General features: G+C 59.8%; 52 protein-coding genes and 1 riboswitch (1 of these 53 only partly in view). Of the genes, 21 read left to right on the top strand and 31 right to left on the bottom strand.

The genetic code is table 11. The features are described 5' to 3' along the window. The 3 genes from HB633_RS03740 to HB633_RS03745 form a co-directional block, all read right to left on the bottom strand. On the bottom strand, positions 1-136 hold the 5' portion of the coding sequence (locus HB633_RS03740) for a TRAP transporter substrate-binding protein (protein WP_213776731.1). Its footprint begins 884 nt before the window's first position; 136 of the gene's 1,020 nt are visible here — the first part of the coding sequence; it begins with the start codon at positions 134-136; its stop codon lies beyond the left edge, outside the window. A 154-nt stretch (positions 137-290) separates the two neighbouring features. Continuing rightward, positions 291-425, bottom strand: a complete 135-nt coding sequence (locus tag HB633_RS30760; protein WP_255580732.1) for a hypothetical protein — start codon at positions 423-425, stop codon at positions 291-293. After that, positions 426-1,316: an NAD(P)H-binding protein gene (locus HB633_RS03745; protein WP_213776732.1), complete on the bottom strand. Its 891-nt coding sequence runs from the start codon at positions 1,314-1,316 to the stop codon at positions 426-428. It abuts the gene before it with no gap. Between the two features lie 185 nt (positions 1,317-1,501). On the opposite strand from HB633_RS03745, the gene HB633_RS03750 reads away from it, so the two are divergent. Both HB633_RS03750 and HB633_RS03755 read left to right on the top strand, forming a co-directional pair. Further along, positions 1,502-2,374 carry an AraC family transcriptional regulator gene (locus HB633_RS03750; protein ID WP_213776733.1) on the top strand — a complete coding sequence of 291 codons (873 nt, stop codon included), beginning with the start codon at positions 1,502-1,504 and terminating at the stop codon, positions 2,372-2,374. A 10-nt stretch (positions 2,375-2,384) separates the two neighbouring features. Beyond that, positions 2,385-3,629, top strand: coding sequence for an MFS transporter (locus HB633_RS03755; RefSeq protein ID WP_213776734.1), 1,245 nt, complete (start codon positions 2,385-2,387; stop codon positions 3,627-3,629). On the opposite strand, the gene HB633_RS03760 is transcribed toward HB633_RS03755, so the two are convergent. Continuing rightward, complete coding sequence (locus HB633_RS03760) at positions 3,626-4,837, bottom strand: MFS transporter (protein ID WP_213776735.1); 1,212 nt, start codon at positions 4,835-4,837, stop codon at positions 3,626-3,628. The genes HB633_RS03755 and HB633_RS03760 overlap by 4 nt on opposite strands. A 112-nt stretch (positions 4,838-4,949) precedes the next feature. Here HB633_RS03760 and HB633_RS03765 point away from each other — a divergent pair, with 112 nt between their 5' ends. Further along, positions 4,950-5,525 (top strand): TetR/AcrR family transcriptional regulator, encoded by a 576-nt coding sequence (locus HB633_RS03765; RefSeq protein WP_213776736.1) that lies wholly within the window; start codon positions 4,950-4,952, stop codon positions 5,523-5,525. Positions 5,526-5,540: 15 nt separating this feature from the next. On the opposite strand, the gene HB633_RS03770 is transcribed toward HB633_RS03765, so the two are convergent. Next, entirely contained in the window at positions 5,541-5,978 is a 438-nt protein-coding gene (locus HB633_RS03770; RefSeq protein ID WP_213776737.1) for a carboxymuconolactone decarboxylase family protein, read from the bottom strand. A 115-nt stretch (positions 5,979-6,093) separates the two neighbouring features. On the opposite strand from HB633_RS03770, the gene HB633_RS03775 reads away from it, so the two are divergent. Then, positions 6,094-7,527 (top strand): PLP-dependent aminotransferase family protein, encoded by a 1,434-nt coding sequence (locus HB633_RS03775; RefSeq protein WP_213776738.1) that lies wholly within the window; start codon positions 6,094-6,096, stop codon positions 7,525-7,527. Positions 7,528-7,529: 2 nt separating this feature from the next. Here HB633_RS03775 and HB633_RS03780 read toward each other — a convergent pair whose 3' ends face one another. The 3 genes from HB633_RS03780 to HB633_RS03790 form a co-directional block, all read right to left on the bottom strand. Beyond that, positions 7,530-8,135 carry an NAD(P)H-dependent oxidoreductase gene (locus tag HB633_RS03780; RefSeq protein WP_213776739.1) on the bottom strand — a complete coding sequence of 202 codons (606 nt, stop codon included), beginning with the start codon at positions 8,133-8,135 and terminating at the stop codon, positions 7,530-7,532. Beyond that, complete coding sequence (locus HB633_RS03785; RefSeq protein WP_213776740.1) at positions 8,135-8,605, bottom strand: GNAT family N-acetyltransferase; 471 nt, start codon at positions 8,603-8,605, stop codon at positions 8,135-8,137. Before HB633_RS03785 ends, HB633_RS03780 begins: the two co-directional genes overlap by 1 nt. Positions 8,606-8,705: 100 nt before the next feature. Continuing rightward, positions 8,706-10,043, bottom strand: coding sequence for a TAXI family TRAP transporter solute-binding subunit (locus HB633_RS03790; protein WP_213776741.1), 1,338 nt, complete (start codon positions 10,041-10,043; stop codon positions 8,706-8,708). 327 nt (positions 10,044-10,370) lie between these two features. Between HB633_RS03790 and HB633_RS03795 the strand changes: the two genes are divergently transcribed. Beyond that, positions 10,371-10,829: a GNAT family N-acetyltransferase gene (locus tag HB633_RS03795; protein ID WP_255580733.1), complete on the top strand. Its 459-nt coding sequence runs from the start codon at positions 10,371-10,373 to the stop codon at positions 10,827-10,829. A 4-nt stretch (positions 10,830-10,833) separates the two neighbouring features. Here the strand turns inward: HB633_RS03795 and HB633_RS03800 are convergent, their stop codons facing one another. The 3 genes from HB633_RS03800 to HB633_RS03810 are packed head-to-tail and all read right to left on the bottom strand — an operon-like array spanning position 10,834 to position 13,869. Beyond that, complete coding sequence (locus tag HB633_RS03800; protein WP_213776742.1) at positions 10,834-11,889, bottom strand: ABC transporter substrate-binding protein; 1,056 nt, start codon at positions 11,887-11,889, stop codon at positions 10,834-10,836. Between the two features lie 49 nt (positions 11,890-11,938). Continuing rightward, entirely contained in the window at positions 11,939-12,787 is an 849-nt protein-coding gene (locus HB633_RS03805; protein WP_213776743.1) for an ABC transporter ATP-binding protein, read from the bottom strand. Further along, a complete protein-coding gene (locus HB633_RS03810; protein WP_213776744.1) occupies positions 12,781-13,869 on the bottom strand; it encodes an ABC transporter permease subunit in 1,089 nt (362 codons plus the stop codon). Before HB633_RS03810 ends, HB633_RS03805 begins: the two co-directional genes overlap by 7 nt. Before the next feature lie 291 nt (positions 13,870-14,160). On the opposite strand from HB633_RS03810, the gene HB633_RS03815 reads away from it, so the two are divergent. Further along, positions 14,161-15,351, top strand: coding sequence for a porin (locus tag HB633_RS03815; RefSeq protein WP_213776745.1), 1,191 nt, complete (start codon positions 14,161-14,163; stop codon positions 15,349-15,351). A 52-nt stretch (positions 15,352-15,403) separates the two neighbouring features. Here HB633_RS03815 and HB633_RS03820 read toward each other — a convergent pair whose 3' ends face one another. From HB633_RS03820 to HB633_RS03840, 5 genes are read right to left on the bottom strand one after another with little or no spacing between them, the layout of a single operon-like run. Further along, positions 15,404-16,225 carry a transporter substrate-binding domain-containing protein gene (locus HB633_RS03820; protein WP_255580734.1) on the bottom strand — a complete coding sequence of 274 codons (822 nt, stop codon included), beginning with the start codon at positions 16,223-16,225 and terminating at the stop codon, positions 15,404-15,406. Next, on the bottom strand, positions 16,222-17,835 hold the full coding sequence (locus HB633_RS03825) for a rhodanese-like domain-containing protein (RefSeq protein WP_213776747.1): 1,614 nt from the start codon (positions 17,833-17,835) through the stop codon (positions 16,222-16,224). Before HB633_RS03825 ends, HB633_RS03820 begins: the two co-directional genes overlap by 4 nt. A 27-nt stretch (positions 17,836-17,862) precedes the next feature. Further along, on the bottom strand, positions 17,863-19,050 hold the full coding sequence (gene metC, locus HB633_RS03830) for a cystathionine beta-lyase (protein WP_213776748.1): 1,188 nt from the start codon (positions 19,048-19,050) through the stop codon (positions 17,863-17,865). Beyond that, on the bottom strand, positions 19,050-19,676 hold the full coding sequence (locus tag HB633_RS03835) for a cysteine dioxygenase family protein (protein WP_213776749.1): 627 nt from the start codon (positions 19,674-19,676) through the stop codon (positions 19,050-19,052). The genes metC and HB633_RS03835 overlap by 1 nt, the downstream gene beginning before the upstream one ends. Positions 19,677-19,689: 13 nt before the next feature. Next, a complete protein-coding gene (locus tag HB633_RS03840; protein ID WP_213776750.1) occupies positions 19,690-20,571 on the bottom strand; it encodes an amino acid ABC transporter ATP-binding protein in 882 nt (293 codons plus the stop codon). A 262-nt stretch (positions 20,572-20,833) separates the two neighbouring features. Here HB633_RS03840 and HB633_RS03845 point away from each other — a divergent pair, with 262 nt between their 5' ends. From HB633_RS03845 to HB633_RS03865, 5 genes are all read left to right on the top strand, one after another. Continuing rightward, positions 20,834-21,670 (top strand): transporter substrate-binding domain-containing protein, encoded by an 837-nt coding sequence (locus tag HB633_RS03845; protein WP_213776751.1) that lies wholly within the window; start codon positions 20,834-20,836, stop codon positions 21,668-21,670. A gap of 1 nt (position 21,671) precedes the next feature. Further along, entirely contained in the window at positions 21,672-22,415 is a 744-nt protein-coding gene (locus tag HB633_RS03850; RefSeq protein ID WP_213776752.1) for an ABC transporter permease subunit, read from the top strand. After that, a complete protein-coding gene (locus HB633_RS03855; RefSeq protein ID WP_213776753.1) occupies positions 22,405-23,214 on the top strand; it encodes an ABC transporter permease subunit in 810 nt (269 codons plus the stop codon). The genes HB633_RS03850 and HB633_RS03855 overlap by 11 nt, the downstream gene beginning before the upstream one ends. A 73-nt stretch (positions 23,215-23,287) precedes the next feature. Beyond that, positions 23,288-23,464, top strand: a riboswitch (FMN riboswitch). A 90-nt stretch (positions 23,465-23,554) separates the two neighbouring features. Then, complete coding sequence (locus HB633_RS03860) at positions 23,555-24,070, top strand: 6,7-dimethyl-8-ribityllumazine synthase (protein ID WP_213776754.1); 516 nt, start codon at positions 23,555-23,557, stop codon at positions 24,068-24,070. A gap of 93 nt (positions 24,071-24,163) precedes the next feature. Then, a complete protein-coding gene (locus tag HB633_RS03865) occupies positions 24,164-24,394 on the top strand; it encodes a YlcI/YnfO family protein (protein ID WP_255580735.1) in 231 nt (76 codons plus the stop codon). Positions 24,395-24,439: 45 nt separating this feature from the next. Here HB633_RS03865 and HB633_RS03870 read toward each other — a convergent pair whose 3' ends face one another. Further along, positions 24,440-25,687 carry a DUF1479 domain-containing protein gene (locus HB633_RS03870; RefSeq protein WP_213776755.1) on the bottom strand — a complete coding sequence of 416 codons (1,248 nt, stop codon included), beginning with the start codon at positions 25,685-25,687 and terminating at the stop codon, positions 24,440-24,442. A gap of 105 nt (positions 25,688-25,792) precedes the next feature. Here HB633_RS03870 and HB633_RS03875 point away from each other — a divergent pair, with 105 nt between their 5' ends. Together HB633_RS03875 and HB633_RS03880 are read left to right on the top strand one after the other, a co-directional pair. Further along, a complete protein-coding gene (locus HB633_RS03875) occupies positions 25,793-26,725 on the top strand; it encodes an AraC family transcriptional regulator (RefSeq protein WP_213776756.1) in 933 nt (310 codons plus the stop codon). A gap of 81 nt (positions 26,726-26,806) precedes the next feature. Then, positions 26,807-27,289 (top strand): low affinity iron permease family protein, encoded by a 483-nt coding sequence (locus HB633_RS03880; protein WP_213776757.1) that lies wholly within the window; start codon positions 26,807-26,809, stop codon positions 27,287-27,289. Between the two features lie 4 nt (positions 27,290-27,293). On the opposite strand, the gene HB633_RS03885 is transcribed toward HB633_RS03880, so the two are convergent. Together HB633_RS03885 and HB633_RS03890 are read right to left on the bottom strand one after the other, a co-directional pair. Beyond that, positions 27,294-28,208, bottom strand: a complete 915-nt coding sequence (locus HB633_RS03885; protein WP_213776758.1) for a zinc ribbon domain-containing protein — start codon at positions 28,206-28,208, stop codon at positions 27,294-27,296. Positions 28,209-28,421: 213 nt separating this feature from the next. Next, complete coding sequence (locus tag HB633_RS03890) at positions 28,422-31,685, bottom strand: PAS domain S-box protein (RefSeq protein WP_213776759.1); 3,264 nt, start codon at positions 31,683-31,685, stop codon at positions 28,422-28,424. A gap of 514 nt (positions 31,686-32,199) precedes the next feature. On the opposite strand from HB633_RS03890, the gene HB633_RS03895 reads away from it, so the two are divergent. Next, the gene (locus tag HB633_RS03895; RefSeq protein WP_346730272.1) at positions 32,200-32,424 is read left to right on the top strand and encodes a DUF6723 family protein; all 225 of its coding nucleotides are present in this window, start codon (positions 32,200-32,202) and stop codon (positions 32,422-32,424) included. A 51-nt stretch (positions 32,425-32,475) separates the two neighbouring features. Here HB633_RS03895 and HB633_RS03900 read toward each other — a convergent pair whose 3' ends face one another. The 7 genes from HB633_RS03900 to HB633_RS03930 form a co-directional block, all read right to left on the bottom strand. Next, positions 32,476-33,861, bottom strand: a complete 1,386-nt coding sequence (locus tag HB633_RS03900) for an aspartate aminotransferase family protein (protein ID WP_213776761.1) — start codon at positions 33,859-33,861, stop codon at positions 32,476-32,478. A gap of 67 nt (positions 33,862-33,928) precedes the next feature. Beyond that, entirely contained in the window at positions 33,929-35,407 is a 1,479-nt protein-coding gene (locus HB633_RS03905) for an NAD-dependent succinate-semialdehyde dehydrogenase (RefSeq protein ID WP_213777175.1), read from the bottom strand. 140 nt (positions 35,408-35,547) lie between these two features. Continuing rightward, complete coding sequence (gene doeB / locus HB633_RS03910; RefSeq protein ID WP_213776762.1) at positions 35,548-36,570, bottom strand: N(2)-acetyl-L-2,4-diaminobutanoate deacetylase DoeB; 1,023 nt, start codon at positions 36,568-36,570, stop codon at positions 35,548-35,550. Positions 36,571-36,572: 2 nt separating this feature from the next. Next, positions 36,573-37,793 carry an ectoine hydrolase DoeA gene (gene doeA / locus HB633_RS03915; RefSeq protein WP_213776763.1) on the bottom strand — a complete coding sequence of 407 codons (1,221 nt, stop codon included), beginning with the start codon at positions 37,791-37,793 and terminating at the stop codon, positions 36,573-36,575. A gap of 14 nt (positions 37,794-37,807) precedes the next feature. Beyond that, positions 37,808-38,800, bottom strand: a complete 993-nt coding sequence (locus HB633_RS03920) for a cyclodeaminase (protein WP_213776764.1) — start codon at positions 38,798-38,800, stop codon at positions 37,808-37,810. 1 nt (position 38,801) lies between these two features. Beyond that, positions 38,802-39,767 carry a hydroxyectoine utilization dehydratase EutB gene (eutB, locus tag HB633_RS03925; protein ID WP_213776765.1) on the bottom strand — a complete coding sequence of 322 codons (966 nt, stop codon included), beginning with the start codon at positions 39,765-39,767 and terminating at the stop codon, positions 38,802-38,804. 96 nt (positions 39,768-39,863) lie between these two features. After that, the gene (locus HB633_RS03930) at positions 39,864-41,261 is read right to left on the bottom strand and encodes an aminotransferase class I/II-fold pyridoxal phosphate-dependent enzyme (RefSeq protein WP_213776766.1); all 1,398 of its coding nucleotides are present in this window, start codon (positions 41,259-41,261) and stop codon (positions 39,864-39,866) included. 193 nt (positions 41,262-41,454) lie between these two features. Between HB633_RS03930 and ehuB the strand changes: the two genes are divergently transcribed. The 5 genes from ehuB (at position 41,455) to HB633_RS03955 (ending at position 46,231) form a co-directional block, all read left to right on the top strand. After that, positions 41,455-42,312 (top strand): ectoine/hydroxyectoine ABC transporter substrate-binding protein EhuB, encoded by an 858-nt coding sequence (ehuB, locus tag HB633_RS03935; protein WP_213776767.1) that lies wholly within the window; start codon positions 41,455-41,457, stop codon positions 42,310-42,312. A gap of 90 nt (positions 42,313-42,402) precedes the next feature. Next, positions 42,403-43,062 (top strand): ectoine/hydroxyectoine ABC transporter permease subunit EhuC, encoded by a 660-nt coding sequence (ehuC, locus tag HB633_RS03940; RefSeq protein WP_213777176.1) that lies wholly within the window; start codon positions 42,403-42,405, stop codon positions 43,060-43,062. After that, complete coding sequence (gene ehuD / locus HB633_RS03945; protein WP_213776768.1) at positions 43,059-43,718, top strand: ectoine/hydroxyectoine ABC transporter permease subunit EhuD; 660 nt, start codon at positions 43,059-43,061, stop codon at positions 43,716-43,718. The genes ehuC and ehuD overlap by 4 nt, the downstream gene beginning before the upstream one ends. A gap of 58 nt (positions 43,719-43,776) precedes the next feature. After that, positions 43,777-44,601 carry an ectoine/hydroxyectoine ABC transporter ATP-binding protein EhuA gene (ehuA, locus tag HB633_RS03950; protein ID WP_255580763.1) on the top strand — a complete coding sequence of 275 codons (825 nt, stop codon included), beginning with the start codon at positions 43,777-43,779 and terminating at the stop codon, positions 44,599-44,601. A 100-nt stretch (positions 44,602-44,701) separates the two neighbouring features. After that, a complete protein-coding gene (locus HB633_RS03955; protein WP_255580736.1) occupies positions 44,702-46,231 on the top strand; it encodes an MFS transporter in 1,530 nt (509 codons plus the stop codon). Positions 46,232-46,245: 14 nt separating this feature from the next. Here the strand turns inward: HB633_RS03955 and HB633_RS03960 are convergent, their stop codons facing one another. Next, positions 46,246-47,019: a YkgJ family cysteine cluster protein gene (locus HB633_RS03960; protein ID WP_213776769.1), complete on the bottom strand. Its 774-nt coding sequence runs from the start codon at positions 47,017-47,019 to the stop codon at positions 46,246-46,248. Between the two features lie 325 nt (positions 47,020-47,344). Here HB633_RS03960 and HB633_RS03965 point away from each other — a divergent pair, with 325 nt between their 5' ends. After that, positions 47,345-48,520 (top strand): beta-propeller fold lactonase family protein, encoded by a 1,176-nt coding sequence (locus HB633_RS03965; protein ID WP_346730257.1) that lies wholly within the window; start codon positions 47,345-47,347, stop codon positions 48,518-48,520. 52 nt (positions 48,521-48,572) lie between these two features. On the opposite strand, the gene HB633_RS03970 is transcribed toward HB633_RS03965, so the two are convergent. From HB633_RS03970 to HB633_RS03985, 4 genes are read right to left on the bottom strand one after another with little or no spacing between them, the layout of a single operon-like run. Then, complete coding sequence (locus HB633_RS03970; RefSeq protein WP_213776770.1) at positions 48,573-50,054, bottom strand: efflux transporter outer membrane subunit; 1,482 nt, start codon at positions 50,052-50,054, stop codon at positions 48,573-48,575. A 5-nt stretch (positions 50,055-50,059) separates the two neighbouring features. Continuing rightward, positions 50,060-53,254, bottom strand: coding sequence for a multidrug efflux RND transporter permease subunit (locus tag HB633_RS03975; protein ID WP_213776771.1), 3,195 nt, complete (start codon positions 53,252-53,254; stop codon positions 50,060-50,062). A 32-nt stretch (positions 53,255-53,286) separates the two neighbouring features. Next, on the bottom strand, positions 53,287-54,471 hold the full coding sequence (locus tag HB633_RS03980) for an efflux RND transporter periplasmic adaptor subunit (RefSeq protein WP_213777180.1): 1,185 nt from the start codon (positions 54,469-54,471) through the stop codon (positions 53,287-53,289). Positions 54,472-54,514: 43 nt separating this feature from the next. Further along, on the bottom strand, positions 54,515-55,330 hold the full coding sequence (locus tag HB633_RS03985) for an alpha/beta hydrolase (protein ID WP_213776772.1): 816 nt from the start codon (positions 55,328-55,330) through the stop codon (positions 54,515-54,517). A gap of 182 nt (positions 55,331-55,512) precedes the next feature. On the opposite strand from HB633_RS03985, the gene HB633_RS03990 reads away from it, so the two are divergent. Continuing rightward, positions 55,513-56,526, top strand: coding sequence for a LysR family transcriptional regulator (locus tag HB633_RS03990; protein WP_213776773.1), 1,014 nt, complete (start codon positions 55,513-55,515; stop codon positions 56,524-56,526). The last annotated feature ends 324 nt before the right edge of the window (positions 56,527-56,850 follow it).

Consider the following 56,850-nt stretch of genomic DNA (forward strand, 5'->3'; position numbering starts at 1 on the left):
CGGAGTTTTCGTCGGCGGTCATCGTCGATGAAAAGCGCAACTGAACGGGCGCCGCAGCGCGGCCGATTTGTGGCACCGCAAACGTGGCCGCAGCCGCGCCGGCCGCCTGCAAGAAGTGACGACGTGAAGCCTGCATGTCTTTGTCTCCGTCTGATTTTGTAGTTTGGTAGAACGTTTTACTAAATCGTTGCACCGATCATAGGGACATTTTTTTAAGGCTTCAATATCCGAGGGTTAACACGGTTGATAGGGGAATACCCCGGACCGGCCGGGGAGCGCGGAGCCGCGCGTCAGAAGAAGATGAAGTCGTCGTTGCTATCGGGAATGGCGTCGATCAAGCGTTGCAGTGAATGCCCGCCGATCCATCCCGCAAGCATGATCACAACGGTAACGCACATGCGTGCCAGCATGGATCGCGGGCGCATTCAACGCGCCGCCGTTGCGTTCGTTGGCAATACGGAAGCCAGTACCTCGAATAACTCCGTCTTGCCGAAGCGGCGTTCGCTGAGCGCCTGAACATCGATGCCGCCTGCATTGTGCGTGTCGTAAAGATCCGTGATGAGCTTTGCGTGTTCAGCGCTCAGGCCGGCACGCTGCAGCGTGGGAGTCCATTGATCGCGTGACAGTTCATGCGCGGTGATCTCGCGGCTGCTGACTTCACTCAGCGTGCGGGCGACATCGAGCGCGCTGACGCGGCGCGGACCTTCCACGCTGACGGTGCGCAGCGAGTCGGCGTATCCACGATCGAGCAGCAGTTCGGCCGCAAGCCGTCCCACATCTTGCGCGGCAACCGTCGGAAAGCGTTTGCTCAGCGGATGATGCAAAGACGGCAGAATCCCGGTCGATAAAGCCATCGGCAGCACGCGCGCCCAATTCTGCATATGCTCTGCGGCGCGCAACAACGTCAGGTTTTTCACCACCGGCTTCAACTGCTTTTCCAGTGCGTGAAATAGCATGGTAATGCCCGTACCGCGTTCCACCTCCGCGCCATAGTCGGACAACGCAAGGACCCGTGACGGTGGATGGGCGCGTAACGCCTCGACGATTACATCGATCATGCGACGCATCGTATTGGCCGGATGAGCGTCGCCGACGGGCACGGGGCAGAGGATCTGCACGGCGTCCGCGCCGCGAATGGCGTTCGCCACGGACGCTGTATCGAGTAAATCAGCGAATGCGATTTCGCATCCAAAATGCGCCAGGTCCGAGCCTTGTTGCTTGCTCCTGACCACCGCACGGACCGCCTGTCCGCTACTGCGCAAAGCGGCCACCGTTGCCCTTCCCACTTTTCCTGAAGCACCGAATGTCACGATCATGTGCTGCTCCTTTGCTTGTCTGGATGCTGCATCGTAGGAAAAAACGCCATTCGCGGCGCGCACGCGTAGATAACAATGCGCAGATCCGGATGATTGTTTTGTGCCTTGCATCATGGCTTCATCTGCCAAGCAAAACGGCGAAAAACCCCGCACAATGCACGGTGCTTCCCGCCCAAGGAGTCGTCATGAACACAGCCACGCCCCTATCCTCCGGTTCACGCGTCAATCTGCGCTCGAGCAAGGACCGCGGGTGGAACGGCTTCGGCGCGGCGCTGCTGGGAATATCGGCGGGCGTGCACCGGATTCCCGCCATGCCGCATCACGTGGTCGGCGTGCACGTCGGTCCACCGGTCGTGGCGCGCTGTGTCACGAGCGAGTATCGGCTCTCGCGCGTGCAAGCGCATGGCGATGCCGACGTAATTCCGGCAGGACTCGAAGGCCAATGGACCGATGAATCCGACTGCACGATCCTGAGCATCTGGATAAGCGAGCCGTTCGCAACCAGGACGCTGGAACAACTGGATGTGCGGCCAAGCCGTGCGCGGATTCGTCCGCAACTTCAGATGCGCGACCCTCGTTTCCAGCATCTTGCCTGGGCCTTGCGCGCTGAGCTCGAGGCCGACGATACCTCGGACCCGTTGTACGCTGAAAGCCTTTGCACCGCGATGATCGTGCGTCTGGTCGATGGCGGCGTAACCAGCGCCGCGCTCGAAAGCCGCCGTCGCACGCTGGCGCCGCGAACGACGGCAAGGATCGTCGAATTCATTGAAGACAATTTGGATCAGCGTCTGACGCTCGATGAACTCGCCGCGCTTGCCCGACTCAGCGTGCCGCATTTTAAGGTGTTGTTTCGCGAAACGCTCGGTTTGCCGGTGCATCGGTATGTGATCCAGCGGCGCGTGGAACGTGCAAAGGTGCTGCTGTTGCAAGGCAAGCTCAGCACGAGCCAGATTGCACTCGATACGGGCTTCGCGCATCAGAGCCACATGGCGCACTGGATGAACCGGCTGCTCGGACTCACACCGCGCGAGATCGCGAAGGCGCGCGCGGATGCATAAAATTCATTGAATGACCGATATTCAGAACACATCCCAAGCATCAGCTTCCGCACAAAACGCCGACCTCGGCTTGTGGGCGCTCACCTTCAGTTATGTGCTCAGCCAGTTCTTTCGCAGCTATGTGGCGGTGATATCGACACAGCTCATCGGCGATTTCCATTTCACGCCGCGAATGTTCGGCTGGTTTTCCGGCGCGTTCTTTCTCATCTTTGCGATCGCGCAAATCCCGGTCGGCATGCTGTTCGATCGCTTCGGCGTGCGTTATCCGACGGCCGTGCTGATGGCCATCGGTACGGTGAGCGTGGCGCTTTTATCGATGACGACGGACCCTGCCATGGCGATCATCGCGCAGGCCGGAATCGGCTTGGGATGCGCGCCGGTCTTCATGGGCTTGCTGAACCATGTGCTACGCGGCATTCAGGGCGGCAGTGCGCGCAGCGTTCGCGCGATCACCACCGCGAGCGCGATCGGCATGATTGGAGGATTGATCGCGGCGTTCCCGCTGAGCCGCGCGACATCGGTTTATGGATGGCGGCCGGCGATGGGACTATCGGCGGCATTCATGCTGATCGCGACGCTCGGCGTTGCATTTTTCGTGCAGCGTCGCGACGATATCCCTTCGCACAACGCACATCCGGCCGCACGGGAAACATCGCGCGGCAAGAGCGGCATGTGGACCCTGATGCCCGTGTGTCTCGCCATGTCGGTGGGCGCGACGTTTCGCACGTCGTGGGGCGGGCCGTATCTCGCCGACGTATTCGGCTTCGATGTCATCGCCCGGGGCAACGCCATGACCATCACGAGCATCGCGGGAATTGCGGCGTCGTTCTGCATTCCGGTACTCGTGCGACGCATGGCGCCCAAAGCGCTGACGCTCGGATGGCTCGCAGCGGGAATTTTCGCCGCGCTCGTGCTTGCATCGACGCCTGCGCGAAGCCCGGCCGTCAGCGTCGCCGCGATCTGCCTGCTGCTGTCCGTGGGCGCCATTCATCCGCTCGTGATGTCGCAGGCGCGCGGCATCATCGCACCCGCGAAGCTCGGGCTTGGCCTTGGGTTGCTTAACAGCCTCGTGTTTCTGGGCGTGGCGCTGGCAAGCAGCATCTTCGGCCTGATCGCGGGGCATGCGCTGCATGCGGGGGTATCGAATGCTGACCTGTATTCGCGCTTGTTTCTGGTGACGGCCGTGCCGCTCGTGATCGGCGCGATTGCCTACTGGTTCAGTCCCGCCGGCCCCGCTGCACGCAAAAAAACCTAGTTCACCTCGCGTGCCATCCGCGCGCTTTTACCCAGACCGCTCGCGACCACCGTCATTGCAGCCAGCACGATAAGCGCAATGCCGTACACATCAGTCGTCAGCCGCAGGCCGACCACGTGCGCCATCGTTCCCGCGAGGATCGCCGGCACGCTGAACGCCAGATAGCTCAGTACATACAACGCCGCCATCAGCCCCGCCCGTTCATGCGCCTCTGCGAGCGGCAGGACCGAGCGCAGCGCGCCTTGAAAAGCCGAGCCAAAACCCATCCCTGCGATGATCGTACCGGCAAAAAATATCCCTGCGTTGCCCGCGTGCACGCCGGTGAGCGTGATCAGCAAACCGGCCGCAAGCACGATTGCGCCGGTCAGCAACAAGCGCAAGGTGCTCATCGAACGCAAAAGCAGTACGGCAACGAGGCCGCCCGTGGTCAGCGCAAACACGACCCAGCCGCCGGTGGTGGCATCGTTGGTTCCGGTGACAGCGCGCGCAAGCGATGGCCCCAGCGATAAATAGAAACCGCCCAGCGCCCACACCGCGACGTTGACCGGCGCGATGCGCAGCAACGCCCCACGCGCCACCGATGGAACCCGCACGCGTGGCACCAGCGAAGCCAGCGTGCCCGGAAGCCGGCTCACGGTTTCGGGCAACACCAAAACCCAAACCGCCTGCAATACAAACAACGCGATCAACACGATATAAACCAGCCGCATGGGCGCCGGCGCATGTTCCACCAGCATGCTCGATCCAAGCGCGCCCACGCCCATGCCCAACAACGGCGACAGCGTATTGACCAGGGAACCGCGTGTACGACTCGCATCGAGTATCGCCGCGCCCAGCGCGCTCGTCGCCGCGCCGGTCGCGAAGCCCTGCAGCACGCGCGCCAGGATCAGGATGCCGACGCTGCGGGCATCGGCGAAAACCAGCATGGCGACGACCTCCAGCACGATCCCGCCCACAATAACCGGACGCCGGCCGATGTGATCGGAAAGCGAGCCGGTTGTGAGCAACGCCGCGAGCAAACTGAACGCGTAACTGGCGAACACCAGCGTGACCATCGCCGACGAAAAGCCCCAAGCCTCCTGATACACACGATAAAGCGGCGTAGGCGCGCTGGATGCCGCGAAAAACGTCGATGAAGCGAGTGCATACAGCCAGAGCGCTTGTGACGAAGGCGGGCGGGACGACTTCAGGGTGGTATCGATAGCCATTGCACTCTCCGGCGAATAAACGCAAAATAATTGCTTTAGCGGATTGTGCGCGTTATTAATCGTTAACGCAACTTTTTAGCTTTAACGATTTATCGCGGCAGGAGTAAAGCACATGGCAGCACGAGAAGGTTTGCGGCCCGGCGGCAGAAGCGCGCGGGTGCAGGAGTCGGTCCATCAGGCGGTCAACGGCTTGCTCGCGGAAATGCCGCGCAACGAGATCACCGTGCCACAGGTCGCGGCGCGGGCGGGCGTGACGCCATCGACTATTTACCGGCGCTGGGGCGACTTGCAAACACTGCTCGCCGATGTCGCTGTGCAGCGCTTCTACCCTGATACCGGCCCCGCCGATACCGGTTCGCTGCAAAGCGACCTCGCAACGTGGGCGCAGGGATATCAGGACGAGATGTCATCGGCACCGGGCCGCGCGATGACCCGCGACGTGCTCGCAGGCATGAACGCCGACGGCAGCGGCCCCGCCTGCCAGTGCGCGGCGATCACGCGCTCGCAGGTCCGCATGATCCTCGACCGGGCGGTCGAACGCGGTGAATCGCCGCCGGAACTGCAGGACATCATGGACAGCGTGGTCGCGCCGATCATGTACCGGCTGCTTTTCGACGATGAACCCATCGACCCCGCGTTCGCCCGCACGCGCGTCGCCATGCTGCTGGAAGCGCGCGCCGAGGCTTGAAACGCTGGCAAGCGTTTATTCAGGCATCTTGCGAAACGCGATCGCGAAGCGATTCCAGCTGTTGATCGACGTGATCAGCAACGTCAGGTCGGTCAATTCCTTGTCGTCGAAATGCGGGCGGACCGCTTCCCAGACCGAGTCCGGCACATGGTTCTGCGAAACCAGTGTCAGCGCTTCGGTCCATTCCAGCGCGGCGCGTTCGCGCTCGGTGAAAAACGGCGTTTCGCGCCATGCGGAAACCGTCGCCAGGCGGCGTTCCGTCTCGCCTGCCTTGCGTGCATCGGTGACATGCATGTCGAGGCAAAACGCGCAGCCATTGATCTGCGATGCGCGCAAGCGTACGAGTTCTTTCAGGATCTGATCGAGCGGGCTCTTGTTGATCTGCTCTTCAACGCCCAGCAAGGCCTTGATGTCGGCGGGATTGGATTTGTAGAAGTCGAGACGGGAAGTCATGGAAAGCTCCTTGTTTAGTCATTGATTTGCTGGCGCCTGGTATCGGGCCACAGAAGTAGTATGCGAAAATCATGGCCTGCCTAGAAGAGCCAAGAATCATCACAATGACTAGTCCATGAAGCCCGCTTCGCCAAAACTCGACCTGGGTATCGACCGCGCGCTTTCTGTGCCGGTTTATCTACAAATTTGTCATCGATTCAAGACGGCGATTGCGCAAGGGCATCTGCACTCCGGCGATCGCGTGCCGGCCGTGCGCGGCCTCGCGATGGAACTGAACGTGGCGCGCGGAACGGTGGAGATGGCCTACCGTATCCTCGCCGATGAGGGCTACTTGCAGGTACGTGGCGCAGCCGGAACAATTGTTTCATCCGCGCTCCCGGTTTCGGTAAGCGGACCCGCCCGCGCAGGCAAACCGCCGCCGGCAACTTCTGCGGCGGCGTCGCCCCACGGCAGCGGCGCGCCGAAGCCTTATCAACTGGGCCTGCCGGCAATCGACGCATTTCCGCGCAAGGTCTGGAACCGGCTGGTCGCCCACCGGTTGCGCAGCGGCGACGCCAGCGCATTCGCCTATCCCGACCCGGCGGGCTTCTGGCCCTTGCGCGAAAGGATCGCGACCTACCTGGGTTTGTCGCGCGGTGTGGAATGCGTGCCCGAGCAGGTCTTTGTCACGACGGGTTATCGAGCGACGCTCGAACTCGTGTTGCGCAGTCTCGCCTCACCCGACGACGCCTTCTGGTTCGAAGACCCCGGCTACATCCTCGCCCGGCGCTTCCTGCTCGAAGTCAATGCGCGGCTCGTGCCCGTTCCTGTCGATGCGCATGGCATCTCGGTCGAACGCGGACTCGCGCTGAACGCGAATGCGCGTTTCGCGGTCGTCACGCCGTCGCATCAAAGTCCAATGGGCGTGACGTTGTCGCTGGAACGCCGGATGGCTTTGCTCGACTGGGCGAAAGCCAATGGAAGCTGGGTCATCGAGGACGATTACGACAGCGAATTCCGCTATGCCGGCCGCCCCCTTCCCGCGCTGAAAAGCCTGGATCAGCACGATCGCGTGATCTATAGCGGCACGTTCAGCAAGGTGATGTTTCCGGGATTGCGGCTCGCCTATGTCGTCGCGCCGCTCAGCGCGACGCAGCGTTTTCACGAGGTAAGCGCAAGCATGAACGCAGGATCGCCGTATCTTTTGCAGGCGAGCGTGACCGACTTCATGGCGGAAGGCCACTTCGCGCGGCATCTGAAGAAAATGCGTCTGCTCTATGCGCATCGGCGTGAAATCACCGCCCGTGCGCTTTCCGAAGTGTTCGGCGAGCGTCTATCGATCAACCTACCGCCGGGCGGCTTGCAGATGGCGGCGCATTTCGTCGATGGTACGGACGACGCGGCCGTCGCCGACCGTGCCAATCCGGGAGGCTTTGGCGAACAGGCACTATCGCGCTGGTATATGGCCGCGCCGCCGCAAAGCGGTCTGGTGTTGGGCTTCGCAAACATAGTCGACGAAGACCAGGCAATGCGCCGTGCACTCGAGCTCAAACGCGCGGCCGATGCGTAGATCTATGCCGAAACAGAAGCGACCGTATTGAAAGGCGCATGCGCCAATAACGCATTACGCGCCTCCAGCACTGCTTTGGATACCGCAACATCGCCGCCAACCAGGCCTTGCAACAGAACGAAATGCACGCTGCGAATGCCGATGGATTCCAGTGCGTATCGAAGATACGGTGTGAGGAAATCAGGTTGCCGCGCGCGCTCGCCAGTGTGAAAACCGCCTGAGCCGACCAGCACGAAAGTGGGACGGTCCTGCATCAGGCCGACCTTGCCGTCCGGTGTGGATGTGAACGTCCTGTTGATCCGCAAGACGTGATCTATCCAGAGTTTCAACGCGGCCGGGACCGTGAAGTTGTGCATGGGCGTGGCGATGATGAAAACGTCGGTGTCCTCGACTTCGCGAATCACACGTTCTGACCAGTCGAAGGCCTCGTCCTGCGAACTTCCCGATGTCACCGCCGCCGCATAACCCCGGCCGATGGGCGGAAGCGGATCGGCGACCAGATCCCGTTCGATGATCTGCGTATCGAGCCTCGCGATCATTTCCCGCGCAAGACAATACGCATGGCTGGCTTCGCCATGTGGGCTGCTGTTCAACAAAAGCGTGCGCATCAGAGTTTCCCTGCTGGTGATGACGGCAAAGCCGGAGATAACGACTCGACGAAATGCATGCCTTTCGCCAACAATCCCTGCCGATAATAAAAGCGCTGTGCGAGCGCCATGTGCAGACCGGTATCGAGTACGAAATTGTCGCAACCCGCTTCCCGCGCGATCCGGCGAACTTCAGCCAGCAACTCGGCGCCTACGCCCGAGCGCTGCAGACGGGAAGTCACGACGAGGTCATCGACATAGACAAACCGGCCATAGATCAAGTTTTCCACGAACCTATATCCTGCCAGGCCGATCGGTGCCTCACCATTGCAAGCCGCCAGAAGCCGATAACCCTGCGCAAACTGCCGCTTGACCTGTCTGGCGAAAGCATCGGCGGTGCTCAGGTGCGGACGCAATTCCTGCATCACGCTGAAGGCCGTTGCCAGTTCGGCCGGGCCTTCGAGGTGTTGAAACACAGTGGATTGGTTCATGAGATTCCTTCCAGAAGAGGAACCTACGATAGCTTGCCAAGCGGAACTCAAATAGAGCCAAAAACGCGCGAAAAGACTGGGACATGAATGTGCACGAGGATTAGAGCGCGTGTTCGCGCTGCGTCCCGGTCAGATGCATCCTCACAAAACCCACGTGTTCGCGCAGCACATAGAAGGCATCGGCGTAAGCCAGCGGCATTTTAAGCGTGTTGAGCGACGCCTCGATTTCATCGAGTTCTGCGAGCAACGCGAGACGCTGTTCCTCCGTTGATGTGGTCAGCGCACCGCGTTCTATCGAGATCAACGCGCCGTAGTATCGATAAATGCGCGAGCGCACACGCCAGCCATATAGCGCGGGAATCAACCGCAGCGCCGGAAACAGCAACACGGCCACCGGCAACAAAAGCACCAGGATGCGGTCCGTAATGCTCGCGACCCAGAACGGCAACACGCGATACAGAAAGCTCTTCCCAGACTTGTAATAGCGCGTCGCGTCTTCGCTGATGCGGTATTCCCGCGTTGTGGTGTTCGGGAAATCGCCGGCGCGCTGCATCAGACCCGCTGCGCCGTGCACTTCCTGCGCCGCCTCGATCAGCAGGTCCGATATGGCCGGATGCAGATTCGGCCTTGCCACTATTTCAACAGTCGGGCCAATCATGTGCAGTGTTTCGCGCGGCACTTTGCGCCGGAGATCGAGAACGCCGGGCGGCAGGTCGATTTCATCGAGGTAAGGAAAAAGGCGCGTGTAGGCGTTGGCTTCCGCAAAATCCATGACGGAGATGCCCGGTATGCCGAGGAGCCGCAGCATCAGCGAACGCGTGGTCGAGTCGCCGCTGAGCATGGCGGCATCGATATTTCCAGCCACCAGCTGTTCCGCAGCCTGCATGCCGTCAATAGGCACGAGTTGCGTATCTCCGGCGGTAACGCCGTTCGCCGCGAGCAGGTTGAGCGACAACTGGCGCGTACCGCTACCTTCGCGCCCGATCGCGATGCGCTTGCCTTCGAGTTGCGAAAGCTGCGTCATGTCCTTGCCGCGATAAAACACCACGATGGGGATATAAAAGATCCCTCCCAGCGACATCAGCGAAGCCCTCGCCGCTTCATCCGATACACCGCCTTGCACGAGCGCAATATCCACGTGTTGCTTGGGATCCATCAGCCGTTGAAGGTTCTGCACGGAACCATCGGATTCGAGCACGTTGAGCGTGATGCCGTTGCGCGCCAGGATCCTTTTGTAGGTGTTCGCGGTGTTCAAGAGCGAGCTGTCGTGCGGACCGGCGCTGATGGTGATGGTTTTGGGAGGCGCGGGATCGGCGACCCAGACAATCAGCCCGACCAGCACGACGAACACCAGGGCTATAGGCAATGACGTCAGTGACAACTCCCGCCATGCCACGTGCGAGTGTTCCTGCGGAAGACGCGGGCGATATTTTTTCATGAGAACCCGTCAGGAATGCTTCTGCTTCAGCGCGTTCGCCCAAGGTTATTTATCCGGGGGCGCTTGATAGTACTCAACTACCTGCCCGTCCGGATTGCGCGCGCGGCTGGCCACGGCGACACCGGTTCCCGCTTCGTCAATGCGGCAACGGCGCTCGCACGATTCTCCCTGAATTTGTCAATAGAATGCAATGGTGCTTTCCAGTGCAGATCGTACATGCATGGATGCCTTGTCCGGCGTACTGTCGAGCCGTTTTTAAAGCCCCGGCCGTTTTCGCGACAACAAACGGCCATCCACTACACTTTCCAGGTCTTGAAGGAAGCTCAAATGGAACACATCGTTTTCAGATCGGCGCGTCTGGCCGATATCCCCGCCATTGTTGCAATGCTCGCCGACGATCTGCTCGGCAGCCAACGTGAAAACACCGGCACGCCGCTCGACGCACGATACGTCGCTGCCTTTGAAGCCATAGACGCCGACGCCAATCAGCGCCTCGTGGTCGTCACGGACAACGACAAGGTGATCGGCACGCTGCAACTTACGTTTATTCCGGGGATTGCGCGAATGGGCGCGTGGCGAGGACAAATAGAGGCAGTACGGATAGCCGCGCACCGCCGCGATTCAGGCCTCGGGCAGAAGATGTTTGAATGGGCGATCGCGCAATGCAGGTCGCGTGGCTGCAATCTCGTGCAGCTCACGACCGACAAGACCCGTGCCGATGCCCACAGGTTCTATGACAAACTTGGTTTCGTCGCCAGCCACGAGGGTTACAAGCTGGCGCTGTAAATGCTCAAGCCAATACGTCGGAGAACACCTTGTTCGCAAAACGGGTCGAGTCCGTCCCGCTGTTCAACACGCCGACCGTCTTGAGGTCATCGGCATAGAGTGAAATCTCTTTCTTGAACGCATCGCCGACCGGATGATGATGATCCGTGTGACTCTTCAGCATAGCCGTCAGCTGCGCGACGTCCGCTTGCGGTGCATGAACCGAGAAGATCGCCGCGGCCTCTGCCGGATTGTTCGCGGTCCATTCCGTCGATTCCAGCAAGGCCTGCGTGAGCGCTTGCGCCGTTGCGCGATCCTTTCTCACCAGGCTGCCGCGCACGCCGAGCACGCAGCAAACACGTGTCTGGTATTCACCGCACAAGTTGTTCGATACCTCGTACAAATGGTCCGATTCGCGTAACGTCCAGATGGTCGGATCGCCATCCGCGATTGCGTGGACTTCGCCCTTCTTCAGTGCTTCGCCAAGCAGGTTGGCGGGATACTGACGCCAGCGAACGTCGCTATCCGGGTCGATGCCGATCTTCTTCAACGTGATCGCAAAGAAGTTCTTTGCGGGACTCGCCATGTCGCTGACGCCCACCGTCTTGCCTTTGATTCCAGGCAAATCGACAATGCCCGATGTTCTCGTAGCCAGCAACCGCATGCAGCCGCCGTGAATGCCGGCGGTGAGTTTGACGTCGAAACCCTGTTCGAGCGGCTTGATCCAGCGCAGCGCCATGCCCACGCCCGCGTCCGACTTGCCCGTGGCAATGGCTTCGAGCAACTGATCGGTCGACCCGGCAAAGTTGATGAGTTCGACGTCCAGTCCGTGCTTGACGAAGAAACCTTGTTTGATGCCGACCGGCACCGGCGCCGTGCAGATTGCGCTGGCGTTCCAGGACAGCTTGAGCGGCTTCAGTTTGGTGTCGTCGGCGCGGGCGGACAAACCGGCCAGACCGAACGACGCGCCACCTAACGCCACGGCACCCGTGGTCCAAGCCGTTTTTCGCAACCAGGTCCGGCGCGAAATGCTCTCTGGCGACAAGACGCCTTGGCCGGCATCGGGATCTGAACGGTTCATCGGTAATTCTCCACGGGTCGTTAGTTTTGGATTGTGTTGATGTAATGGATCACGCGACCAGACCAAGTAGCTCGAGCACTTCGCGGCGCAGCTCGACCAGCTTGGGATCGTCGCGATGCCGCGGGTATGGCGCGTCGTTTCGCACTTCCGCAGTGATGCGCGCTGGGCGTTCGCTGAAAACAATGACGCGGTTTGCAAGGAACAACGCTTCTTCAACGTCGTGCGTCACGAGCAGGACCGAGAAGCGCGCGTCGCGCCACAGCTTCACGAGTTCGCTTTGCATGCGCAGACGTGTAAGCGAATCGAGCTTGCCGAATGGTTCATCGAGTACGAGCAATTCGGGATCGTTCACGAGCGCGCGCGCCAATGCAACGCGTTGCGCCATGCCGCCGGAAAGTTGATGCGGATAAGCCGCGGCGAATTCGGTCAGACCGACGAGTTGCAATGCGGCATCGATACGCTGTTCGGGCGAACGAATTCCTTCGGCTACCGGACGCGCCGCCTTGCGTTTGCTCCATGGAAATTTCAAGCCGTCACGCTGCGCTTCCGGTCCCAGTCCCACGTTCGCGCGCACCGTGCGCCACGGGTACAAGGTCGGGTCCTGGAACACGACGACACGCGATGGATCCGGACCGCCGATGGTCACGCCATTTGATGAAACGGTTCCCTGCGCCGGCGAATCGAGCCCGGCCACGAGCCGGAGCAACGTCGATTTGCCGCAACCGCTCGGCCCAAGCAAGGCGACGAACTCGCCAGGCTCTACAGAAAAACTGACGTCATCGAGCACGGGCAGCGCCGCTCCGTGCAATGAGAACCGGTGGCTGACCTCGCTGACATCGATACGCGCTCCGGGCGAGGACTGCGTGGGCGAAGGCTGGCTGAGTTGCGTGCTTACCATTTCAACAATCCCTTTTGCCAGGCTAACAAACGATCACGAAAGCGGAACAGCAAGGTGATGAGACCCGAGCACATCAGCGCCATGACAAGCAACGCGGCGTACATGTTCGCGTACGCGGCCCAGCCTTGCGCCCATTGCAGATACCAGCCGAGTCCCGCTTTTACGCCCATCATCTCAGCGACGATAAGCACGGAGAACGATGCACCAAGTCCCATGAAAAGTCCGACGAACACCGACGGCAGCGCGGCCGGAATAGCCACCTTGAGAATCAGAAAACCGGGCCTTGCACCCAGCGTGCGGGCCACGTCGTAGAACGTGCTGTTCACGCCGGCGACGCCCGACCACGTCAGCACCGCGACGGGAAAGCCCGTGGCAAGCGCGATAAGAAAAACGCTTGCGCTAAAGCTCGACGGAAAGAAAAAGAACGCAAGCGGCAACCACGCGGTGGCGGGCAACGGACCGATCAATCTCAACACGGGATGCAGCCAATAGCCGACCGCCTTCGACCAGCCAATACCCACGCCCGTAACGAATCCCGCTACCGCGCCAATCACATAACCGTACGCGAGCAAGCCGAACGAATGCACGACGCTTGAGCCGAGGCGCGGGAAGTCATCGAAGAAGACTGCGATCAAAGCTTGTGGCGGCGCGAAGAACGGCCGCGGGAGCAATTCGAGTTTAGCGGTCAGCACGTCCCAGACGGTAAAGGCAATTGCGAGCGCGATAAGCCACGGCATGACCGCAAGCCAGCGTTCGGCACGGCTTCGCGGCGCCTCGGCTTGGCGCGCCGAGAGGCTTGCGTAGGCGCTCACGCCGATCAACCCAGCAACGATGGCAAGCGCCAGTTTGAGAATCAACAAGTGACGCGTATAGGGCCAGTCATCCGCATCGGGCCACCATTGCGTGAGCGCCGCGCTCGCGACCCATGCCAGTGCAGCGAGCCACGCAGGCAAGACTTCTCGCGCCGCGCGGCGGTCCGTGCCAGAAGCAGCACGCACTGTCTTTATGCGAACCGCCGCGGACGGCTTGAACGCGATGCCGGAACGATCCGAAGCCGGTTCGTAATTTGGAGTACCGGACATGATCTGCAAGACCCTCGTGTCGTTGGAAATAGCGCGAAAAACAAAAGACTAACGACGCATCGACCGCTTAACAATTATTCGTTTGCCATATGTTTATCAGGCGGCGCACTTTATGGATTGCATGAATACGCATGCAATCCGCTTTCATTTTTAAATCACCTTGGTCCAGCTTTACAAATCTCAATCGTCTGTATTACGAAGCTAAATTTCATCGTTCTGTCCGTTGACGAAGGACCCTAAGATCGGGGTCCCAAAATTGATCAACACAACCACTTGGACAAGAGGACACCGATGAAACGAGTCGTACTGGCCGGCGCAACCGGCATCATGGTTATCGCCCCTGCATTAGCGCAGGCGCAAAGCTCGGTCACGCTGTACGGGATAGTCGATGCAGGGATCACCTACACGAACAATCAGAAAGGCGCGAAGAACTTCCAGCAGACAAGCGGCAAGCTGAGCGGCAGCCGTTGGGGCCTCAAGGGCGCCGAAGATCTGGGTGGCGGACTCAGCGCGGTGTTCACGTTGGAAAACGGCTTCCGTCCCAACGACGGTACGCTCGGCCAGGGCGGTCGTGAGTTCGGGCGGCAGGCGTTCGTGGGGATCGCCAAGACCGGCATTGGTACGGTGACGCTTGGTCGTCAATATGAGCCGCTGGCAGACCTCGTCGCGCAATACGCGGGTTCGGGATTCTGGTCACCGGCCACGCACGTGGGCGACAACGACAACCTGAACCAGACCTTCCGTATCAACAACGCGATCAAATTTCGCAGCGACACCATTTCCGGCTTCACGCTCGACACGCTGTATGCGTTCAGCAACCAGGCGAACAGCGGCACGGGCCAGGGTTTCAGCAACAACCGCGCGTGGGGTGTATCGGCGAACTATGCGGCGGGTCCGTTATCGGCAGGCGGCGGTTACGTAGTGCTCAATCATCCCGATACGACCACCAACACAGCGGGCGCCGTAGGCGGTGCATCCACCACGACCGGCGATGACTACAGCGGTGCCCTCTTCTATGGCCTCAACGGTGGCGTGCTGCGTCAGCAGATCGCGGTAGCGGGCGCAAGCTACGTGCTCGGCAAGGCCACGGCCGGCTTCGCGTTCAGCCATACGCAGCTCGACTACAACGACGGCTCGTCGCGCAAGTTCAATAACTACGACGCGAACTTGCGTTACCTGGTGACCAGCGCAGTTACGGTTCTGGGCGTGTACACGTTCACCGATGGCCGCGCAAACAACCTGCCGGGAACAGGCGGCGCCTCGCTCAAGCCGCGTTGGCATCAGTTCACGCTGGGACTCGATTACGCGCTTTCGAAACGTACGGAGTTGTATCTGTCGGGCGTGTATCAGCTTGCTTCCGGCGATGCCTCGACGCGAGTGGGCAGCGGCTACAGCAAGATTGCTGCGATTGCGGACGCGGGCACGGCTTCATCCACAAACCGCCAGGTTGCTGTGTTCAGCGGTATTCGCGCGAAGTTCTAAACGTGCTCCAGTGCCCGGTCCCGCATGACCGGGCACCTTCAAATTCACTTCGTTACTTCGACGAATACTGCTGATGCCACTTCAGCAATTGCTGCGAAGGCGGCATGTGCCATTTGTTGCCTTCATCGATCAGAAAGCCCGTTTTATGCCAGTCCTTCACGCTGTTATCGAGCGCTGTCTGCGTGTCGGTTTCGCCCTTGCGCACCCAGATCACCGACGGGGACGGGATCAACTGATCGGGCATGGGCGACTCATAGTCCTTCCATTCTCCTGACGTGTTCGCGAGCCGCGCCCGGATACCCGGCGTCACGTGAACCGATGCCACGCACGTGCCACCGCGCAACGCCAGCAGCGCTTCCGGCATGCCCTTGAAACCCTTGACCTGTGCACCGTATTGCTCGATCAGCGGCCGCGTGTAATTACTGCCCTGCGATACACAGACGGGTTTGCCCCGCAGGTCGCTCCAGTTGTGAATGCCCGAGTCCTTGCGAACCATCGCCGAGCCACCGATCTCCTCGAACGGCGTTGGCACGTAGCTCAGGATTTCGTCGCGCTCCTTCGTGTACTGCATGCTTGCAATAAGCGCATCGACCTTGCCTTGCTGCAGGAATTGCACACGATTTGGCGGCGTGACTTCCACCGCCTCGAACTTCACGCCAAGACGGCGTGCGAGATCCTCCGCGAGTTCGACGTTGTAGCCAACGGGCTTGCGCGTTTGCGGATCGAGTGAACCATACGTGCCGTCGAGCACCACGCCCACCACCAGCGTGCCACGCGACTTGATGCGGTCCAGCGTGGCATCGGCATGGGCGGATATCGAGAATGCGAGCGCGCTCAGCGCAATTCCAAAAGTGGCAGAGAAGCGGATTTTCATTGGAGAACCGGTGCGTCGATATGGAAGGCGCCGAGTTCGTCCGGCGCGCATTGCGCGATCAAACCGGTTTCCCATTCGAGATATTGGCGCGCGGCATCAAGGTTGCCGTCATGGCGATCATGAACAAAGAACAGGTAGTCGATACGCTCGGCATCGGCGGGCAGATCCGGCGTGGAGGCGACGGCGAGGTCCGCGTCCTTCCATGTTTGCAGGCCGTCGCCCGCAAGGTATATCGATGTGTAACCCTGTTCGCGCAGATCGATCGCCGCGCTGTTGGCGATTGCGGGGTCATCGGCGAAGATAAGCAGGACTTCCTCGGACGACGCGTTGATTGCTTCAAGCGTGCTGCCAAGCTGCGGACGAATGGTCCAGTACGCGTTAGCTGCATGTTCACGACGATACGCCGCGCTCGAACGCAGATCGATCAGACGTGCGCGGCCCGTTGCGGCCTCGCGCAACGCGGCTGCATCGAGTTTCGGCAATGACGGCTGAGTGGAACGCGTTGGTTTTTGTGAGCGCAACCCGGATGCGGTCACGCTTGGAATCAGCGCCGTTTCATAACCGAGTTGCACGAGCCATGATGCTGTCACGGGCGCACGCACGCCATCGTGATCGATCAGCAGGACGCGCGCGCGCCGCACGCCGATAGTCTGATCCGTCGCCTGCACAAGCTGTCCGCCCGGTGCATGCGCCGTGAACGGCAAGCCGTCGTGCGCGAACTCTTCCGGCGTGCGGACATCGAGCAGAAACGTCGTGCGCTCGGGATCGGCAAGCCAGGCTTGTGCCTTGTCTGCATCGATGGTCGCGATGTTCAAGCGCGCGGCAAGCGTAGCGGCGCGCGAACGGGCGTCGGCGATGGCCGTTTCGTTCAGCACATCCGGATAGCGCCGCTCGCTTCCGTGTTCGAGCGTCAATCCCGCAAGCGCCCAGCCTTGCGTCCCGTTTTCCAGCGCGATCACCGGATTCGGCACGCCGAGATTGCGCAGCGTCTGCGCGCCGATAATGCTGCGAGTGCGCCCCGCGCAATGAATGACGATGGGCGTTTCAGCATCGGGTACCAGCGATCCGATCCTGTATGCAAGCTCGCCGTTCGGAACGGGAATCGCGCCGGGAATGGTCATCTTGCGATGTTCATCGAGCGTGCGGCCATCGAATAGTGCGGGCGTTTGTCCCCGGGCTATTTGCGCGGCAAGCTGCGACGGCGATATATGCGGCGTGCCAAAAGCGTGCTCGATCAGCTCGCCAAATGTCTTCGATGGCAGGTTGACGCCTTTGAACAGCGTATAACCCGCGGCGAGCCAGCCACGAGTGCCGTCACGCAATATCGAAACATTGTTGTAGCCGAGAGCACTCAGGCGTTTTGCAGCGTGGGCGGCAACGGATGCGGTGCCATCGTCGAGCAAGACGATCCGCGTATTCAAACGTGGAACGAGACGCGGCGCATCGATCTCGAGCCGGCTGTACGGCAGCGGGATCGCAAAGAACGGGTGCCCTTCGCCGAACTGTCCGGCTTCGCGCACGTCGAGCAGCGCGATTTCAGCGCCATCATTGAGCCACGCGCGCGTGGTGTTGGCATCGACGATAGCCACGTCGTTCCGGTTCAAGGTCATGGGATAAGGTCTGGAAAGATGGAACGTTCAGGACGCGACGTTGCGAAACGCCTGTGCGAGATCGAGGATGAGATCGTCGGCATCTTCGAGGCCAACGTGCAGGCGAATCAAGCCTTCCGTCCCAGGCCAATAGCGCTGGCCGCTCAAACGCTGCGGCGGCGCGACCAGCGCGAGACTTTCGTAGCCGCCCCACGAAGCACCTATGCCAAACAACTTCAATGCATCGATAAAAGCAGCGGCCTGCGACGCATCGGCATCACGCAACGCGAACGACAGGAGACCGTTCGCGCCGTGAAAGTCGCGCGACCACAATGCATGGCCCGGGTCGGTGGCGAGTGCGGGATGAAAGACGCGCGTCACCGCTCGCACACGTTGCAGATAAGTCGCAACGGCGTACGCGCCGCGCGCGTGTTGTGCAAGGCGTACCGGCAAGGTGCGAATGCCTCGCAAGGCGAGATAGGCATCGTCAGCGCTGACGCTCAGGCCCAGTGCATGATGCGTCTCGTGCAACCGATGTCCGAGTTCCGCATCAACCGTCGATACCGCGCCTTGCATCAAGTCGGAATGACCGCCGAGATATTTGGTGACGGCCTGGATGGAGATGTCGGCGCCCAACGCGAGCGGCTGATAAAGCAAACCCGCGCCCCATGTGTTGTCTGCGGCGAGCAGCACGCCATGTTCATGGGCCAAGTCAGCGAGCGCGGGAAGATCGAGGATCTCGTAGAGAAACGAACTCGGCGACTCCGCATAGATCAGCTTCGTGTTCGGCTGAATATGTTTGCGCGGCAGACCATCGGCGGCGCTGAAATAGCTGAACGTGACGCCCAGCCGTGTGAGCAACGGCTCCACGCGTTCGCGCACGGGACCGTACACACCGTCGTGGACCAGCACATGGTCGCCCGGCGACAACAAGCCAACGAACACCAGTGATATCGCCGACAAACCGGACGGCGCAAGCAGCACATCGCGCGCGCCTTCGAGCTCACCAATCGCCGCTTCCAGCGCACGATGGGTCTGCCTGCCATCACGCCCGTACGTGCTGACGTGTTCGCCCGCTTCGCGACGCTTTTGAAGCGATGCACGGCTCGACGTATTCTCGAAGCGAACCGTACTCGTGCGCTCCACCGGCACGTTGACCGGTGCCGATCCATCGGAAAACGCAGGCGCGCCTGCATGCATCAGCCGGGTCGTCTTGTGCAGCACGGGCGGACTCATCAGCCGACCGCCTGCGTACCACGCTGCATATGCGTTGTGTTGTAACGCACTACGCGTCCGGTATCGAGTTCGTAACCAAGGCGGCCCGTCAGCGTTTCGAGCGGCCGCCCATAAAGATGAAAATGCAATGTCGGCGCATCGCCTGTTACGTGAATGCTATGGATATCTTCAGGAAGGAAAGCGATAGGCGTACCTGGCCGAACCACCACTTCACGCTCCAATTCCAGCGATGCCTGCTCGGGGTCCGAGCGGTCATCCGTACGCTGATAAACGCGGTTCAGTTCCTCGCCTTTTAGCGCCGCGATCACCGCCCATGTATCGTGGTTATGCGGAACGGTCGTCTTGCCCGGCAGCAGGGAGTTCAGGTAGAGCGCCACGCCGTCGTCGCCAGGGTTGAGCCTGTAGCGTGTCGACGTATCGCCGCTGCCCGGTTGCGGCGGCGGGAAATCATCGGCGGAAAACAGCGCGGCATCCTGCGACGCAAGTGCGAGCAGACGCTCGCTGATCGCGTCGAGCGCCACGCGGGTCACGCCTTCAGTTGCAAGAATGCCGCGTACGTCGTCGAGCAATGCGGTTACGGCGGTCTGGCGTTCGCTGATATGGTCCGGTGCAGAGAGTGTTGTCATGATGTGGTTTCGATCAAATAGTGGCGAGGGCGAGTGCTGCGTTGCTGCGCGCACGTTTGCGCAAGGCGCGCCGGTCTTCACCACGCGCGCGTTGCAGGAAAAGCCTCGTGCGGTCGTTTTCTGGCGCGCCGAAGATTTGCGAAGGCGCACCATGCTCCACAATGACGCCGCCTTCGGTGAAGAACACTTCGTCGCTGACGTCTTCCGCAAAGCGCATTTCGTGCGTGACGAGCACGCACGTCTGACCATCGTCGACAAGCTCGCCGATCACGTTGAGCACCTCTCCCACGGTTTCAGGATCGAGTGCGGACGTGACTTCATCGAAGAGAATCAGGTCGGGACGCATGGCGAGCGTGCGCGCAATCGCAACACGCTGCTGTTGTCCGCCGGATAGCTCTCCCGGGTAGGCGTTGGCTTTATCGGCGAGACGGACCTTCTTGAGCAGCGCGTGCGCGTCGTGTTCCGCTTCTGCGCGGCTGCGGCCGAGCACGCTCACGGGCGCAATGGTCAGGTTCGCGAACACGCTCAGATGCGGAAACAGGTTGTACTGCTGGAACACAAAGCCGATGCGCTTGCGCAGCGCGATCTTCTGAGCGTCGGTGTGCTGTGCGCGGACGTCGACTCCATCCACGCGAATCTCCCCGCGATGCGGCGTGATCAGTCCGTTGATGCAACGCAGGATGGTCGATTTTCCCGACCCGGAAGGCCCGATGATCGACACCGCTTCGCCGCGCCGCACCGAAAGGTCGATGCCGTTGAGCACGGACGCCGCGCCGTAAGAGAGGTGCACGTCGCTCAGGGAAACCAATACCGGGTCGGTGCTTCTCTCCACGTCCGGGCTTTCCGGCGGCGGCGTATGTTCAAGCGGATCAATCGCGAGCGCAAGGCGATTCATGCGGCCTCCTCAGGCGTTGTGTCGTTCGTGTGCATGGCGCGGGTTTTCAGCAGCGCACAAAAACATGCAGGAACGGAGATTCTAAGAAGTGCCTTCCTTTTCCATAACCAAGCATTCGTAGAATCGATAGCACCCCGCTTGCTATAGCTGCGCCACCCGATTCCACGCGACGTATCATTTGCTTAGCAGATTCGCTTCCTTGGCGGCATGCGAACGCTTGTCTATTCTCTAAGGCTCCCGATTTCCCGCGTGGCCGCCTTTTATGACACTGACGAACATCCGCTGCCTGACGACCGTTGCCGCGATTGCCTGGGGGTTGGCCGCGCCCGTCTCCGCGCATGCCGATGCAACCCTCGACAAGATCAACTCCCGTCACGAAATCGCGGTCGGCGTGCTTATTGGCGGCAGTCCGTTCGGTTCCCTCGATCCCGCGACGCAACAGCCGCGCGGCTTCAACGTGGATCTTGCAAACGAACTCGGTAAAAGGCTCGGCGCGAAGGTGCAACTCGTGTCCGTATTGCCTTCCACACGCGTGCAGTTCCTGCAGCAAGGCAAGGTCGACATCCTGATCGCCAATATGGAATACAACGCGCAGCGGGGAGAGATTCTCGATCACGTCGCGACGCCGTACTACCGCGTCGGCGGCACTGCGATAACCCTTAAAACAAGCGGTATTTCGCGTTGGGAAGACCTGCGCGGCAAACCAGTCTGCATATCGCAAGGCAGCAGTTATATCCGTCCCATCGTCGAGCGTTACGGTGCAATCCCGCGCGCCTTCCCGGGTTCATCGCAGTCCCTGCTTGCCCTGCGCGGTGGAAGTTGTGTCGCAGCCGTACATGATGCTGCGCCGCTGCTTTATCCGTTATTGCAGAGTGACCCGGAGTGGAAGGACTACAAGACGCTGCAGCCGGAGATCGAACCGGCGCCGTCGGTGATCTGGGTACGTCAGGGCGAACGCGATACCGCCGCGAAGCTCGATGGCTTTGTGCGCGATCTGCATCGTGATGGCTGGTTTATCGCTACCGAGGCGAAGAATGGTCTTGTGCCGCCCTCGCCCGCGCTGGCCGAGTGGCATAAACAATTGCCTGCCGCGCAATAACATGGATTCGATCCTGCACGCCTTCATCACGGCGACCTCGCGTATCGGGCTCGACTACCGGTTCCTGCTCGACGATTACGAACGCGTGCCGTTCGTGCATGGCCTTGGCGTGAGCCTGCAGATCATCGCGTGCACGATCGTAGGCAGCGCCATTGCGGGCCTTGCCCTCGCGTTCGCGCTGCGTGGACGCAACCCGGTGTTCGCGGGACTTGCGCGCGGTTTTATCGAGGTGACGCGCAACACGCCTACGCTCGTTCAGCTTTACTGCGCATTCCTCGTGCTCAACATGCTGATCACGCAATGGCTGCAGGTTCGTCACATCGATAACCCGTTCAAGCCGTTCTTCTGGGTCGTGCTCGTGTTGTCGCTGCACAAGGCGGCGTTTCACGCCGAAGCACTACGTGCCGGCTTCGATGCATTGCCATCGCAAACGCTTGAGGGCGCGGCCTCGCTGGGATTCACCCGTGCCGCGCGATTCTGGCGCATCGAGTTGCCGCTCGCTTTGCGCGCAGCACTGCCTGCGCTGGTCAACAACATGGTCGAGCTCGTGAAGGCGTCGGCGTTGGCATCCGCGATCGCCGTTGGCGACATCACGTACCAGTCCATCATGATCTGGACGCAGCGCGACAACGTGCTCGCGCTGATGCTGCTGATCCTCGCGTTCTTCGGCCTCGTGACGTGGATGGTCACGCTCGCGGGACGCTGGCTCGAGCAACGCTACAAGGTGCCCGGATATGGCTACTGATACGCAGGCCCCATTCGTTACCAACCGAAGATTCGATATCACCCGCGTGCCGCCGGGCTTATATGGCGTGCTCGGTGTGCTTGTTGTGGGCGCGCTCCTGTGGTCGCTCGCGCCCGAGAGCGGATCGCGCGGCGAGACACTCGCACGCCTTGTCGAATGGGCGCCGGCGTTGGCGCACGGTTTCGCGATGAACGTGCTGATCAGCGTTGGCGCAATTCTTATCGGCACGATAATCGGGCTCATTGCGGGCGCTGCCGCGATGTCGAAATCATTCATCGGCCGGACGGCGCGCATCTGGATCACCGCGTTTCGCAACGCGCCGTGGCTGGTGCTCGTCTACTTTACAACGTACGTGTTCCCGTTCGAGCTTCATGTGTTTGGCGCCACCGTGCCGTTCCCCGATTGGCTGAAGGTCACGCTGGGACTCGCGCTGCCGGCAAGCGCGAACATAGCGGAAGTCTTTCGCGGCGCCGTTGCTTCGATACCGTCGGCGCAATGGGAGGCAGCTGCATCCATGGCGTTCTCGCGCCCGCAGATCCTGCTGCAGATAGTTGCACCGCAGTGCGTGCGCCGCATGTTGCCGCCGTGGATGAACGTGTACGCGATCATCACCATGGGCACCGCTTTGTCGTCGCTCGTCGGCATTCACGACTTGCTCGATACCGCGCAGATCGCCAGCAGCACTGTTGCGCGCAGCAGTTTTACCGTGCTCACCTATGTCGCGACGCTCGTGATTTTCTTCGCTTACTGCTATCCGATCTCATGGCTCACGCGCTGGTTCGAAAAGCGCTTGCGATAGATATCCTTATCCGCAATGCGGGGTCTGTGCACTGCAACAGTATTCGTGCTAATTTACGTTCCGTTCGATAAGAACGAGTTCTCGGGGCGGGGTGAGATTCCCCACCGGCGGTAATCGCGCAGTTGACAGGCGCGTAGCCCGCGAGCGCTTTGTGATTCAGGTCTGGTTTTGGCCACTTGAAACGCAAAGGTCAGCAGACCCGGTTTGATTCCGGGGCCGACGGTCATAGTCCGGATGAAAGAGAACGGGATGGCATGTGCGAGTGGGCGCGGGATATTCCTGTGTTCATTGGCTCGTGCCGTCCTTCGCCCTGTTCACACAAACAGGCAGGATTTGGATCATGACATTCTCCACTACGCTCGAAAATACGCCGGCCGCTCTTGCCACCGGTAAACCACGTCCGCGCATTGCGTTCATACAGGCCTGCTGGCATCGCGACATTGTCGACCAGTGCAAGGCATCGTTCCTCGATGCAATCCAGGCTCAAGGTTTCGCACGCGATGACATCGATCTCTATGAAGTCGCCGGCGCCTTTGAGATCCCGCTGCACGCGAAACTGCTCGCCCAGCGTGGTGAATACGCGGCGATTGTCGCGGCAGGGCTGGTTGTGGATGGCGGGATTTACCGTCACGAGTTCGTGGCGCAAGCGGTCATCAACGGGTTGATGCAAGTGCAACTCGAAACCGGGACGCCGGTTTTGTCCGCGGTGCTGACGCCGCATCATTTTCATTCCGGCGAAGAACATATCAAGTTCTTCCGCGAGCATTTTGTGGTCAAGGGTGTTGAAGCAGCGACCGCTTGCGCCGATACGATTCGTAAGGTCGCAACGCTTGGCAGCAGGACGGGCGTGAGGTAGGGACGGCACGCAAGCGGTATGCGGCCTGAATCGCTTGCGTTTTGATTTGCGATGCTCCACGGTGTTTCGCTCTCGGAATAAGTGGAGCGAGTGATGAATGCCAAATCGTTTGTTTCGGTTCAAGTCGACCCGGAAGTGCACGATTTAATTGACACGGTTTTGCTTGACGGCGAAAGTGTGTCCCGCTTTGTCGAACAGGCAATCCTCAAAAAAGTCGTGGATCGTCGACGTCAAAGCGGCTTCGTCGCGCGGGCATCGCGTCACGCGATGAAGCCAGACGCAACGCCAATTACATTTCGGCTGACGAGATGCTTGCTAGGTTGAGCAGGAGGCTCGACACCGCAAAGGCGCAGCGCGAGGCCAATTGAATCAACCAGCCAACCCAATCTGCGCTTTCCCCACCGGCGTCAAATCCGCCTCCGTCGCCCTCCCGGCAAAATCCACTTCGAAGTTATCCGCCGGAAAATCCGGAGGGCTCTTGCCTTCAATAAAACACGGCAGTTGCCGCGCAAGGTAAGCGTTATTTTTCGCGCAAGCCGGCACCGACGATATATACATTACATTGCTATACCCCTTGCCGCGATGCGCGTCCTCAACCGCATGAATGACATCGCTGTGCCAGAACACCGTATCGCCCGCCTGCATTTGCGGGATGGATGACAGCGCTTCATAAAGCGGCCCATGCCATTCCGGTTTGATCGATAAAGCGCGCCCTGGCATCGCGCCACAAAGATCGTCATCAGGCACGTCGTCCTGAAGCGCGCGCAGCAGCACATACGCCATTGCGTTCGCAATCGGGACCAGTTGCAACGTGCCATCTCCGGGACCTTGTGGCGTGAGCGCGGTCCAACCCTGGAAGGTGCGGAACATCGAGCACACAGCGGGTGAAGCGATCTCGCGAACATCGGGACGATAAGCGGCATCGAACGGATCGTATTGTTTCCATTCGCCGCTAAACACATGCCGATACACCTTCCGGAAATTCTCCTCAAGCCAGCGTTCGACCGAACCGCCATCGCAATGCGCCGATAAACCCAGGGACTCCGATCCCGGCGGACGCCGGCGCAAGCGGTCCGCATAGACGGGTACGTGCTCCGGATCGAAATGCTTTCGCCCCTCGCTCTCGGCTTTCCATAACCGGTTAAGAAACACACGCGTCGCGGTCAGCTCCGGCGCCTGACGCGCGGCAATTTGCGGCCTGGACCAATAGATGCCGTAAATCTGCGGCTTGCTCGAGGCCAGGTCGCCAAAATACTTGTCCTCCGCGCGATTCAGCAGGCGCTTGTCGAGATCGTTCGTCTCGACATACTTGGCAATGTCTTGGTCCCATTGCGTTGCCTGTTCGCGACTGAAAACGCCGCGCACAACACACGCACCACGAGCCTTGATCAAGGCGATCGTTTCGTCGCTGACGCTCGTTGCCGCGATGTCCGTATAGGACAGTTCGGGTATGACAGACTCGCCGCGAGTTCGCTGTTGCGCGATGACATCGGCTTGGCGCCGGATATCCGCCTCGACTTCCAGGAACACTTCACGATAAGTTGGCAGCGCTTTTCGCAGCGCGAGTTTGGTCTCGCGAATGGCTTTAGGCAGGTCGTCGATATGCAGGGGCTGCATGCTTGTCTCCGTGTGTTGATATGTCCGCAGCTTATGCTTCAGCGCGCTTTCGAAGTGATACGATCGGGACAACAATTTTGCTATTCCGGCCATCGAAGCAAAGCCATGAAACCCATGTATGAACGTGTCGCCATCGGCGACGGATGCTCCGTGCGGGTTTACCACCGCAAGCTGCCGAGGATTCCGTTCGAATGGCATCATCATCCCGAATACGAGTTGACGCTGACCATGAACAGTCACGGCAAGCGTTATATCGGAGACTCCATCAGCGAGTATGGCGCGGACGACCTCGTGCTCGTGCCACCCGATTTGCCGCATACGTGGGCGTCCAATCGTTCGCTCGATAACACCATGCCGCAAGTTGCCATCGTCATATGGTTCAGCGGCGACTGGGCAAGACGCCTGGGTGATTGCTGTCCGGAATACGAAGGGCTGCATCGGTTGCTGCGGCGTGCCGGATGCGGACTGGCATTCTCAGCGGATGCCGGCGCGGCGCTTCGAGAACAGCAAGCGGGATTGTTGTCGGAGTCGCCGAGGGAGCGGCTTGCAACTGCGCTGGAAGCACTCTGCATGCTCGCCGATGCCGATGCGCAACCCGTTGCATCGGCCAGCGCATTCAACAGCAGCGTGGGAGGACCTTCGGGACATGAGCCTGAGCGGATCAATCGTGTGCTTGCCGTAATCGATGCCCGCTTTGCCGAGCCTCTGACGCTGGCCGAGCTTGGCGCTGCGGCGCATCTTTCGGAGCGCTCGCTCAATCGATATTTCGTTCAGCACCTTGGGGAAAGTGTCGGCAAATATCTGAACCGCATTCGCATTGGACATGCATGCCGGATGCTTGCCGACACATCGTGGCCAGTGTCCGTCATAGGCATGCGTTCGGGCTTCCCAAACGTGGCGAACTTCAATCGCCAGTTTCGCGCGCTCAAGGACACAACGCCGGCCGCTTATCGAAAAGAGTTTGCGGGGAAAGCGCGCGAACTGGATGACGCAAGCGCAGCGCTCAGCAAGCGATCACCTTCGCTGGCAGGCTCGTGAGCTCTGTCCAGCGATCGTCGACCTCGGAACGCTTATTGCTGACTTTGCGTCGGAGCAGTATCGAAACATAAGGAGAAAGCGATGCGTAAGGAAACGCTCCCCTCGTCGACGGACACGCTCGACACCGTACCCGACACATCGAGTCCCGCTTATGCGGCGCGGCACCCGGTCACCCGCGCCTTCGACACGTTTGCAAGTGCGGTCACACGGTGGGCTGGTTCGCCTGTGGCGTTTGGCATGGCTGTGATCAGCATTGTTGTATGGGCCGTGACCGGGCCCGTCTTTCACTATTCAGAGGACTGGCAGCTCGTCATCAATACCGGGACGACCATCGTGACGTTCGTGATGGTTTTCCTTATCCAGCAAAGCCAGAACAAGGACAGCGTGGCCCTTCATCTGAAGCTCAATGAATTGCTCGCCTCTCACCGATCAGCTGACAATCATCTGATCGGGATCGAGGATGCGTCGGAAGAAGAACTCAGGCGCCTCGCTGCCGCTTACCTCAAAATGACGTCTGAAAAAGATGGCGCGCCAGCGGCGAATACCTCTTCGAGAACGGCATGAAAATTCAACGCATGCCGCCGCGATCGCGCCAGCGCTCGGGTTTCGCAGCACCGCCCGATCCGTTTTGATCAGACGATGCTTTCTGCTGACCGTTTGAAATGAGAGGGGCGCCGCTCGCAGTTTGCACAGCATGTGAATCACTCGACTGTGGTGCGAGAGATTCAGCCCGGACCTGCTTGACTTGCGCCTCTCGCACCAGCACGCGTGGCTTCTGAGCAGCAGGTGCTCGCGCCATATTCGTCTTCGCCGTCACCACTTTCTGCGGCCGCGCTTTCGCATTGGCTACACCCGGCGCTGTTTTCGACGATCGCGTCGCGTGCTCATGTACGCGCGATTTGCTTGCAGGTTTGTGAGGAGTCGCGGCCATGACGGTGGCCGTGCGCCGCGAATCGACAACTTTCGCGACCGGCGTGCTCGCGCGCGCAACGGGCGCGACCGGCTTGTCCTGACTCTCGCTGGTCTTGACTTCCTCCCGCAATGCAAGCGCTTCCGGGTTGTCCCGATGCAAAGCGAGAATGGCCGCAAGCAGCACCTTCGCCGACTCGATATCGTGGCGCTGGATGCTTTCACGCACCGCATCGAGCGCGGCGGCGACGCTTGCATCACGCCTGCTGTCCGACGGAGCTTCGCGCATGCGGTTTCGGTCGACCTCGAGTGTGCGTGCGGTATCCGTGGCGGTGGTATCGGGGGGAGCGCTGCGCATCGAGCCTGGCATCAATGTGTAGGCTGCAAGGCCCACCACGAGCACAAACGCGGCCGCAATCAGACCCTTGGTCTTTCCGGACATTGTCGAGTACGCGGACGTACGGACCGCCGTGGGCGATGCAATGGCCCCGCAAGACGGACAGATCTCCGCGTCCGGATCGACCGGGTCGCCGCAACGGCGGCACATTGGGTTGACACTCAAGCTTGCATTCATTGCGCATTCCCGAACAGTGTTCAGAGAGGCTACGTGCAGAACGATCGCGCGGACGCGATGAAGTATCGCTGCCATCGGCCAATGTTTGGCGGATCTGGCAGGGCTCAATGACAAACGGTAAAGATCCCCGAAGCTGGTTGTATCGAGAATGAACGCATGATGCAAGTGCCGCATTAATTGCCGACACCGGCACCATGCATATTCCGGAGTAACTCAAGCGTCTTCGAGCCGCTGCAAGATTGCTTCGATGCTGACGGTGTCGTACGGCTTGGTGAGGAACAGCGCACCCGGCACCTCCGATGCATGATTATGGTCGCCGGTTGCGAACACCACGTCCAGCTCGCCACGCAACGCACGCACACGCAACGCGAGTTCTTCACCCGACATGCCGGGAAGTCCCACGTCCGTGATCAATACGTCGATGTGTTCTTTCTGGAGCAGCGCAAGCGCCGCAGGCCCGTCGCCCGCCTGATGCACCACATGCCCGAGCGCCTCGAACAGCTCACCGGTGATCGAGCGGACGAGGTCATCGTCTTCAACGAACAGGATATGGCGTACTCGTGTCGGCGGCGAGGATGCACCGCCTGCCGACGTCGCGGATAACGCCCTTGCAGATCCCGCCGCCTGCACCGAAGAGCTCACTTCACGCTGCCGCTGATTCGACAGCACATGCCGCAGCTTCCTCGCCAGCGCCTCGCGCGTGTAGGGCTTGCTCAGCAGTTCCACGCCGGCGTCCAGCCGCCCGCCATGCACGATCGCGTTTTCCGTATAGCCGGACGTGAACAGCACCGCGATGCCCGGCACACGTTCACGCGCCTTGCGTGCAAGCTCCGGGCTGCGCAAGGGTCCGGGCATGACCACGTCGGTGAACAACAAGTCGATAGGCATGCCGCTGTCGATGATTGCTAGCGCGCTGCTTGCGTCGTTAGCCTTCAGCACCCGATACCCGAGTTCCGAGAGCATTTCGACGACTGTCGCGCGCACTTGTTCGTCGTCTTCCGCAACCAGGATGGTCTCTTCGCCGCCAAGCACCGGCGCCATCTCGGCGATCACGCCGAGGTCCTCCTTGTCGTGCGTGCGCGGCACATACAGCTTGACCGTCGTGCCGTGGCCGGGTTCGCTGTAGATCTTCACGTGGCCGCCGGACTGCTTGACGAAGCCATAAACCATCGAAAGCCCGAGCCCCGAACCCTTGCCTTCGGGTTTCGTGGAGAAGAAAGGTTCATAGGCTTGCGCGAGGACTTCGGGCGTCATGCCGCAACCGGTATCGGTGACCGCGAGCATCACGTACTGGCCCGGCGTGACCTCGGCGTGATCGCGGGCGTAGGCATCGTCGAGCAGCGCATTGCCGACTTCAAGCGTCAGCTTGCCCGCGTTGTCCATGGCGTCACGCGCGTTGATGGCGAGATTGAGAATCGCATTCTCGACGTGCGTTGGATCGACAAAAGTATTCCACAGCCCCGCCGATACAACCGTCTCGATCTCGATCGCTTCACCGAGACTGCGGCGCAACATGTCTTCCATGCCCGCGATAAGCCGCCCGATCCTGAGAGTCTTCGGTTCAAGCGCCTGCCGCCGGCCGAACGCGAGCAGCTGGCTGGCGAGCTTCGCGCCGCGATTCACGCCCGCGATTGCGTTGGAAAGGCGCCGCTCGGCGCGCTCACTGCCTGCAACATCCGCCGCAAGCAATTGCAGATTGCCCGATATGACCTGCAGCAAGTTGTTGAAGTCATGCGCTACGCCGCCGGTCAGCTTGCCGATGGTCTCCATTTTCTGCGATTGCTGGAGCGCCAGTTCGGTGCGCCGCAAGGCTTCCGCTGCCTCGCGATCGGCGGTGATATCGCGGCCGACGGCATGAATGAAGTGTTCGTCGGGCACGGCCGTCCACGAGAGCGTGACGTATGCGCCATCGCGCCGCTGGTATCGATTGACGAACTTGAACGTGCGCACGCCGTCGGCGAGTTCGCCCACCTCGCTGAGCGTGCGGGCACGATCCTCGGGATGGACGAAGTCGATGAACGAGCGGCCGAGCAAGGCCTTCTCGTCCCAGCCAAGAAGCTGCTTCCAGGCGGGATTCACCGACACGATGTTCGCCTCGAAATCGGCGACCAGCATGATGTCCGTGGAAAGACGCCACATCCGGTCGCGATCGGCAATGCTCTCGGCGACTTGCTGTTCGAGCGCCTTGTTCAGGCGCTCGAGCGCCCGCGCCGCCGACTTCTGGTCTTCGATATCGGTGTTCGTTCCAACCCAGCGCGCGATGTAGCCGGCGTTGTCATGAATCGGCAACGCCCGGGAGAGATGCCACCGGTACACGCCGTCGGCCTGGCGAATGCGAAATTCACACTCGAAGGTCGTACCCGATGCCACCGCGTCACGCCATTGACTCGCAGCCCCCGAGAGGTCGTCGGGATGAATGATCGTGCTCCACGCGTGACTGTCCAGACCGTCACGCGCCACACCGCTGTATTCGTAGACGCGGTCGTTGAACCACTCGAATTCGCCGTCGGCGCGCGCGGCCCAGACCTGGTTGGGCATGGCCTGGGCGAAGGTGCGAAACTTCTCTTCGCTGTCATGGACCGCGCGTTCCGCGAGCAGACGGTCGGTGACATCGGTTCCCTGCACGAAGATGCCGATCACCCCGCCCGCTTCGTTGCGTACCGGCTGATAGACGAAGTCGACATAACGCTGCTCCGCGGGCGCCTGCGGCAACCGGTTCAGCACAATGGCCTGCGCCGTTCCCGAGACCGGGACGCCGGTGCTGTACACGCGGTCCATGATCGCGACGAAGCCCTGCTGCTCGAGTTCCGGCAAACCCTCCTGCACGGTTTTGCCGAGGATATTTCGCTCGCCGACCAGTTGCGTGAAAGCGACGTTCGCCAATTCGAAGACGTGCGTGGGACCGGTCAGCATTGCCATGAAGCCGGGCGCCTGTTCGAACATCCGGCGCAGGCGTTCTCGCTCTCCGCTTAGCCAGCGCTCGGCCCGTACCTTTGCCGTCGTCTCCACCACGATGGCGATCACGCCGACGGGAACCCCGCTTTCGCCAAGAATGGGCGAGTAATCGAGGTTCATCCACACCTGTTCGCCGCGGCCATGACGGTGCAGCGTGAGTTCCTGATCCTCGTAACGCAGCGTGCGGCCGGACAAACCGACCTTCATGACGTTGTCGTTGAAATCGGCGATCTCGGACCAGCCTTCCCGCACATTCGATCCCAGAAGTTCCGGATGACGGCCACCGGCGAATATGGAGTAGGCGTCGTTGTAAAGCATGACGCCCTCCTCGCCCCACAAGGTCACGATAGGAACGGGCGACTGGAGGATCAGCGAGATGGTGCTCGTGAGCGTCTTCGACCAGCCAGCGACGGGACCCAACGGCGTACCCGACCAGTCCCTCGATGCAATGATTTTTGCGACTTCTCCGCCTCCGTCGAGAAAGGCGTGGCTGGAGCTGGCGGTCGGTTGTCTATCGTTCATGAGGCAGCGTGTTTAATAACGGACACGGAGAGTCGCGGCGCGGGTGAGCGATTTCGAAAGGTCTGAACGCTCGGTTTAACGCGCGATATTTTACCTTCGTCGCCTGCGCGATACGGGATTTTCATAAGCAGTAAAAATGCCCGAATAAAAACGTCGGATCACGGTGTCCGCGTTTCCTCAAGAAAGATAGTAAGCGTATTACATATGTTTAATTTGGCGTGCGAACCTGCGACCGCCTGGAAGAGTCCCGGCGGTTTTAGCCGTCCATATACGTCCGATTTTGAACGTCGTTCAGGCGCGCAGGCTAGACGTGGCTTGCCTTGGCCCAATCAGTCGTCGCGCCCTGCATGGAAATGCGGGCGCTGTCCGGGTACCCGGACCGGCGCTTGCGCATATGGACGCACCATCAGGTCTATAGAAAGCAGCCTCGTTTGAAATCAAAGCCAAAGCAATGAAGAAGCCGAAACTCGTTTTATCGATGAACCAGCTCAAAAGCAGATCCCCAGGCGGCGCCATGAGCGCGGAGGATTTTGCAATTTACGCGTCGTATCAGATCAACGCGGGCGGTTTGTTTGTTGGAACGTTGAAGGTCATCCGGAAAACCGATGGCCGCATGCTGTTTCCTTTTCAGGGAGCGCCTGTGCTTGGACCCTATCCTTCGCGTCAGGAGGCTCGAGATGCGGCGGCAACCCACGGTGAGCTGATCGTCAAAAGCGATATCGCCAATCCGGAATCCTGAATCCTGAATTCGCTGAAAAAAATGCCGGGCGAACCCGGCAAATTTCACTCATCAATCAATGGTCTGCGTCGCAACCTCGTCGACCGCCTGCTTGACGATACCCACGATCTCATCCACATCTGCCCGCGAGGTGACGAGCGGCGGCGCAAAACCAAGAATGTCCCCGTGCGGCATGGCGCGTGCGATCACCCCGCGCTTCAAAGCCGCCGCCGAAACCTTCGGGCCTACTTTCAGCGCTGCATCGAAAGGCTTGCGGCCGTCCTTGTCCGCCATGAACTCAAGCGCCGCCAGCATGCCCGTGTTGCGCACCTCGCCGACTAGCGGATGCTGGTCGAACGCCGTGTGCAGCTGAGCGCCGAGATAAGCGCCTACGTCGGCGGCGTTTTTCGTCAGGTTCTCGCGTTCTAGGATATTCAGGTTCGCGATGGCCGCAGCCGCGCATATAGGGTGGCCAGAATATGTCCAGCCGTGGCCCATCGGACCATGCTCTTGCGAGCCCTTGTCAATCACGTCCCATACGCGCTCGCCCACGATCACGCCCGAGAGCGGTGCGTACGCGCTCGTGAGCCCCTTGGCAACGGTGATCAGGTCGGGCTGCATGCCGTAGTGCTGCGCGCCCATTTTCGAGCCGAGCCGGCCAAAGCCGCATACGACCTCGTCGGAGATAAGCAGGATGTCGTGCTTCTTCAGTACTTCCTGGACCGCCGCCCAATAGCCTTCCGGCGGCGCAATGATGCCGCCTGTTCCCATGACCGGCTCGCCGATAAACGCCGCGATGGTATCGGCGCCTTCGCGTGCAATCAGTTTCTCGAGTTCATCGACGCAATATGAAACGAACTGCGCTTCGCTCATGCCGGCCGGCGCCTTGCGATACCAGTGCGGACATACCGTATGTTCCACGCGGTCGACCGGCAGGTCGAAGTGCTGATGAAAACTCGGCAAACCCGTAAGACTTCCAGTAACGATCCCCGATCCGTGATAGCCACGTTCGCGCGAGATGATCTTCTTTTTGTTCGGACGCCCAAGTACGTTGTTGTAGTACCAGACGATCTTGATCTGCGTTTCGTTCGCGTCCGAACCGGACATGCCGTAGTAGACCTTCTTCATGCCCGACGGCGCCCAGTCGATGATGCGCGACGACAACTCGATGATCGTGTCAGTCGAGTGACCCACGTAGGTGTGGTAGTAGGCGAGCTTTTTGGCCTGTTCGTAGATGGCGTCGGCGACTTCCGTGCGGCCGTAGCCAATGTTCACGCAGTACAGGCCTGCAAAGGCGTCGATGTAGCTCTTTCCCTCGTGGTCCTCGATGCGAATTCCGTTCGCGCCCTTGATGATCTTGCCGGGGAGTGCGCCACTAGCGTGATCGTGGGCGTGGGTCGAAGGGTGCATGAAGTGGGCACGATCTTCTGTGAATAGCTGTTCCAGTTGCTGCTTCATGGAAGGCTCCTTTTCATTGATTGCGTTTGTCGTGGCGATATTTATTCTGTGGGTCTGGCGGGTGCCCTTACACGTCCACGCCCACGGGAATTCCGAGATTTCCCAGACAGAAGTATTTGGTTTCCACAAAAGGCTCGAAGCCTTCAGCGCCACCTTCGCGCCCGAGCCCTGAAGCCTTCGTCCCGCCAAACGGCACCGGGGCGCCCGTGAACTTGACTCCGTTGACCGAGACCATCGCGAAGTCGAGCCGCCGCACCAGTTGAAATATGATGTCCATGCGCGTCGCGCAAATGTAAGCCGCAAGCCCATGTTCAGTATCATTGGCCTTCGCCACGACTTCATCGAGGGTCTCGAATGAACAGACCGCCGAGGTCGGCGCGAAGTTTTCTTCGTCGTAGATACGCATGCCTGGCGCCGCGTCGGCGATGACCGTGGGCTCGTAGAACCAGCCGCCCCGCGCATGCGCGCGCCCACCCACGGTTACGCGTGCGCCTTTGGACAAGGCGTCGGCTACGCGCTCAACGGTGGTATCGAAAGCAGCCTGATGCATGAGCGGACCGACTTCCACGCCTGCATCGAACGCTGCGCCGACCTTCAGCGCGCTTACCGCATGGCTGTATTGCTCAACGAAACGCTCATACAGCGGCGCAGCCACGAAAATTCGATTGGCCGCACAACAGTCCTGCCCCGACGTCTGGAACTTCGCGCCAACCGCAACACGCACCGCTTGATCAAGATCCGCGTCTTCCGTCACGATAAACGGCGCATTGCCGCCGAGTTCCAGCGCCAGTTTCTTGATACCGGACTCGGCCACCGCACGCGCCACCAGACTGCCGACGCGCGTCGATCCGGTGAAGCTGACGGCGCGCACGCGGACATCGCGTACCAGGGTTTCCATCGCCATTTGCGGCTCACCCAGCACGACGTTGAAGACGCCTGCAGGAAAGCCCGCTTCTTCCGCGAGTTGGGCAAGCGCCAGCGCGGAGAAAGGCGTTTCGTGCGCGGGCTTGACGATCACCGTGCATCCCGCGGCAAGCGCGGCAGCGGCCTTGCGCGTTATCATCGCAACCGGAAAATTCCACGGAGTGATCAGCGCCGCGACGCCGACAGGCTCCATGACAGTGCCGAGAAATGCGCCGTTGATATGCGAAGGAATCGTGCGGCCGGCAAGACGCTTGGCATCGTTTGCATACCATTCCACGAAACTCGCGGCATACGCGATTTCTCCCTTCGATTCCGCCAACGGCTTTCCCTGCTCCAGCGAAAGAATGCCGGCCAGATCGTTCCGATGGCGAAGGATCAGTTCATGCCAGCGCAGCAGGATCGCACTGCGGCGCTCTTGCGGGACCCATCGCCATGATTCGAACGCGCGTTGCGCCGCGCTGATCGAGGCTTCAATCTGCGGACGGTCAAGCATGGGAACATGACCGATCACTTCCTGATCGGCGGGGTTTTGCACCGCGACCGTCGATGCGCTGTCGCTATGAATCCAGCGGCCATCGACATAACACAGCGATTTGAAAAGTACCGGATGACCCAGCATCATGAGAAGCTCCTGATCGCACTGAACTGCATTCATTGTCACCCTCCCCGCGATGCGATTTTTTTGACTGCGTGACTCGTGCTTGCTGTTTTTTCTGTTCTTCGCTCCGTTGCCGCGAAATTTTCTGGGCGTTGTTCAGGTATTCACCCGAGGACCGGAATGTTCTCCTCGATGACATCCGCCACCACGGCGACCGTGTCGCCAATCTGCACGAGGCCGGGGAAGTGCCTTGCCGCCAGCAAGCCTGCGCGGCGCGCAACATATTCCACGGGCGCGGCGCCGGTGCGGGTTGCATCGTAGACACGCGCAAGCACATCCCCTTCTTTTACGAAGCCCCCTAATTCATGGCACATTTCGAGCAAACCGCTGTGTTCGCTGGTGGTGTAGCACGCGTTGTCAGGCATATCGAGCAGGGTCGTCGTGCATTTGCCTTGCGAAAATCCACTGTGGGCGATCACACCCGCATGCGCGAGAAAGCCATGCACGCCGCGCTCGGCGATCCCGATACTCGACGCGGTTGCGGTGCCACCGCCACCCAGCTCCGTCGATACAAAAACCTTGCCCGCCTCCTCCACCGCCGAATCGAACAAACCAACGCTGTCCAGTTCGAGCATGCGCATGGAATACGGTGCGCCGAACGCGCGCATTGCCGCTTCGCATCGAGCCTGCTGCTGTGCATCGGGCAGGACGTGAATTGCGGCGAATGGAAGGAAGTCGAGCGTGCGGCCACCGGCGTGAATATCGAGCACATAGTCGGCAAGCGGCAGCAGATGGCGCTGGAAATAGTCAGCGATCTTTTCGGTCACGGTGCCGTCGGGTTTGCCCGGGAAGCTTCTATTCAGGTTGCCCGAATCCACCGATGAAGTACGCGTCCCCGCCTTGAACGCCGGATAGTTCATGAAGGGCACGATGATCACGCGTCCCGTCACATCGCTTGCCTTGAGATTCGATGCGAGTTTGGACAGTGCGATGGGGCCTTCGTATTCATCGCCGTGATTGCCGCCGGTCAGCAGCACGGTCGGCCCTTCGCCGCGTCGTATCACCGTGATGGGGATCATGATCGCGCCCCAGGCCGAATCGTCACGGGAATACGGGAGCTTCAGGAAACCGTGCTGTTCGCCGTCGGCGGAAAGATCCACCGTCGGCGTGATGGGTGACGCACGCATTGCTACTCCTTCACAAACAATTTGCGAGGCGTGTTGCAGAAGGTCTCGACGCCCGTGTCTGTAATCAGGATGCTTTCCGTGATTTCCAGACCCCAGTCGTCAAGCCATAGGCCAGGCATGAAGTGGAACGTCATGCCCGGTTCGAGGACGGTCTTGTCCCCTGGACGCAAACTCATCGTGCGCTCGCCCCAATCGGGCGGATAACTCGCGCCGATCGGGTAACCGCAGCGGCTGTCCTTTTCAATTCCTGATTTACGCAAGACCGCAAAAAACGCATTGGCGATGTCTTCACAAAGGTTGCCGGGTTTCGCGGCGGCAAGGCCTGCTTCAATGCCCTCCACCACCGCCTTCTCCGCATCGATGAAATGCTGCGGCGGCCGCCCGAGATACACCGTGCGCGATTGCGGGCAGTGATAACGCTTGAAGCAGCCAGCAATTTCGAAGAAGGTACCGGCGTCCGTGGTGAAGCGCGAGTCGTCCCAGGTGAGATGGGGGGCGGCAGCGTCGGAGCCTGTCGGCAGCAAGGGCACAATGGCGGGATAGTCACCGCCATGCCCTTCTATTCCCGTTATGCCCGCCGAATAAATTTCCGCGACCAGGTCGCTCTTGCGCATGCCCGGCTCCACCTTGTCGAGAATGCGCGCGTGCATCTTCTCCACAATGCGTGCCGCCACACGCATGTATTCGATCTCGCGCGGCGACTTGACGGCGCGTTGCCAATTCACCAAACCCGTTGCATCGATCCAATGCGCATGGGGCAAGCTCCGTGTGAGAGACGCGTACGCGGCAGCGCTGAAATAGTAGTTATCCATCTCCACGCCTATCCGGCATTTTTCCCAGCCACGTGCCTGGATCACCTGCCTCGACAGATAGTCCATCGGATGCCGGACTTGCGACTGAACGTAATAGTCCGGATAACCAACTATCTGGTCATGCTGGATAAACGCCGTGCGCTTGGCGCCGTTTGCATCCTGTCCGCGACCGAACCACACGGGCTCGCCGTCCATCGCCAGGAGCACGCATTGGTGCACGTAGAACGACCAACCGTCGTAACCCGTGAGCCACCCCATGTTGGTCGGATCGGAGACGATCAGAAGATCGATTCCCGCCTTGTGCATGGCTTGCCGGGTCTTCGCGATGCGCGCGTCGTACTCGCTTCGCTCGAACGACAGACGTGCAGCAACCGCCGCCGGTTGCTGTTGCGTGTTCGTTAATGTTGACATCGTCCCCTTCCTTCTCAGAGCGTCACGTCGTTATGAAAAATAGTTCCTGCATTCAGTACACGGGCACGTTGCAGCGCCAGGACTGCGATCGCGGTGTCCTGCGCGCCCGTGCCGGTGAGGTCACAGACGGTGATATCGGCGTCGTCTGTACGGCCCCTATGCGTGCCCGCGATGACTTGACCCAACTCGGCAAAACTCTCGCCCTCCTTCACGACGCCGGCATCAAGTGCGTGATGCAGTTCGCCAAGTACGCGCGTTTGCTGCAAGCGGTCGCAAATGTATTTCGCGGTCGCAAGCACGCCTGGCGCAAGCTCGTTCTTGTGCTCGGCATCGGACCCCATCGCGGTGATGTGCAATCCCGGATGCAGGTCCTCCGTGCGAATGAGAGGGGTGCGGCTCGGCGTCGTCGTTATCGCGATGTCCGCTTGTGCAAGCGCGTCGTGTACGTTGGCTGAAACCTCGCATGGAACGCCTTTCACGCATTCAGCGAAGCTCCGTGCGCGCGCTGCATCCCTCGCCCAGACGGTCACATGATCGATGTCGCGGACCGGCCGCAACGCCTGCAACTGGAGACGCGCCTGTTCACCCGCGCCGATCAAGGCAACGCGCCTGGCGTCCTTGCGGGCCAGCCAGCGCGCAGCGACGGCGCCTGCCGCGGCAGTACGCACCGCGGTGAGGTAACCGTTGTCCAGCAACACGGCCTCGGTCATTCCTGTTCGTGCCGACAGCACCAGCATCAGTCCGTTCAAACTCGGTAAACCGAGCGACGGATTGTTGAAGAAACCGGGGCTGACCTTGATCGCGAAGCTGTCGAATCTCGGCAGCCACGCGGTCTTCACATCCACTTCGCCGGCATGTTCGGGCAGGTCGAGACGGAGGATGGGCGGCATGGCGACAGGTTCCGTCGCGAGCGAAAGAAATGCCGCTTCAATCTGGTCGATCGCAGCCAGGTCCAGTGGAACAAGCTCGCGCAATTGCGCTTCGCCGAGCAGGGTGATGGAGGGCATTTCAAGCCTCCCGGATCAATCGGCGATGCAGGTTCATATCGATGTTCGATCCGCTAATGACCAGGACAACCGGCCCGCGCTTGACATCGATACGCCCATCAAGAATCGCCGCAATGCCGACTGCCGCCGCGCCCTCCATCACCAGACGTTCCTCGCAATAGGCAAACACAATGCCCCTCGCAATGGACGCTTCGTCGAGCAGCACGACGTTGTCGATGAGCGTTTGCGTCATTGCAAACGTGTGCTGGTTATCGAGACCGATACCGCCGCCCAGCGAGTCGGCAAGGGTCTCGATTTCATCGACGAGAACCGGGCTGCCCGCCGCGAGACTTGCATGCATCGCGGCGCCGCGTTCCATGGTGACGCCGGTCATCGTTATGTCATCGCGGATTTTTTTTGCCGCGAACGCGACGCCGCTGAAGAGGCCTCCGCCCGACAAGGGCACAGCAATGCTTGCTGTATCGGGCAACGTCTCCATGATCTCAAGGCCGATCGTTGCTTGCCCCGCGATCACGTTCATGTCGTCGAAAGGCGGGACGAACGCGAACCCCTCGTCGCGAACCAGACGCAGCGCTTCGACCTGCGCTTCGTCCTGACTTTTCCCCACGATCACGACGCGCGCGCCGAGGGCATCGACCGCATCGACCTTGTTTTGCGGCACCAGGGCCGACATGCATACGACCGCTTGCATTCCGAGCGCGCGCGCCGCATGGGCCACGGCGCGGCCATGATTTCCCGTCGATGCCGTCACCACCTTGCTGATGCCGCGCTCGGCGAGAATGGCCAAAGCATTGGTCGCGCCACGCAGCTTGAAGCTGCCGGTAGGCTGCATGGTTTCGAGCTTGAGATAGACAGGCGTACCCGCGATGCGGGACAACGCCGCTGATTCGATGAGCGGCGTACGCGTCACGCGCCCCTCGATACGGCGGCGTGCGGCATAGACATCTGCAAGCGTAAGAGAAGACATGAACAGAGGCGCATCCGTGGATTGGTGCGACCGAGTCTAATGTCCTAAAAATGCGTTTTTAATGTCCTAGTTCAATCTTCGGGAAAGCGGCGCTGTCTAGTTGAAATCGTGCACATGCGGATATTGCTCGAAGACCTCGGCGATGGTTTCAAGCGCGCTCCGGAAAGTTTGATCGCCGACTTCGGCGCCCACGCACAAGCGCACCGCGTTCGGCCGATCCGCGCCACGCACGAGGAACGGGTCCGGCGATGTCACCGCAATCTCGCGCTTGCGCAACTCGCGCGTGACGCGATCGGCTTGCCAATAATCGGGCACCTTGAGCCATGCCGATAACGCTTGCGGATGACTCCCGAGCAAATAAGCGCCGAGCACTTCGCGCACCATCGCCTGACGCGTCCCGAGACGCTCGCGCTGCACGTTGACGAGGTGCTGCGCGGTGCCATCCATGATCCAGCGGGTGGCAACTTCGGCCATCGGTGACGTCGCCATCCAGCTGCTTACGCGCAGCACGCTTTCGGCGCGCAGCGCAAGACGTCGCGGCATGGTGAGATATCCGATCCGCAAGCCGGTCAGCACCGACTTCGTCATGCTCGTGCAATAGAACGACAACTCGGGAATCAGGCTGGAAATGGGCGTCTGTGTCTTGGCGGGCAGCGCGCCATAGACATCGTCCTCGATCACGTACACGCCATAGCGCTCGGCGATGCGCGCAATGGCGCGACGCCGCGAGTCCGGCATCATGGCTACCGTCGGATTGTTCAACGTGGGCGTGCAGACCAGCGCACTGATGCGTTCGCTGTCGCACATCTCTTCGAAATGTTCGGGACGTATGCCGTGTTCGTCGTTTTCCAGACCCTTGAGCGTGAAACCAAGCACGTTCGCCGAGCCGATCACGCCGTGGTCGGTGAGGCTCTCGCAAAGCACGGTGTCGCCCGGTCCAACAAACGATGCCAGCGCGAGGAAGATGCCATGCGCGGCGCCGTTGGTGACCAACAGCGTCTCGGGATTCGCGGGCATACCCAGCGAAGCCAGCCATGCCACGCCCGCCTGCCGGTGATGCTCGAAGCCCGCGATCGGCCTGAATGCACGAATCCATGGCTGGTCTTCGACAGTGGCAAGGGTTGCGCAAACCTTGCGCCACATGGCGTCGTGCTCGGGCGTATGCACGATCCGCGCGATGGAAAAATCGATGACCTCGCGCTCGGCGGTATCGAGCATGTAGCTTGACATGGTCTCGGTCACGCGTGCGGCCACGAAGCTGCCGCGCCCGACCTCGCAGCGGATCAGGCCTTGTCGCTCCAATTCTTTGTACGCGTTCGTCACGGTCTGCACGCTGATGGCGAGATCGGCTGCCACCTCACGCTGAGGCGGCAGCCGCGTGCCGGAAACCAGCACCGCGCTTTCAATATCCGCTGCGATTGCTTTGACCAGACGTTTGTATTTCGACTCGACGCCGTGCACCGTGCGCACCGCGTCACGCCATTGCTCATTCACGTTTCATCTCCTTGAATGCACTCCATAGTGGCGCAAAAGCGGTCGCGAAAATTATTGTCCTAGAGCAATTCGAACAAATATATGGCTTTGTATGCTGCGTTCATGGCGGTGCGGCGAAACCTTGAATTCTTTTTTGGACCAAGGGTTTAGGAGCATCCCCTCAACCACGCGACCACAACGGGAAATCATCGAAATGAAACTCAGACGAGTGTCAGCAATGCTGGGGGCGCTGTACATGATCGCAGCGGCGGGGCTAACGGTTCACGCATCGGACGTCAGCGCTGAAACTACATTGCAGCGCATCCAGCGCACCGGTGAGGTCCGCATTGGATATGCAAATGAAACGCCGTTCGCGTACACGACGTCCGACGGCACCGTTACAGGTGAATCACCGGAAATCGCCAAGAAGGTCTTTGCCAAGCTCGGTGTAAAGAAAGTGGATGCGGTGCTGACCGAGTGGGGTTCGCTCATTCCCGGCTTGCGCGCGGGACGCTTCGACGTGATCGCAGCGGGCATGTACGTAACGCCGGAACGCTGCAAACAGGTCGCATTCGCCGATCCGCAATACCAGATCCAGGACACGCTGCTGACAATGAAGGGAAACCCGAAGAAGCTGACGAGCTACGCGGATATCGGCAAGAATCCTGATACAAAACTCGCCGTGATGGCCGGGTCCGTGGAGCTGGGTTATGCGCGCGACTCGGGTGTGAAGGACTCGCAATTGCTCCAAGTACCTGACACGACCGCGCAACTTCAGGCAGTACGGGCCGGCCGTGCCGACGCCGCGGCCGGTACCGCGCTCACCATGAAGGGGCTGGCAGCCAAGGCAGGCCCCAGCGTGGAAGCAATTCCGAAATTCAACGACGATCCAAAACACACGGGCTACGGCGCGCTCGCTTTCCGCCCCGACGATACCGACCTGCGCGATGCCGTCAACAAGCAACTGCATACGTGGCTCGGTACGCCTGACCATTTGAAAACGGTCGAGCCTTTCGGTTTCGACAAGAGCAACCTGCCGGACAAAACGACCGCGCAATTGTGCGGCGGCTGACCCGTTGGAAAACGTTCTTGCCTCTAATGACAGGCCGGCACGCGCCGGCTTGCACCGCTTCCAAGCCTAGCGAGGAACACCATGGGCGATATGCATGAACTGCTGCCCCTGCTGCTGAAGGGCACGCTCGTCACTCTACAGATCGCCGTGTTCGGCATCTTGCTGGCGATCCTGATGGCGGGTATCGGGACCATCTTGCGTACGTCGGCCTGGCGCGTGCTGCGCTGGATCGGGAACGTGTACGTTGAAGTGTTCCGCGGGACATCGCTGCTCGTGCAGCTCTTCTGGCTGTTCTTCGTGTTGCCGCTGCCGCCTTTCAATCTCGCACTGACGCCCTTCACCGTGGCCATCGTCGGGCTGGGGCTGCATTACGGCGCATATGGCTCCGAGATCCTGCGCGGCGCGCTGCGCTCCGTTCCCGGCGGCCAGTTCGAAGCGGCAATAGCACTGAACATGACGGCCGCGACCAGGATGCGCCGCATTGTCCTGCCACAAGCCATGATCAATGCACTCCCGCCCGCGACCAACCTGATGATCGAGCTGTTGAAAGGCACGTCCCTGGTTTCGTTGATCACTCTCTCCGACCTGACGTTCCGCGCCCGCCAGCTCGACGAAGCGACTTTCAAAACCGCTGAGATCTTTGCGCTGACTCTGTTGATCTACTTCGTCTTGGCGCAAGTGGTAGTCGCCATCATGCGTCATTTCGAACGGCGCGTGAGTCACGGCATCGCACAAAGGACGGTGAAATGAACTCCTTCTTCGATGTCAAATATGCGTTGCATATCCTGCCCGAACTCCTGCGTGCGTCTATGTACACCATCGGCATCACGCTCGTGGGATTTGTCATCGCGCTGGTGCTTGGACTCGTACTCGCTGTGCTAAGACGCAGTTCTATTGCGAGCGTTTCGCGCGTAACCGGATTTTTTATCGAGTTCATTCGCAGCACGCCGCTCCTGATCCAGGTCTACGTTCTTTTCTACGTCGCGCCGCTTTACGGCATCACCATGTCGGCGTTGCTGGCAGGCACTATCGGCATAGCGGTCCACTATGCGTGTTACGTGTCCGAGGTTTATCGCGCGGGACTCAATGGTGTGGCGCGCGGTCAGTGGGAAGCGGCCTGCGCGTTGTCGCTGTCACCGTGGCGCACGTACAGCGGCGTGATCCTGCCGCAAGCCATTCGTCCCGTGATTCCCGCGCTTGGCAACTATCTCGTCGCGATGTTCAAGGACACGCCAGTGCTCTCGGCGATCACGGTCGTCGAACTCATGCAGCAAGCGAAGAACATCGGCTCGGAGACGTTCCGGTATCTCGAACCGATCACCATGACCGGCCTGTTCTTTTTATTGATCAGCGTGACATTTGCTTCGGGCGTGCGTCACCTCGAACGTCGCGTGAGACTGCCATGATGCGAAAGCTGCACGACCTGCATGCAGGAGCACGCTGATGGAACTTCAGGAGAAGCAGATGAAACGGGATCTCAACCCTGCACTCGGCGCCAACGGTACCGGGAACACCATCCAGCCGATGGTCCGGTTTGCCGGCGTCACGAAACGCTATGGCGCGCTCACCGTGCTGGATGCACTCGATCTGGAAGTGGGACGCAATGAGAAGGTCGCAATCATTGGACCAAGCGGTTCAGGTAAATCGACATTGCTGCGCGTGTTGATGACGCTCGATCCGCTGACGGACGGGATGATAGAAGTGGAAGGCGAACCGTTGACGCACATGCGCCGCAACGGCGCACTGGTTCCTGCATCCGAGCGGCACGTGCGCGAAGTACGCCGCAAGATCGGCATGGTGTTCCAGAGCTTCAATCTCTTTCCGCACATGACCGCATTGCAGAACACAATAGAAGCGCCGTTAAGCGTACTCGGCATGTCGAAGCGCGACGCCAACGAGCGTGGGCGCGAGTTGCTTTCAATGGTGGGGCTCGATGACAAATGCAATCACTATCCCTCGCAATTGTCGGGCGGACAGCAGCAGCGTGTGGCAATTGCTCGCGCACTCGCGATGCGCCCAAAAGTCATGCTGTTCGATGAAGTAACGTCCGCGCTCGACCCCGAATTATGCGGTGAAGTGCTGAGCGTGATTCGCAAGCTCGGCCGCGAACATGATCTGACGATGCTGATGGTGACGCACCAGATGGGCTTCGCCAAGGAGTTTGCTGACCGTGTGTGTTTCTTTTCGCAAGGCAAGATCATCGAGCAGGCTGCGCCGCAGCAGTTCTTCGCCGCGCCGCAGCACGAACGCACGCAGCAGTTCCTGCGTGCGGTGCGGGAGGCGACATAAACGCGGCAACCGCAACATCGCAAATAAAAATATAATCGCCACGACCGGTATGGCTTCCCCGAGGGCGCCGACGCGTTCACCTTGAACCCGAGGCAAGCCGATGTCCACAGCAAGCGCTCCACCCACTCCGCCGCTCGAAACCGCCGGCAACATGGCCGTGCTTATCGTCGCGATCCTTGGGTCGAGCATGGCGTTTATCGATGGAACGATCGTCAACGTCGCGCTGCCCGCGCTGCAAAGTGCCCTGCGTGCAAGCTCCAGCAACCTGCAATGGGTTGTCGAGGCATATGCGCTGTCCTTGTCTTCGCTGCTGCTTGTAGGCGGCTCCATGGGCGATATCTATGGGCGAAGGAAGATCTTCCTCTTAGGCGTATCGCTGTTCGCCGCCGGCTCGGCTTGGTGCGGATTTGTCGGGTCTGTCGATGCGCTGATCCTTGCCCGCGGCGTTCAGGGCATCGGCGCTGCCTTCCTCGTACCGGGTAGTCTTTCTCTTATCAGCGCGGCATATCCCTCGGCGCAACGCGGGCGGGCGATCGGAACGTGGTCTGGCTTCACGGCCATCACAGCAGCGACAGGCCCCGTTTTCGGCGGGTGGCTCGTCGAGCACATCTCATGGCGCGCGGTGTTTTTTATCAACGTGCCACTCGCCGCGCTCGTCATATGGATGACGATCCGGTACGTGCACGAAAGCCGGAATATGTTGATTTCCCGCAGGCTCGACTGGCCCGGCGCACTGCTCGCATGCGTAGGTTTGGGCGGCGTCACTTATGCACTGATCGAGGGCGTGAACGGCGGCATGAGCGTGCTTATTGCCGCGCTGGCGGGTCTAGCTGCAATGACGGGATTCATTGTGGTCGAGGCACGGTCCCTTTCGCCGATGGTGCCCCTGGCACTTTTCAAGTCGCGAACGTTTAGCGGCGCGAACCTGATCACGCTTTTCTTGTATTCAGGCCTTGGAGGTGTTCTCTATTTCCTTCCGCTTAATCTGATTCAGGTACAGCACTATTCGGCGACGCAGGCAGGCGCCGCGCTTTTACCGCTTATCCTTATCATCTTCCTGCTTTCGCGCTGGTCGGGCGGGTTGATTGCGCGGCATGGGTCCAAAGGTCCCTTGACCATCGGGTCGCTTATCGTGGCGGTTGGATTCGGATTGCTCGCGTGGCCGGGAATAGGCGGATCTTATTGGGCGACTTTCTTTGCGCCTCTCGTCATTCTCGGTCTGGGCATGGCTATCTGCGTCGCGCCCTTGACTACATCGGTGATGAACGCAGCGCCAGAAAATCAATCGGGCGTAGCTTCCGGCGTGAACAACGCGGTATCGCGTGTTGCCGGTTTGATCGCCGTCGCGCTGTTTGGCCTGATCCTCTCTGCAAGCTTCAATCGTTCCCTCAGTACGCGCCTCGAACCGTTAGGGCTTTCGCAAATTCAGCGTCATCAGGTCGACGAACAACGTCCATTGCTCGCCGCCGCGACGAGTCCAAACGCTCAAATCGTGCGAGCGATCGACGAATCATTCGTTGCGGGATATCGGGTTGTCGTGAGTCTTGCAGCCATCCTTGCTTTAGCCAGTGCTGTTAGCGCCATGCTATTCCTTGAAGCGCAACTAACGACAAAACCGCCTGCATCTTGACGCTTAAGCCTGGCTCAGGCTGACTCGGTAAAGAAACCTAGATATTGAAATGCCCCGGCGTTCTGCGTAGTGGTAAACACGCCCAGAGCCCCGATGGATGTCAGCGTCTCGACGGTCTCCCGCCGATTCGACGCAACCTTCCACTCGGGCACAAAATCATTCCTGTCACCGGCCTCTCGCGCAGACTTCAACGCAGCAATCGACTGCTCGCGCGGCGGCGAATAGATCGCCAATCCCTCATTGGCGAGCGCCGCTGTATCGATTCCCAGATGCTTGCAGGCAAGCGCTTTGGTGCCGGTATCGGTCGCGTCGGCTAAGCGCGATTTATCAATCAGAGCCGCTGTCTGTTCATCCACGATGCGATGGGCACGCATCAAAAGCGGCTTGTCCGCTGACCAAGCTTCCGGCGGACACGCCTTCTGTTGCGGATTCAATTCGATAAACGGATTTACCTCGGCCGGGTAAATACGGCAAACAGTCGGGCGCTCTTCGTACACACCGCAACTCAGGTTCGACTGCAAATGCGGACACGCCCCTTCGAACGCGGCAGCAATGACAACCACAATGCGGGCAGGCAACTCGCCGCTCGATGCGGCAAACGACCTGCGGCGTTTGTGCTGCGCGAGCAGATTGTCTTCGGCAGGTTCCTCGGGCCACGGAACCGCCTCGCACAGAAACTGAACGTCGCCGCCGCGTTCAAGCCAGATCACAGCTTCATCCACGCTGAGCGGGAGCTTGAGGTCATGACAGCATTTGCCGCACATGACGCATTCAAAATTTATATCCATGTTTGCACTCGCCTTTCGGAAGGCATCTGTAAATGGATTGTCAGACCGCCCTGTGTCCGACTCAAAGGGCGCAACTTGCTAGTTCGATCGCTTGAGTCGAGCGGTTACAGCAAGGAGAAAATTTTCGTGCGAGCAGATTCTATTCTTTCCCCGAACGTTTGCATTGCCGGATAAATATGCCGCGACTGTAACCAGCTTTGTCGAGATGACGAACTAAGGTCAGATCCGCCTTCTGTCGCGTGATCGAGCACGTCCAGTCCGGCCGGTAAAAATCGCACCGGACCACGGATGTGAATCCAACTGACAACGTATCGAGGGGGTACATGTGCTCAAGAAACTGACAATGGCGACCGGCGTCGTGACACTCATTGCCGCGTGTGGCGGCGGCAACGATTCGGCGCCTACCGTGTCACAACTTTTCGCCCAGACGAACGATTCCGCAAATGCGGTCGTGCATTTCATCCGCAACGCCGATGGCACGTTGACAAAACAACCTACCGTGCTCACCGGCGGAAAAGGAACGAACGGCGTCAACTATTTCATGGGCAATATCGTGGCGCCCGATGCGCTGACGAGTAACCACAGTGTCATTGTCAGCGCGGATGGCACGCGGCTGTTTGTTGCCAATGCCGGCGACAATACCGTAAGCACATTCTCTGTTGACACATCATCAGGCACGCTTGCCCTTCTTGCAGTGTCACCGACGGGCGGCACGCGGCCGACGTCACTCGCTTTTGCGAACAACGTGCTTTATGTCACGCATCAGCAAGGCGTAAATGAACTCGGCGCGTATCGGGTCGGGTCGGACGGCAAGCTGACATCGATAGGAACCTATCCCGTCGTTCAGCAAGATGCGCTTCCGACCGAAGTCAGCGTTAGCCCCGACGGCAAGTTTGTCGTCGTGAACGGCTTCCTCAAAACGTTGACGCCGGTGCAGCCGGCCAACGCGCTGCTCGCTTATCCAATCAACGCCGATGGAACGCTGGGTCAGGTAGTGAGTTCAACCTCGGTAGGTGTCGGACCGTTCGGAGGAATCTTTGGACATGGCGCGCAGTCGAGCGTGTATGCAACGAGCGATGCAGCAGGCGGCACGGCCAGCTCTTATTCATTCGCGAGCAACGGCCGTTTCACGCCGGTTAGCGGTCCGTTAGCGGTGACGGGCCAGGCCGCGCCGTGCTGGGTCGCAATAACGCCAGACAACAAGTTTGTGTACGTAAGCAGCGGCAGCGGCGCAGTTTCGTTGTTCTCACTCGATGGCGACGGCAAGCTTTCATTGGCTAACGCATCGGCTGCAAGTGAACCGCCGGTCCTGTCGACTACATCCAGTTTTGCCAACGATTCGTGGGTAAGCCCCGACGGCAAATTCCTCTACCAGGACTTCGCTGGCGACGACAAGATTGTCGCGTATTCCATCGGCGTGAACGGCACGCTAACCAAGCTCGGTGAACAGCCGGCGAATACGCAATCGAAGATCAGTTTGCAAGGCTTGACCGGAACCTGAGCGTGACTGGTGCATGGCGGTAGGGTTTCCAAGCCGCCATGCAAACGCGTGTTCAACGTTGCGCGATGCTCGCGTCCGCTGCGGGAGCGTCGCCCCAGCCGCCGCCTAGCGCCCTGATCAAGTTCACAGTTGCCACCGCCTGCACGCCGGAAAGCTGCACCGCCGTGCGTTGCGACTGAAGTGCGGTGCGTTCGGCATCGATTACGTCGAGGTAATTCACGGCGCCCTCTTTATATTGCGTCCTAGACAGACTCGCGGCACGATTCGATGCATTCACCGCCTCCGCTTCCGTGCGCGTCTGATCCTCCAGAATCCGCAGATCCGAGAGATTGTCCTCGACTTCCTGGAAAGCGACCAGCACTTGCTGTCGATAGTTCGCCGCATCCTCCTCGTACACAGCGCGGGCGTTTGCGAGATTGCCCTTGCGGCGGCCACCATCGAAAAGCGGCACGGTAAGGGCCGTACCCACCAGCGGTCCGAGAAGGAATGCGCGACTCGACCATTTGAAGAGATCGCCTAGCGTCGCCGACTCAACGCCCGCCGCACCAGTCAGGTTGAGCGACGGAAAATAAGCCGACTTCGCCACGCCGATCCGCGCATTTGCGGCGGCCATCGCGCGTTCAGCGGCTGCGATGTCAGGCCTGCGTTCCAGCAACGAAGACGGCAAGCCGGGCGGCACGCGAATCTGCACGGGCACGAGCGGATTCGCAGCCATTGAAAACTGCGCCGGCGCTTTGCCGAGCAAGACTGCAAGGCTATGTTCCGACGAAGCACGCAAACGTTGCGCCGTCATGGCGTCCGAACGTGCCGTTGCAAGTTCGGCCTTCGCGCGAGCCACATCGAGTTCGCTGATATCGCCTTCATTGAAGCGATGCTGCACCAACGCAAGCGTCTGTTCGCGCAGAGAAACCGTGCGCGTGTAGACATCGAGTTCCGAATCCAGCTCGCGCAAATTAAAATAGTTTTGCGCCACATCCGCCTGCAACGCCAGTTGCACGGATCTCAACAACGCTTCGCTTTGCTGCGCGTCCGCACTCGCCGCCTTGACCGAATCCGATACACGTCCGAAGAGATCCACTTCGTAAGACGCGGTAGCTTGCGCGCGCCACAGCGTTTGCGATGGCACGTTGACACCATCTGGTTGCAGCAGCGACGCCGGCGTGACTTTCTCGCGCGTCGGGCCAAAGCCTGCATCGATAGCCGGAAACAAGCCCGCGCGCGCCGTTTGCTGTATTGCGCGCGACTCCTTGACCCGTGCCACTGCCGCCTTGAGGTTCTGGTTCGCGTCGAGTGCCTGCTGTTCCAGATCGTTCAGGGTGCTGTCGTCGAAAATGCGCCACCATTGACCACGTGCAACGTGATCCGATGGCTGCGCCGTCTTCCACGTGCCCGATTCTGCGGTACTCAGGGGCGTTTCCTTGAACGCCTCCGGCGCATTTACATTCGGCTTCTCGTAATCCGGCGCAAGCGAGCAGCCGGCGAGAATCATCAGCGTCGCCAGCAAGCCCGAAAGCCCCATGGTTTTATTCATCATTTTGTTCAGGCCTCCACTGAAGCGTCGATACCGCGCATGTGCGGATGCTTGCCGTGCTTGTCCACCACATGTTCATTGCCAGCGAGCTTGCGCAGCACGACGTAGAACACCGGCGTGAGCAACAGGCCGAACAACGTGACGCCGAGCATGCCGAAGAACACGGCAATTCCCATTGCGCGGCGCATCTCCGAACCCGCGCCCGAAGAAATCACCAGCGGCACCACGCCCATGATGAAAGCAATCGACGTCATCAGGATTGGCCTGAGCCGCAAGCGGCTCGCCTCGATCGCTGCTTCAATAATGGTGCGTCCCTGCATTTCAAGCTCTCTCGCAAACTCGACAATAAGAATCGCGTTCTTCGCCGACAGTCCCACCAGCACCATCAATCCGATCTGCGTGAAGATGTTGTTGTCGCCGTGCGTAAGCCACACTCCGAGCAGCGCGGAAAAAATGCTCATCGGGACGATCAGGATCACCGCCAGCGGCAAAGTCAGGCTTTCGTACAGCGCAGCGAGCACGAGGTACACGAGCAGCACGCTGATCGGGAACACCACCAGCGCCGCATTGCCGGCCAGTTCCTGCTGATACGTAAGGTCCGTCCATTCAAATTTGAAACCACGCGGCAAGGTTTCCGCGGCAATGCGCGCGACCGCCGCTTGTGCCTGACCCGACGAATACCCCGGTGCAGGACCGCCGTTGATATCGGCGGCGGTATAGCCGTTGTAGCGCACGACCATTTCCGGACCGAAGGTCGGCGTTACCTTCACGAGCGATGACAGCGGCACCATCTCGCCATTGGCATTGCGCGTCTTCAGCAAACCAATATCTTCCGCGCTCGATCGGAATGGCGCGTCCGCCTGCACGCGCACTTGATACACACGGCCGAACTTGTTGAAGTCGTTCACGTAGAACGAACCGAGATACACCTGCATGGTGCTGAATACATCGGTGACAGATACACCTAGTTGCTTCGCCTTCACACGATCCAGATCGACGTTGAGTTGCGGCACGTTGATCTGATAACTGGAAAACGAAGGCCCGAGTTCAGGCGTCTGCGCTGCGCGTTTGATGAACGCCTGCGTTGCATCGTTCAAGGCGGAATAGCCTAGCGCCTGGTGGTCCTCGATCTGCAACTTGAAGCCACCCAACGTTCCGAGCCCAAGCACCGGCGGCGGTGGAAACACAGCAATGAAGGCACCCTTGATGGTCGAGAAGCGCTTGTTGAGTTCGGCTGCGACATTGGCAGCCGTGATCGAGCTGGACTTGCGTTCGTCGAACGGCGTCAAGCCGAAGAAAATAACGGCTGCGCTCGATGAGTTGGTGAAGCCGTTGATCGACAAGCCGGGAAATTGCACAGCCGAAATTGCACCCGGCACATCCTTGCTGATCTCCCCCATCTGCCGAACGATTTGTTCCGTGCGATCGAGCGACGCCCCGTTAGGCAACTGCACAATGCCCACGAGATATTGTTTGTCCTGCGCCGGCACGAAACCGCCGGGAACAATCTTGCCCATGAGCACCGCGCCGCCGAGCAAGACCAGGTAGATGCCCAGGATCATCGCCTTGCGGTTCACGATGGTGGACACACCTTTGCTATAACTCTCCGAACCGCGATGAAACACCTTGTTGAACAGACGGAAGAAACCACCAAAGACACGGTCCATACCGCGCGTGAGCCAGTCCTTGGGTTGATCGTGGCCCTTCAACAGAAGCGCTGCCAACGCCGGTGACAAGGTCAGCGAGTTGAAGGCCGAGATCACCGTCGAGATCGCGATGGTCATGGCGAACTGCTTGTAGAACTGCCCCGTCAGACCCGACATGAATGCGAGCGGCACGAATACGGCAACAAGCGTCAACGCAATCGCGATGATCGGCCCGCTGACCTCCTGCATTGCCTGATACGTGGCGTCACGCGCGGACAAACCGGAAGAAATGTTGCGCTCGACGTTTTCCACGACCACGATCGCATCGTCCACCACAATGCCGATGGCAAGCACCATGCCGAACAACGACAACGCATTGATCGAGAACCCGAATGCGAGCAGCAGGGAAAACGTCCCTACAATCGAAACGGGCACTGCAAGCAACGGGATGATCGACGCGCGCCAAGTCTGCAGGAAAACGATCACGACCAGCACGACGAGCGAAATGGCTTCCAGCAGCGTATGAATCACCGCGTCGATACTCGATCGCACGAACTGCGTCGGGTCATAGACAATGTCGTACTTCACGCCCGGCGGCATATCGACTTGCAGCTCCTTCATCGTCTTGCGGACTTCGTCGGAAATTTGCAGCGAATTTGCGCCCGGTTGCTGGAAGATCGTCAGCGCAACCGCAGACTTGTTGTTGAGCAAGGACCTGCGTGCATAATCCGATGCAGCAAGCTCCACGCGCGCAACGTCGTGCAAATGCGTGACGGCCCCATCGGGCGATGTCTTCAGCACAATGTCACGGAATTCCGCTTCGGTCTGCAAACGTCCCTGCGTATTGACGTTTAATTGCAGCGGAACGCCGGGCAAGGTGGGCGATGACCCGATCACGCCCGCCGCAACCTGCACGTTCTGCTCACGGATTGCGTTGACTACATCAGTTGCGGTCATGTTGCGTTGCGCAACCTTCAACGGGTCGAGCCATACGCGCATGGAATAATCACCGGCGCCCCACAGATCGACCTGCCCCACGCCCTGGATCCGCTCGAGCCGATCCTTGACGTTGATCAGCGCGTAGTTGCGAAGATAGGTGCCTTCATAGCGGTCATTCGGCGAGATCAGGTGGACGACCATCGTAAGCGTGGGCGACGACTTGATGGTCGTCACGCCGAGCCGCGTCACGTCCTCAGGCAAACGCGGCAATGCTTGCGATACCCGGTTCTGCACGAGTTGCTGCGCCTTGTCCGGGTCCATGCCAAGCTTGAACGTAACTGTCAGCGTCAGCTTGCCGTCGCTATTCGCCTGCGACTGCATGTACAGCATGTTCTCAACGCCATTGATCTGCTCTTCCAGCGGTGAGGCGACCGTCTCTGCAATCACTTTCGGATTTGCGCCCGGATATTGCGCGTTCACAATCACCGATGGCGGCACGACTTCCGGATACTCGGAGATCGGCAAGTTGAACATGGCGATCACCCCGGCAAGCAGGATGATCATCGACAACACGCCAGCAAAAATCGGGCGGTCGATAAAAAACTTGGAGATGTTCATGACGGTATCTTTATCTGCGTTGGAAACACTTCTTAAGAAGCGTTCCTGGGCGTGGGCGATGTACTCGACATTGCTACGGCATTCGGTTTGATCACGTCGTTGGGACGCACGCGCTGCAAACCGTTGACCACGATCCGCTCACCCGGTTGAAGCCCCTTGACGATCACGCGCAGCCCTTCGCTTTGCGTGCCGAGCGTGACCTCGCGGTATTGCGCGCGGTTGTCTTTATCGACGATCATCACGAACTTCTTGTCCTGATCCGTGCCGATAGCGGCATCGTCGACCAGCACCGCCGCATGCGGCGCGCCACCGCCAACCTTCACGCGTGCGTAGAGTCCAGGCAGCAGTGCGCCGTCGCCGTTGTCAAAACGCGCGCGCACGCGGATTGTTCCCGAGCCTGTGTCTAGGCGGTTGTCGACCGAATCGACTTTGCCATCGCGCGAATAACCGTCCTCGTTCGCAAGCCCAAGGGATACGGGAACGCTTGTGCGCGAGTCGCGGCTGAGATAACGCAGGTAGGTTTGTTCGTCTACATCGAACGATGCGTAGATGGGCGAAACCGAAACCAGCGTGGTCAGCAAGGGCGCGCTCGATCCAGTGGAAACAATGTTGCCTACCGTCATCTCAGCGCGTGATACGCGGCCCGATACAGGCGCTACGATATTTGTATAACCAAGATTGATTCGCGCTGTTTCAAGCGCGGCTTGCGCGCCTTTGAGATTCGCCTGCGCTTCGCGCGCGGCGTTTTGCGCCTGATCGTAATCGCGCTTGGCAATGGCGTTATCGGCAAGCAAACGGTCGGCACGCGCTGCATCGGTTGACGTATAGCCGTTGCGCGCCTGGGCCGCGGCCAATTGCGCCGACGCACGATCCACCTCTGCCACATACGGACGCGGATCGATCGTGAATAGCGGATCGCCCTTCTTGACCATGGCGCCATCCTTGAAATGCACTGCCACGATAGTCCCGGGAACAAGCGGCCGGATTTCGACTTTATCGATAGCTTCAAGACGCCCGGAATAGCTTTGGTAATCCGTTATGGATTTGGCGACGACAGCGGCGACATCCACTTCTGTCGGGGGCGCTGCGCTCGCTGCAGCAACCGCCGCATTGACAGGCGAATCGCCGTGACCATGGAATGCGACGAGCGAAGCGGCTCCGATGAGAACCAGCGCCGCGCCCAGCACAGCATATTTGCGTTTTCGCGGCTTGGACATTTGAGTAGACATTTTTTGCTCCGGTTTAAATCGCCGAGATGGCTTAACGTTTCTGCGCTTTCGCTGGCAGCCGCTTCCTAAAGAAACTCACGACGTCGGCGAGTGCGGCCGGATGCGTTCCCAGTTCGTGGTGAGATACATTGCGATGCCGTGTGACTTCAGTGGGCACGCCAGCAGCAATGAGTTCGCTCGCGTATTTTTCTGCTTCCACGTGCAACAGGTCGTGCTGGGCGCTAGCAATGAGCGCCGGCGGCAAACCGGCGAGCCGGCGCGATTCAATAGGCGCTGCATACGGATGCAACCATTGCGATGCGTTAGGCAAATAAGCGCGGTAGCACTGCGCGCATTCGTTTGCACCTAAATCGGGATCGACAATTTCCTTTTCATCGGCCATGCGCGTCATGCTTGGATCGAGCAAAGGCGCAAGCAACGCTTGAGCGGCGAAAATGAATTCACCCCGATCACGTGCGACGGCCGCAAGACATGTTGCGAGATTGCCGCCTGCGTCATGACCTGCAACGCCTATGCGCCTTGCGTCGGCACCTTGCGCACGAGCGTTCGCGACCACCCATTGCGTCGCGCGATAACCATCTTCGAGCGCTGCGGGAAATGGAAATGCGGGCGAGAGCGAATAACCCACCGATACAACCCAGGCCGGCGTCTCGCGCGCAATCGCCGTTGCGGCAGCGTCCGCCACGTCCAGCGATCCGCGTACAAAGCCGCCTCCATGAAAATAGAGAACGATCGGCAAGAGCCCGCCCTTGGACGCCGGGTGATAGCTGCGCAAGCGAATCAGCTGCGCGTGACCCGTAATAGAAACCTCTTCGACGCTAAGCGTCGAATCTCTCGTCGATTGCATGTTTCGTGTGACGTGTAAGCGTCATTCCGCCAAAGTTGCGATGTAGCGCATTGTGGACTTCAGCGAAATTCTGATAAATGGTTATAATCCAGAACACAATTCGCTCGCTTGGAACAATCGGGACTCCATCAGGAACCAGCGCGATCGAACCCGCCCATTTCTGCTTGAGAAAGTGAAACAACATGGACCGGCTACAGGCAATGCAGGTGTTCACGAAGATCGTGGAAATGAACAGTTTTTCGCGCGCGGCAGACTCGCTGAATCTGCCTCATGCTTCCACCACCACGATCATCAAGAACCTCGAAGCGCATTTAAGAGTGCGCCTGATGCAACGCACGACCCGGCGCCTGAATCTCACGCCCGAGGGCGCCGAATACTACGAACGCTGCGTGCGAATCCTCGCGGAAATAGACGAGACCGAAGACGCGTTATCGAATACGGGCAAAGGGCCGCGTGGCAAGCTGCGGATTGATATGCCCGGCTCTGTCGGCCGCTTGATCGTGATGCCCCGACTGCTCGAATTTCGCGAGCGCTACCCGGACATCGACTTGATGGTCGGCTTCGGCGATAAACCCGTTGACCTCGTGCAGGAAGGCGTTGATTGCGCAATTCGAGTCGGAGAATTGGAGGATTCGAGTCTAGTGGCCCGGCGTCTTGGCGTGCTTCAGACGCTGACCGCAGCCAGCCCCGCTTACATCGAACAATATGGCGAACCCACGAGTCTCGACGATCTGCGTCAGCATCAGGCCGTGCAGTATTTCTCGAGCGGCACCGGGCGCATGAATGAAATGAGTTTTGTGGTCGACCAGCAAACGACGTCGGTCAAGATGCGCGGCACGCTTGCGGTCAATGACGGCGATGCTTATGTGATGTGCGGCGTAAAGGGGGCTGGAATTATTCAGTCACCTCGATTCATGCTGCTGCCGCATTTGCGGTCGGGCGCGCTGGTGGAAGTATTGCCGCAATGGAAACCCGCACCCATGCCGATTGCGGCGGTTTATCCGCATAATCGGCACTTGGCGCCCAAGGTCCGCGTGTTCGTTGAATGGATCGCCATGTTGTTCGAGAACTGCCCGCTGATGTCGAACGATGTCGATCAGCAAGGCCGCTGCATTTTCGCAGACGCGCACTACGATTTGGCGCCATACGCCCATCCAGGCGTTATGGATGCCCCGGTTGTTGAAGCGTTCGCATGACTTGAGGACTTAGGCTCCGATTGTTCGTTACATCGGAAGAATCAATTCGCTGCGAGCGTATTTATCCACGGTCGAGTTTTGTTTAAGGTAGTGGTCAATGCAACGGCGCATGACGCCCTCTGCACTACACCTTTTACCGTGGAGATCACTCCTCTCCTTGTCTCTTCACGGTCGGCCCTGAATCTGCCCAAGAGATTCGGGGCTTTTTTCTTTAGCATTTCCCCGGCTCGCTCGCCCAAATAAAAATGCCTCGTGTTCCATCCACGAGGCATTCAAAGCTTTCTTCGTGCGCCGCTAGTTCTGATTGCGGCGCATCGAAAGTCT

The organism is Caballeronia sp. dw_276 (assembly GCF_018449635.1).
GTDB lineage: Bacteria > Pseudomonadota > Gammaproteobacteria > Burkholderiales > Burkholderiaceae > Caballeronia.

Bases quoted from the DNA above. Each gene is read 5' to 3' on its own strand.
- HB633_RS30760 (WP_255580732.1), bottom strand. From the start codon at position 425: ATGCGCCCGCGATCCATGCTGGCACGCATGTGCGTTACCGTTGTGATC.
- HB633_RS03745 (WP_213776732.1), bottom strand. From the start codon at position 1,316: ATGATCGTGACATTCGGTGCTTCAGGAAAAGTGGGAAGGGCAACGGTG.
- HB633_RS03750 (WP_213776733.1), top strand. From the start codon at position 1,502: ATGAACACAGCCACGCCCCTATCCTCCGGTTCACGCGTCAATCTGCGC.
- HB633_RS03755 (WP_213776734.1), top strand. From the start codon at position 2,385: ATGACCGATATTCAGAACACATCCCAAGCATCAGCTTCCGCACAAAAC.
- HB633_RS03760 (WP_213776735.1), bottom strand. From the start codon at position 4,837: ATGGCTATCGATACCACCCTGAAGTCGTCCCGCCCGCCTTCGTCACAA.
- HB633_RS03765 (WP_213776736.1), top strand. From the start codon at position 4,950: ATGGCAGCACGAGAAGGTTTGCGGCCCGGCGGCAGAAGCGCGCGGGTG.
- HB633_RS03770 (WP_213776737.1), bottom strand. From the start codon at position 5,978: ATGACTTCCCGTCTCGACTTCTACAAATCCAATCCCGCCGACATCAAG.
- HB633_RS03775 (WP_213776738.1), top strand. From the start codon at position 6,094: ATGAAGCCCGCTTCGCCAAAACTCGACCTGGGTATCGACCGCGCGCTT.
- HB633_RS03780 (WP_213776739.1), bottom strand. From the start codon at position 8,135: ATGCGCACGCTTTTGTTGAACAGCAGCCCACATGGCGAAGCCAGCCAT.
- HB633_RS03785 (WP_213776740.1), bottom strand. From the start codon at position 8,605: ATGAACCAATCCACTGTGTTTCAACACCTCGAAGGCCCGGCCGAACTG.
- HB633_RS03790 (WP_213776741.1), bottom strand. From the start codon at position 10,043: ATGAAAAAATATCGCCCGCGTCTTCCGCAGGAACACTCGCACGTGGCA.
- HB633_RS03795 (WP_255580733.1), top strand. From the start codon at position 10,371: ATGGAACACATCGTTTTCAGATCGGCGCGTCTGGCCGATATCCCCGCC.
- HB633_RS03800 (WP_213776742.1), bottom strand. From the start codon at position 11,889: ATGAACCGTTCAGATCCCGATGCCGGCCAAGGCGTCTTGTCGCCAGAG.
- HB633_RS03805 (WP_213776743.1), bottom strand. From the start codon at position 12,787: ATGGTAAGCACGCAACTCAGCCAGCCTTCGCCCACGCAGTCCTCGCCC.
- HB633_RS03810 (WP_213776744.1), bottom strand. From the start codon at position 13,869: ATGTCCGGTACTCCAAATTACGAACCGGCTTCGGATCGTTCCGGCATC.
- HB633_RS03815 (WP_213776745.1), top strand. From the start codon at position 14,161: ATGAAACGAGTCGTACTGGCCGGCGCAACCGGCATCATGGTTATCGCC.
- HB633_RS03820 (WP_255580734.1), bottom strand. From the start codon at position 16,225: ATGAAAATCCGCTTCTCTGCCACTTTTGGAATTGCGCTGAGCGCGCTC.
- HB633_RS03825 (WP_213776747.1), bottom strand. From the start codon at position 17,835: ATGACCTTGAACCGGAACGACGTGGCTATCGTCGATGCCAACACCACG.
- metC (WP_213776748.1), bottom strand. From the start codon at position 19,050: ATGAGTCCGCCCGTGCTGCACAAGACGACCCGGCTGATGCATGCAGGC.
- HB633_RS03835 (WP_213776749.1), bottom strand. From the start codon at position 19,676: ATGACAACACTCTCTGCACCGGACCATATCAGCGAACGCCAGACCGCC.
- HB633_RS03840 (WP_213776750.1), bottom strand. From the start codon at position 20,571: ATGAATCGCCTTGCGCTCGCGATTGATCCGCTTGAACATACGCCGCCG.
- HB633_RS03845 (WP_213776751.1), top strand. From the start codon at position 20,834: ATGACACTGACGAACATCCGCTGCCTGACGACCGTTGCCGCGATTGCC.
- HB633_RS03850 (WP_213776752.1), top strand. From the start codon at position 21,672: ATGGATTCGATCCTGCACGCCTTCATCACGGCGACCTCGCGTATCGGG.
- HB633_RS03855 (WP_213776753.1), top strand. From the start codon at position 22,405: ATGGCTACTGATACGCAGGCCCCATTCGTTACCAACCGAAGATTCGAT.
- HB633_RS03860 (WP_213776754.1), top strand. From the start codon at position 23,555: ATGACATTCTCCACTACGCTCGAAAATACGCCGGCCGCTCTTGCCACC.
- HB633_RS03865 (WP_255580735.1), top strand. From the start codon at position 24,164: ATGAATGCCAAATCGTTTGTTTCGGTTCAAGTCGACCCGGAAGTGCAC.
- HB633_RS03870 (WP_213776755.1), bottom strand. From the start codon at position 25,687: ATGCAGCCCCTGCATATCGACGACCTGCCTAAAGCCATTCGCGAGACC.
- HB633_RS03875 (WP_213776756.1), top strand. From the start codon at position 25,793: ATGAAACCCATGTATGAACGTGTCGCCATCGGCGACGGATGCTCCGTG.
- HB633_RS03880 (WP_213776757.1), top strand. From the start codon at position 26,807: ATGCGTAAGGAAACGCTCCCCTCGTCGACGGACACGCTCGACACCGTA.
- HB633_RS03885 (WP_213776758.1), bottom strand. From the start codon at position 28,208: ATGAATGCAAGCTTGAGTGTCAACCCAATGTGCCGCCGTTGCGGCGAC.
- HB633_RS03890 (WP_213776759.1), bottom strand. From the start codon at position 31,685: ATGAACGATAGACAACCGACCGCCAGCTCCAGCCACGCCTTTCTCGAC.
- HB633_RS03895 (WP_346730272.1), top strand. From the start codon at position 32,200: ATGAGCGCGGAGGATTTTGCAATTTACGCGTCGTATCAGATCAACGCG.
- HB633_RS03900 (WP_213776761.1), bottom strand. From the start codon at position 33,861: ATGAAGCAGCAACTGGAACAGCTATTCACAGAAGATCGTGCCCACTTC.
- HB633_RS03905 (WP_213777175.1), bottom strand. From the start codon at position 35,407: ATGATGCTGGGTCATCCGGTACTTTTCAAATCGCTGTGTTATGTCGAT.
- doeB (WP_213776762.1), bottom strand. From the start codon at position 36,570: ATGCGTGCGTCACCCATCACGCCGACGGTGGATCTTTCCGCCGACGGC.
- doeA (WP_213776763.1), bottom strand. From the start codon at position 37,793: ATGTCAACATTAACGAACACGCAACAGCAACCGGCGGCGGTTGCTGCA.
- HB633_RS03920 (WP_213776764.1), bottom strand. From the start codon at position 38,800: ATGCCCTCCATCACCCTGCTCGGCGAAGCGCAATTGCGCGAGCTTGTT.
- eutB (WP_213776765.1), bottom strand. From the start codon at position 39,767: ATGTCTTCTCTTACGCTTGCAGATGTCTATGCCGCACGCCGCCGTATC.
- ehuB (WP_213776767.1), top strand. From the start codon at position 41,455: ATGAAACTCAGACGAGTGTCAGCAATGCTGGGGGCGCTGTACATGATC.
- ehuC (WP_213777176.1), top strand. From the start codon at position 42,403: ATGCATGAACTGCTGCCCCTGCTGCTGAAGGGCACGCTCGTCACTCTA.
- ehuD (WP_213776768.1), top strand. From the start codon at position 43,059: ATGAACTCCTTCTTCGATGTCAAATATGCGTTGCATATCCTGCCCGAA.
- ehuA (WP_255580763.1), top strand. From the start codon at position 43,777: ATGAAACGGGATCTCAACCCTGCACTCGGCGCCAACGGTACCGGGAAC.
- HB633_RS03955 (WP_255580736.1), top strand. From the start codon at position 44,702: ATGTCCACAGCAAGCGCTCCACCCACTCCGCCGCTCGAAACCGCCGGC.
- HB633_RS03960 (WP_213776769.1), bottom strand. From the start codon at position 47,019: ATGGATATAAATTTTGAATGCGTCATGTGCGGCAAATGCTGTCATGAC.
- HB633_RS03970 (WP_213776770.1), bottom strand. From the start codon at position 50,054: ATGATGAATAAAACCATGGGGCTTTCGGGCTTGCTGGCGACGCTGATG.
- HB633_RS03975 (WP_213776771.1), bottom strand. From the start codon at position 53,254: ATGAACATCTCCAAGTTTTTTATCGACCGCCCGATTTTTGCTGGCGTG.
- HB633_RS03980 (WP_213777180.1), bottom strand. From the start codon at position 54,471: ATGTCCAAGCCGCGAAAACGCAAATATGCTGTGCTGGGCGCGGCGCTG.
- HB633_RS03985 (WP_213776772.1), bottom strand. From the start codon at position 55,330: ATGCAATCGACGAGAGATTCGACGCTTAGCGTCGAAGAGGTTTCTATT.
- HB633_RS03990 (WP_213776773.1), top strand. From the start codon at position 55,513: ATGGACCGGCTACAGGCAATGCAGGTGTTCACGAAGATCGTGGAAATG.